Annotated in this window: 45 protein-coding genes and 4 pseudogenes (1 of these 49 running past the window's edge); 27 read left to right on the forward strand and 22 right to left on the reverse strand. The window is 71.9% G+C overall.

The window, feature by feature from the left end:
- Positions 1-101 precede the first annotated feature (101 nt).
- Complete coding sequence (locus tag ACFYNL_RS35405; RefSeq protein ID WP_388811123.1) at positions 102-476, forward strand: ArsR/SmtB family transcription factor; 375 nt, start codon at positions 102-104, stop codon at positions 474-476.
- Positions 477-492: 16 nt separating this feature from the next.
- Here the strand turns inward: ACFYNL_RS35405 and ACFYNL_RS35410 are convergent.
- From ACFYNL_RS35410 to ACFYNL_RS35420, 3 genes and pseudogenes are all read right to left on the reverse strand, one after another.
- Positions 493-1,529 (reverse strand): annotated as a pseudogene (locus ACFYNL_RS35410) (NAD(P)-binding protein); the annotation flags it as partial.
- Between the two features lie 4 nt (positions 1,530-1,533).
- Entirely contained in the window at positions 1,534-2,322 is a 789-nt protein-coding gene (locus ACFYNL_RS35415; protein ID WP_388811125.1) for an aquaporin, read from the reverse strand.
- 60 nt (positions 2,323-2,382) lie between these two features.
- Positions 2,383-2,697: an ArsR/SmtB family transcription factor gene (locus ACFYNL_RS35420; protein WP_388811128.1), complete on the reverse strand. Its 315-nt coding sequence runs from the start codon at positions 2,695-2,697 to the stop codon at positions 2,383-2,385.
- A 145-nt stretch (positions 2,698-2,842) separates the two neighbouring features.
- On the opposite strand from ACFYNL_RS35420, the gene ACFYNL_RS35425 reads away from it, so the two are divergent.
- A complete protein-coding gene (locus tag ACFYNL_RS35425; RefSeq protein ID WP_388811130.1) occupies positions 2,843-3,262 on the forward strand; it encodes an arsenate reductase ArsC in 420 nt (139 codons plus the stop codon).
- A gap of 105 nt (positions 3,263-3,367) precedes the next feature.
- On the opposite strand, the gene ACFYNL_RS35430 is transcribed toward ACFYNL_RS35425, so the two are convergent.
- Positions 3,368-4,447 (reverse strand): barstar family protein, encoded by a 1,080-nt coding sequence (locus ACFYNL_RS35430; protein WP_388811133.1) that lies wholly within the window; start codon positions 4,445-4,447, stop codon positions 3,368-3,370.
- 197 nt (positions 4,448-4,644) lie between these two features.
- Here ACFYNL_RS35430 and ACFYNL_RS35435 point away from each other — a divergent pair, with 197 nt between their 5' ends.
- From ACFYNL_RS35435 to ACFYNL_RS35445, 3 genes are read left to right on the forward strand one after another with little or no spacing between them, the layout of a single operon-like run.
- A complete protein-coding gene (locus tag ACFYNL_RS35435; RefSeq protein WP_388811135.1) occupies positions 4,645-4,989 on the forward strand; it encodes a PadR family transcriptional regulator in 345 nt (114 codons plus the stop codon).
- Positions 4,986-5,822, forward strand: coding sequence for an HD domain-containing protein (locus tag ACFYNL_RS35440; protein ID WP_388811138.1), 837 nt, complete (start codon positions 4,986-4,988; stop codon positions 5,820-5,822). The genes ACFYNL_RS35435 and ACFYNL_RS35440 overlap by 4 nt, the downstream gene beginning before the upstream one ends.
- Positions 5,816-6,094: a hypothetical protein gene (locus ACFYNL_RS35445; protein ID WP_388811140.1), complete on the forward strand. Its 279-nt coding sequence runs from the start codon at positions 5,816-5,818 to the stop codon at positions 6,092-6,094. The genes ACFYNL_RS35440 and ACFYNL_RS35445 overlap by 7 nt, the downstream gene beginning before the upstream one ends.
- 121 nt (positions 6,095-6,215) lie before the next feature.
- On the opposite strand, the gene ACFYNL_RS35450 is transcribed toward ACFYNL_RS35445, so the two are convergent.
- From ACFYNL_RS35450 to ACFYNL_RS35460, 3 genes are all read right to left on the reverse strand, one after another.
- Positions 6,216-7,286 carry an ABC transporter ATP-binding protein gene (locus tag ACFYNL_RS35450; RefSeq protein WP_388811143.1) on the reverse strand — a complete coding sequence of 357 codons (1,071 nt, stop codon included), beginning with the start codon at positions 7,284-7,286 and terminating at the stop codon, positions 6,216-6,218.
- Positions 7,283-8,881: an ABC transporter permease gene (locus ACFYNL_RS35455; RefSeq protein ID WP_388811147.1), complete on the reverse strand. Its 1,599-nt coding sequence runs from the start codon at positions 8,879-8,881 to the stop codon at positions 7,283-7,285. The genes ACFYNL_RS35450 and ACFYNL_RS35455 overlap by 4 nt, the downstream gene beginning before the upstream one ends.
- Before the next feature lie 111 nt (positions 8,882-8,992).
- Positions 8,993-10,039 (reverse strand): iron ABC transporter substrate-binding protein, encoded by a 1,047-nt coding sequence (locus ACFYNL_RS35460; protein WP_388811150.1) that lies wholly within the window; start codon positions 10,037-10,039, stop codon positions 8,993-8,995.
- A 274-nt stretch (positions 10,040-10,313) separates the two neighbouring features.
- Here ACFYNL_RS35460 and ACFYNL_RS35465 point away from each other — a divergent pair, with 274 nt between their 5' ends.
- Positions 10,314-12,989, forward strand: coding sequence for an AMP-binding protein (locus ACFYNL_RS35465; RefSeq protein ID WP_388811152.1), 2,676 nt, complete (start codon positions 10,314-10,316; stop codon positions 12,987-12,989).
- On the opposite strand, the gene ACFYNL_RS35470 is transcribed toward ACFYNL_RS35465, so the two are convergent.
- Complete coding sequence (locus ACFYNL_RS35470) at positions 12,910-13,626, reverse strand: bleomycin resistance protein (RefSeq protein ID WP_388811155.1); 717 nt, start codon at positions 13,624-13,626, stop codon at positions 12,910-12,912. The two genes, ACFYNL_RS35465 and ACFYNL_RS35470, sit on opposite strands and share 80 nt — an antisense overlap.
- A gap of 206 nt (positions 13,627-13,832) precedes the next feature.
- Between ACFYNL_RS35470 and ACFYNL_RS35475 the strand changes: the two genes are divergently transcribed.
- The 9 genes and pseudogenes from ACFYNL_RS35475 to ACFYNL_RS35515 all read left to right on the forward strand — a co-directional run bounded on the left by ACFYNL_RS35475 (position 13,833) and on the right by ACFYNL_RS35515 (position 33,036).
- A complete protein-coding gene (locus ACFYNL_RS35475) occupies positions 13,833-14,594 on the forward strand; it encodes a Crp/Fnr family transcriptional regulator (RefSeq protein WP_388811158.1) in 762 nt (253 codons plus the stop codon).
- A gap of 212 nt (positions 14,595-14,806) precedes the next feature.
- A complete protein-coding gene (locus ACFYNL_RS35480) occupies positions 14,807-15,970 on the forward strand; it encodes a hypothetical protein (RefSeq protein ID WP_388811160.1) in 1,164 nt (387 codons plus the stop codon).
- The gene (locus ACFYNL_RS35485) at positions 15,955-16,770 is read left to right on the forward strand and encodes a hypothetical protein (protein ID WP_388811162.1); all 816 of its coding nucleotides are present in this window, start codon (positions 15,955-15,957) and stop codon (positions 16,768-16,770) included. Before ACFYNL_RS35480 ends, ACFYNL_RS35485 begins: the two co-directional genes overlap by 16 nt.
- On the forward strand, positions 16,767-20,483 hold the full coding sequence (locus tag ACFYNL_RS35490; RefSeq protein ID WP_388811164.1) for a CHAT domain-containing protein: 3,717 nt from the start codon (positions 16,767-16,769) through the stop codon (positions 20,481-20,483). The genes ACFYNL_RS35485 and ACFYNL_RS35490 overlap by 4 nt, the downstream gene beginning before the upstream one ends.
- A gap of 10 nt (positions 20,484-20,493) precedes the next feature.
- Positions 20,494-22,368, forward strand: coding sequence for a caspase family protein (locus tag ACFYNL_RS35495; protein ID WP_388811167.1), 1,875 nt, complete (start codon positions 20,494-20,496; stop codon positions 22,366-22,368).
- 20 nt (positions 22,369-22,388) lie between these two features.
- Entirely contained in the window at positions 22,389-23,702 is a 1,314-nt protein-coding gene (locus tag ACFYNL_RS35500) for a hypothetical protein (RefSeq protein ID WP_388811170.1), read from the forward strand.
- Between the two features lie 76 nt (positions 23,703-23,778).
- A complete protein-coding gene (locus tag ACFYNL_RS35505) occupies positions 23,779-24,204 on the forward strand; it encodes a VOC family protein (RefSeq protein ID WP_388811172.1) in 426 nt (141 codons plus the stop codon).
- A gap of 137 nt (positions 24,205-24,341) precedes the next feature.
- Positions 24,342-32,374: pseudogene (locus ACFYNL_RS35510) on the forward strand (SDR family NAD(P)-dependent oxidoreductase).
- Positions 32,371-33,036 carry a TetR/AcrR family transcriptional regulator gene (locus ACFYNL_RS35515; protein ID WP_388811175.1) on the forward strand — a complete coding sequence of 222 codons (666 nt, stop codon included), beginning with the start codon at positions 32,371-32,373 and terminating at the stop codon, positions 33,034-33,036. Before ACFYNL_RS35510 ends, ACFYNL_RS35515 begins: the two are co-directional and overlap by 4 nt.
- A 7-nt stretch (positions 33,037-33,043) precedes the next feature.
- Here ACFYNL_RS35515 and ACFYNL_RS35520 read toward each other — a convergent pair.
- Both ACFYNL_RS35520 and ACFYNL_RS35525 read right to left on the reverse strand, forming a co-directional pair.
- Positions 33,044-34,746 (reverse strand): annotated as a pseudogene (locus ACFYNL_RS35520) (carboxylesterase/lipase family protein).
- On the reverse strand, positions 34,743-35,987 hold the full coding sequence (locus tag ACFYNL_RS35525) for a choice-of-anchor Q domain-containing protein (RefSeq protein ID WP_388811177.1): 1,245 nt from the start codon (positions 35,985-35,987) through the stop codon (positions 34,743-34,745). Before ACFYNL_RS35525 ends, ACFYNL_RS35520 begins: the two are co-directional and overlap by 4 nt.
- A 757-nt stretch (positions 35,988-36,744) precedes the next feature.
- Here ACFYNL_RS35525 and ACFYNL_RS35530 point away from each other — a divergent pair.
- On the forward strand, positions 36,745-37,419 hold the full coding sequence (locus ACFYNL_RS35530; RefSeq protein WP_388811180.1) for an esterase/lipase family protein: 675 nt from the start codon (positions 36,745-36,747) through the stop codon (positions 37,417-37,419).
- A gap of 144 nt (positions 37,420-37,563) precedes the next feature.
- Here the strand turns inward: ACFYNL_RS35530 and ACFYNL_RS35535 are convergent, their stop codons facing one another.
- Positions 37,564-38,235, reverse strand: coding sequence for a DUF4232 domain-containing protein (locus tag ACFYNL_RS35535; RefSeq protein WP_388811182.1), 672 nt, complete (start codon positions 38,233-38,235; stop codon positions 37,564-37,566).
- Between the two features lie 269 nt (positions 38,236-38,504).
- On the opposite strand from ACFYNL_RS35535, the gene ACFYNL_RS35540 reads away from it, so the two are divergent.
- Positions 38,505-39,275 (forward strand): hypothetical protein, encoded by a 771-nt coding sequence (locus ACFYNL_RS35540; RefSeq protein ID WP_388811184.1) that lies wholly within the window; start codon positions 38,505-38,507, stop codon positions 39,273-39,275.
- A 185-nt stretch (positions 39,276-39,460) separates the two neighbouring features.
- On the opposite strand, the gene ACFYNL_RS35545 is transcribed toward ACFYNL_RS35540, so the two are convergent.
- A complete protein-coding gene (locus ACFYNL_RS35545; protein ID WP_388811186.1) occupies positions 39,461-40,078 on the reverse strand; it encodes a hypothetical protein in 618 nt (205 codons plus the stop codon).
- Between the two features lie 407 nt (positions 40,079-40,485).
- Here ACFYNL_RS35545 and ACFYNL_RS35550 point away from each other — a divergent pair, with 407 nt between their 5' ends.
- Together ACFYNL_RS35550 and ACFYNL_RS35555 are read left to right on the forward strand one after the other, a co-directional pair.
- Complete coding sequence (locus tag ACFYNL_RS35550; protein WP_388811188.1) at positions 40,486-40,677, forward strand: hypothetical protein; 192 nt, start codon at positions 40,486-40,488, stop codon at positions 40,675-40,677.
- A gap of 341 nt (positions 40,678-41,018) precedes the next feature.
- Positions 41,019-41,444 (forward strand): VOC family protein, encoded by a 426-nt coding sequence (locus ACFYNL_RS35555; RefSeq protein WP_388811190.1) that lies wholly within the window; start codon positions 41,019-41,021, stop codon positions 41,442-41,444.
- Between the two features lie 187 nt (positions 41,445-41,631).
- Here the strand turns inward: ACFYNL_RS35555 and ACFYNL_RS35560 are convergent, their stop codons facing one another.
- Positions 41,632-41,883: a hypothetical protein gene (locus ACFYNL_RS35560; protein ID WP_388811193.1), complete on the reverse strand. Its 252-nt coding sequence runs from the start codon at positions 41,881-41,883 to the stop codon at positions 41,632-41,634.
- A gap of 228 nt (positions 41,884-42,111) precedes the next feature.
- Between ACFYNL_RS35560 and ACFYNL_RS35565 the strand changes: the two genes are divergently transcribed.
- Both ACFYNL_RS35565 and ACFYNL_RS35570 read left to right on the forward strand, forming a co-directional pair.
- Positions 42,112-42,564 carry a hypothetical protein gene (locus tag ACFYNL_RS35565; protein ID WP_388811196.1) on the forward strand — a complete coding sequence of 151 codons (453 nt, stop codon included), beginning with the start codon at positions 42,112-42,114 and terminating at the stop codon, positions 42,562-42,564.
- Positions 42,565-42,749: 185 nt separating this feature from the next.
- Positions 42,750-43,700 (forward strand): serine hydrolase, encoded by a 951-nt coding sequence (locus ACFYNL_RS35570; RefSeq protein WP_388811198.1) that lies wholly within the window; start codon positions 42,750-42,752, stop codon positions 43,698-43,700.
- A gap of 115 nt (positions 43,701-43,815) precedes the next feature.
- Here ACFYNL_RS35570 and ACFYNL_RS35575 read toward each other — a convergent pair whose 3' ends face one another.
- Positions 43,816-44,385: a DUF6328 family protein gene (locus ACFYNL_RS35575; RefSeq protein ID WP_388811201.1), complete on the reverse strand. Its 570-nt coding sequence runs from the start codon at positions 44,383-44,385 to the stop codon at positions 43,816-43,818.
- A 156-nt stretch (positions 44,386-44,541) separates the two neighbouring features.
- On the opposite strand from ACFYNL_RS35575, the gene ACFYNL_RS35580 reads away from it, so the two are divergent.
- From ACFYNL_RS35580 to ACFYNL_RS35595, 4 genes are all read left to right on the forward strand, one after another.
- The gene (locus ACFYNL_RS35580; protein ID WP_388811204.1) at positions 44,542-46,551 is read left to right on the forward strand and encodes a protein-arginine deiminase domain-containing protein; all 2,010 of its coding nucleotides are present in this window, start codon (positions 44,542-44,544) and stop codon (positions 46,549-46,551) included.
- Between the two features lie 231 nt (positions 46,552-46,782).
- Entirely contained in the window at positions 46,783-47,211 is a 429-nt protein-coding gene (locus tag ACFYNL_RS35585; protein ID WP_388811692.1) for an ATP-binding protein, read from the forward strand.
- Between the two features lie 42 nt (positions 47,212-47,253).
- Positions 47,254-47,619, forward strand: a complete 366-nt coding sequence (locus ACFYNL_RS35590; RefSeq protein ID WP_388811207.1) for a hypothetical protein — start codon at positions 47,254-47,256, stop codon at positions 47,617-47,619.
- 237 nt (positions 47,620-47,856) lie between these two features.
- Positions 47,857-48,750: an alpha/beta hydrolase gene (locus tag ACFYNL_RS35595; protein WP_388811209.1), complete on the forward strand. Its 894-nt coding sequence runs from the start codon at positions 47,857-47,859 to the stop codon at positions 48,748-48,750.
- A gap of 264 nt (positions 48,751-49,014) precedes the next feature.
- Here ACFYNL_RS35595 and ACFYNL_RS35600 read toward each other — a convergent pair whose 3' ends face one another.
- A complete protein-coding gene (locus tag ACFYNL_RS35600) occupies positions 49,015-49,824 on the reverse strand; it encodes a DUF4397 domain-containing protein (RefSeq protein ID WP_388811212.1) in 810 nt (269 codons plus the stop codon).
- Between the two features lie 446 nt (positions 49,825-50,270).
- Between ACFYNL_RS35600 and ACFYNL_RS35605 the strand changes: the two genes are divergently transcribed.
- Both ACFYNL_RS35605 and ACFYNL_RS35610 read left to right on the forward strand, forming a co-directional pair.
- A complete protein-coding gene (locus tag ACFYNL_RS35605; RefSeq protein WP_388811214.1) occupies positions 50,271-51,182 on the forward strand; it encodes a helix-turn-helix domain-containing protein in 912 nt (303 codons plus the stop codon).
- Between the two features lie 125 nt (positions 51,183-51,307).
- Positions 51,308-51,601 (forward strand): hypothetical protein, encoded by a 294-nt coding sequence (locus tag ACFYNL_RS35610; protein WP_388811217.1) that lies wholly within the window; start codon positions 51,308-51,310, stop codon positions 51,599-51,601.
- Between the two features lie 132 nt (positions 51,602-51,733).
- Here the strand turns inward: ACFYNL_RS35610 and ACFYNL_RS35615 are convergent.
- The 7 genes and pseudogenes from ACFYNL_RS35615 to ACFYNL_RS35645 all read right to left on the reverse strand — a co-directional run.
- A pseudogene (locus ACFYNL_RS35615) lies at positions 51,734-51,898 on the reverse strand (VapC toxin family PIN domain ribonuclease); the annotation flags it as partial.
- A gap of 24 nt (positions 51,899-51,922) precedes the next feature.
- Entirely contained in the window at positions 51,923-52,498 is a 576-nt protein-coding gene (locus tag ACFYNL_RS35620) for a hypothetical protein (protein ID WP_388811218.1), read from the reverse strand.
- On the reverse strand, positions 52,495-53,889 hold the full coding sequence (locus tag ACFYNL_RS35625) for a hypothetical protein (protein ID WP_388811220.1): 1,395 nt from the start codon (positions 53,887-53,889) through the stop codon (positions 52,495-52,497). The genes ACFYNL_RS35620 and ACFYNL_RS35625 overlap by 4 nt, the downstream gene beginning before the upstream one ends.
- Complete coding sequence (locus ACFYNL_RS35630) at positions 53,886-54,695, reverse strand: ABC transporter ATP-binding protein (protein WP_388811222.1); 810 nt, start codon at positions 54,693-54,695, stop codon at positions 53,886-53,888. The genes ACFYNL_RS35625 and ACFYNL_RS35630 overlap by 4 nt, the downstream gene beginning before the upstream one ends.
- A gap of 20 nt (positions 54,696-54,715) precedes the next feature.
- Positions 54,716-55,534 carry a zf-HC2 domain-containing protein gene (locus ACFYNL_RS35635; RefSeq protein ID WP_388811224.1) on the reverse strand — a complete coding sequence of 273 codons (819 nt, stop codon included), beginning with the start codon at positions 55,532-55,534 and terminating at the stop codon, positions 54,716-54,718.
- Entirely contained in the window at positions 55,531-56,034 is a 504-nt protein-coding gene (locus ACFYNL_RS35640) for an RNA polymerase sigma factor (RefSeq protein WP_388811695.1), read from the reverse strand. The genes ACFYNL_RS35635 and ACFYNL_RS35640 overlap by 4 nt, the downstream gene beginning before the upstream one ends.
- Before the next feature lie 246 nt (positions 56,035-56,280).
- A protein-coding gene (locus tag ACFYNL_RS35645) for a sensor histidine kinase (protein ID WP_388811698.1) crosses the window boundary here: on the reverse strand, positions 56,281-57,671 show its 3' portion. It continues 358 nt past the right edge of the window; 1,391 of the gene's 1,749 nt are visible here — the last part of the coding sequence; the start codon falls outside the window, past its right edge — the gene reads right to left on this strand; its stop codon occupies positions 56,281-56,283.

Consider the following 57,671-nt stretch of genomic DNA (forward strand, 5'->3'; position numbering starts at 1 on the left):
GCCGCGGCGGGGTCCGTGTCATCCGCAACCCGGCTGGCGGTCGGGATGCGGCCCAGCCGACCCCCTCGCCCGCCTGGTTCGACGTATGTCAACATAGACGCATGTCGAATGGCAAGGTGCTGCCCCTGCTCGAAACCGCCGGCCAGAGCGCGGCGGCGTGCTGCCCGCCACTGACCGAGCGTCCGTTCACCGCGGAGGAGGCCGAGACGGCCGCGCGGATGTTCAAGGCCCTGGGCGACCAGGTGCGGCTGCGGCTGTTCTCCGCGGTGGCCTCGCACGAGGGCGGCGAGGCGTGCGTGTGCGACATCTCCGACGTCGGCGTCTCGCAGCCGACCGTCTCCCACCACCTGAAGAAGCTCAAGGAGGCTGGACTGCTGACCTCCGAGCGGCGCGGCACCTGGGTGTACTACCGGGTGGAGCCGTCCGTGCTGACCGCCATGGGGCGGCTGTTGAGCACCGCGACGACCGCCGCCTGACCGGGCGCTTGCCGAACAGGTCGCCGACCGCGCGGGCCGCTTCGCGGACGCGGCGGCCGACGCCGGTCAGGGTGGCCGGGGCCGGGGCCGGGCCGGTCGCCGTAGCCGAGCAGGGGCGGGCGTGGCTCGTCCCCGGCCCGTGGGCCGACGATGGCGACGTGACCGCGCCGGCCGCGCAGTTGGAAGCGGGGCGAGGTGCGACAGGGCCCGCCTGAAGCCGGTGCACCTGATGATCGCGTCCGCCTCGGCACGCGTGCTGTCGGCAGCTGTCCGCGGTTTCGGGCCTCCCGAACCGGATCCACGGCGACGATGTGCCCGAGTGAGGCGACCCCACCGGTGTCGGTGCGCGCTGCGCCCAGAGTCCGGCGGCCGACGGTGGCCGCGTCGATCGGCGCGCGGCCGTCGAGGTCGTCGGCGAGGAAGCGGGACGGGTGCTGGGTGACCCAGGCGGGTTCGGCTGTCGTACACGAGGTCGGCGACGATCCCGGCACCGGGGGTGCCGCCGCCGACCACGATCACACGGCGTCCGACGAGGTCTCGCGGGCGCCGGTACCTCGCCGTGTGCAGCTGCTGCCCGCCGAAGTGCCCGCTCCCGGGCACGCCTGGGAGGAAGGGCGCCACCAGATGCCGGTCGCGCTGATGCCGGCGCCGACTCGCGAGTGTCCGGAGTCGGTCCCCGCGCAACGGAGTTCACCGTCCCGGTGCATGCCCGGCACCCGTACCGGCCGCGGTACGGGCAGTTCGTACCCCTTCTCGGGGTCGTATGAGTGCGCCACCACGTGGCAGCTGCCGGGGTATGCCTCTCCCGGCTGGTGCGGCATGGGCCGTCAGGGCAGGGAGGAGACGCAGGATGTGCGGCCGAGGAGAACCGACGCAGGGAGTCCCAGGTGTGCTGCCGTGCCGCCGGGTTCGCTCCGGGCGTCGAGGGCGACGCAGTCCAGGCCCAGGCGACGCAGGTGGTGGCTCGGTGGTGAGCCCGGTCCGGCCGCCGCCGGTCACCACCACCTGGAACGTCCGCGTGACCGAGTCGACGTCGGGGGCCGGGGGGAGGATGCCGCTATTCGGCGGTTTCCCGGCCGGGCATGAAGATGAGCGCCACCAGGGCCAGCCCGACCGCCGCACCGATCAGTTGCATGCCGACGAACCCCGCGACCGATCCGGGCGCGATGCCCGCGAAGGTGTCGGTGAAGGCGCGCCCGATCGTCACCGCCGGATTGGCGAAGGACGTGGACGAGGTGAACCAATAGGCCGCGCCGATGTACGAGGCGACAGCCACGGGTGCGAACCGCAGCCTGTCGGTCCGGGCCAGGCCGAAGATCAGCAGGATCAGACCGGCCGTCGCCACGACCTCGCCGAGCAACAGGTGGCCCGCCGACCGGTCGTGAGTGGACCACTTCACCAGCGGCTCACCGAACATCGCGTCCGCCAGCACCGCGCCCGCGATCGCACCGACCACCTGGGCCGGGACGTAGACGGCCGCTTCCCGCGACGAGACGCCGGCGCCACCGCGCCGGGCGGTCCACCACTCGGCCGCGGTGACGGCGGGATTGAAGTGCGCACCGGAGACGGGGCCGAGCAGGGCGATCAGGACGCCGAGGCCGAAGACGGTGGCCATGGAGTTGGCCAGCAGTTGGAGGCCGACGTCCTCGGTCAGTTCGGTGGCCTGGATGCCGGAACCGACCACGACCGCGACGAGCGCCGCCGTGCCGACCAGTTCCGCGGCTGCCTTGGAGATCAGTGGCGGCGCCTTGGGCGGGGTGGCACCTGGGGCGGGCTGCGGTTCAGCGGCGGGAGCCGCGGCGTCCCCGGCTCCTGCGTCGTGCTCGGTGGTCTCGGTGGTGCTCAAGAGCACTCCTACGTGGTTAAGGATGGCGTACGGGACGCGGCGACGGACGGGTGCCGGGGATCAGGGACAGGACCGCTTGACGTTGTTCTCAGCGGTTGCGCGCGCGGTCTCCGCGAGCTCGGTCAACTGACCGGCGAGGGAGGCGATGACGTCGGGCCTGAGCCGGTAGTAGGTGAACCGCCCGCAGGGCTCCGTCTCCACGACGCCCGCCTCGCGCAGCACCTTCAGATGGTTGGAGAGGTTGGTCTGCCTGGCCCCCGTCTCCTCGGTCAGGTGCGTGGTGCAGAGCGTCTCCTCGGCGAGCAGGGAGACGATCCGGAGGCGGAGCGGGTCCGCGAGAACCCGCATCAGATCAGTGTCGACTGACGTCAGCATGGGCTGATACTGTCACATCACTCCGGGCTGATACCAGCCTGGACCGACCCCTTGGAACCGCGCTTCGCCTCCACGGCACCCCGTCACCCGGAGGGCGTACCTGACCGCGTCACCCCTCCCGTTCCGCCCGACGAAGGAAGAACCGATGTCCTCCCGCCCGCTCGCCTCCGTGCTGTTCGTCTGTGTCCACAACGCCGGCCGTTCGCAGATGGCCGCCGGCTTCCTCTCCCACCTCGCGGGCGACCGGATCGAGGTCCGCTCCGCCGGCTCCGTCCCGGGCGACCAGGTCAACCCGGCGGCGGTCGAGGCCATGAAGGAAGTCGGCGTCGACATCTCCGCGGCGCAGCCGAAGATCCTCACCACCGAGGCCGTCCAGGCGTCCGACTACGTCATCACCATGGGCTGCGGCGACGCCTGCCCGATCTTCCCCGGCAAGCGCTACCTCGACTGGGCCCTGGAGGACCCGGCCGGCAAGGGCGTCGAGGCCGTCCGTCCCATTCGCGACGAGATCAGGACCCGTATCGAGGCCCTGATCGCAGAGATCGACGCCGAGCGGGAGGCGTGACCCGAGGGCTGAGCGCCGCCGTTACGGACGCGCCGCACGGCTGTGCCCGGTGCCGCGGGAAGCGTCGGGCCCGGCCGTGAAGCCCGCGCTGTCCCGGGCGCCGGTTCACGCGAGGGTGACGCGCATCCCGCCCTCGGTCAGGATCTCGATCACCGTGGCGACCAGGTCGTACCGCTCGCCCTCCGGTGCCAGGAGGCGGGAGAGGTGCTCGCGTGCGGTCGCGGCATCCCGCCAGAGCAGGCTGGCCGGCGCGGTGTAACCGAAGTCGCCGCGCAGACAGTCCGCGAGAGCGTCCAGGCAGCCGCCGAAGTAGCCGCCGGGCCCGTTGACGGCCTCACCGAGCGCCAGATATAGCGCCGGTTCGTCGGTGATGTGCCGACCGTCCAGCTCGTATGCGTGCCCGGCCGGTCGGCCCCGGTGCCGGAGCCGGCAGCCCCGTTCGCGGACGAGGTCCAGCCAGGCCGTGCGCTGTCGGGTGTCGAGACCGGTCCACTCACCGGGGGCGTCCGGAGGGCCGGCCAGCCAGCGCTCCCAGACCCGCCGGGCGTGGGTCGGTACGGGTTCGAGCCCGCCGTCGAGTTCCAGGTCGACCAGGTCCGTACCCGACGAGGAGGGCTTGCAGGCGCGGACCTTGGGCCAGAGCAGTCGGTCGGTGAGCGGTTCGCCGCGGTCGTCCCGTATCTCCAGGCACACCTCGTCGAGGTGCAGAGTGCGCCGGTCGCTCGCCCGCCTCGCCCGTACGAGCGGATCATTCGGGGCGATCCCGCGCAGGACGAGCGAGGGCTCCGGGAGGTCGGGCGGCAGGATACGGGTGAACTCCCGGCAGGAACCCAACCACCGGTACCCGTCGTGCAGTCGGACAGGACCCGAGTGCGCTTCGGGCGGGCCCTCGTAGTCGTCCAGGCCCGTGAGGACCAGGCCGTCCGGCGCGTACGATGCGACGCACTGCGCGTCCTCCAGGAGCCAGGCGTCGAGCTTCCTGTCTTCCGGCACCAGCCACACCCGGTCACCGACCCAGCCGCGGACCTCGGCTGCCTCCGGAACCCAGCCGAACAATTCGTACGTCCCACGCCGCGGCTCTCCGAACAGCCCCTCCACCTCGGCGCAGACAGCCCAGACACGGCCGGTGTCGGTGTCCGTCAGCCTGTAACGCCCTTGTCCGCGACGGCCCCTGTCCTCATGCACGGGGGCATCATGCCCGGAACCGTGTGCGGACCGCGCCGCATTTTCCCCGGCCCTCGGCACCTGCGCCGACCTGCTCCAGCGGATCACGGGCGACCTCGCGCGGTCGGGCGAGGTGGCGTAACTCGGGGGTGACTGCGGGCAGTTGCCTCCTCACGCCACCCTAGACAGGCTGTATATAGGCTATGTAGAGTACGAGTATGGGTACCTTGCGTATGACCCTGCAGACCCAACTGGTCCTGCGGGCCCTGCTGGAGGACCCCGCCAGTCAGCGCTACGGCCTTGAGCTGTGCGACCTGGCGGGATTGCCGTCGGGCACGATCTATCCGATCCTCGCCCGCCTGGAACAAGTCGGCTGGGTGGACAGCACCTGGGAAGACCCTTCCGTACACGAGGAAGCGGGCCGTCCGCGCCGACGCTTCTACCGGATCACCGAGGACGGCGCCGAGCAGGCCCGCGACGCTCTCGCCCGGGCCTACCGTGCCCGCAAACAGCCCCTGCCGGGGTGGGCCGCCCGCCCGGCCGCCGACGGGGGAGTGTCATGAACGGCCCGCGCCGGTCGACGCGGCGAGCCGGCAAGCGCCGTCCCGCCACCACAACCCTGGACAGCCTGCTGTCCGTTGCGCGGACGCGCCACTCGGACGCCGGTGTTGCGCTGATCCGGCGCGCCCACCACGAGGCCGCCGTCTGGCACGAGGGCCAAACCCGCCGCAGCGGAGACACCGTCCTCAGTCACTGCGTCGCGGTCGCCGCCATCGTCGCCGAGGTCGGCATGTCGCCGTACGTGATTTGCGCGGCCCTGCTGCACGACATCGACGACACTCCCTGCCCGCCGAACCGTGTCACCGAACACTTCGGGCAGGAGATCGCCGATCTGATCTCTGCCGTCCGCACCGCCGAACTCGGCAGGATCCCACTGAGCGGCCTGACCTTCACCAAGGCGAGCCCCACCGTCCAACCGACCCAGGACGATGCCGTGCTGGCCATACGCCTCGCCGACCGGCTGCACAACATGCGCACCATCGCGTTCCTGGCCCCTGACAGGCAGTACCGCCGAGCGCGCGAAACCATCGACGTACTCGCGCCCATGGCCCGTGCGGCCGGCCTGACCGAGGTGGGTCGTGAACTGCACGACCTCTCCGCGGAGGTCCTCCGCCCCAAGACCTCCGCCCTGGCCGCCACCCCCCGCGTGCTGACCGCGCTGACCCTGCTGCTGCCCGCTCCGCAGCGAGCACGATGGCAGGAGGAATGGCACGCCGAACTCGCCACCCTCCCCGACCGCCGTGCCCGCGCGCGCTTCACCTGCCGAATCCTGCTCGGCACGCCCAGGCTGTCCCTGACACTGCGCCGCCCGGCTTTCCGGGAGCGGCGATGGTGAGCACCGCCGCCCGCCTGGGCGGTGTGCTGGGGGCGACGGCCGCTTTCGCTATCGCCATGGCACGCGGAGGTCTGTCCGCCTGGACGACCGGGATGCTCACGGCAGGCGCTCTCGTCCTGCTGGCCGTCGTCCTGTTCGTTCCGAGCGAGACCCCAGCCCGTCGACTGGGCCGGCTCATCGAGGCATGGCGCACCGCAACCGACAGCCCCGTCAGGTACGAGCCGGTGCAGCCTCCCGAGGCTCCCCCCTCTCCGGCCCGGGACGGCAGCTGAAACGGCCCGGCCCGCCCCGGCCTTGAGGCCCGGCCGACCGGCGTTCGTGGGAGCACGGAGCGGCGCGGTGAGACCGGCGGGCCGGCCGCCGACGACGAGACGGAGTCGCCGGCGGCAGCGGCTACGGGTGCAGTGTCGCCTCGCCGGTCACCCGGATCGCGGCCTCCTGGCCGGGGCCGACCCGCAGGGGGCCCACCACGCGAACGTCGACCGGCTCGTCGAGGCCTTGGACGGTGACGGTCACCTTCGCGTCGTGGCCGTAGTAGAACACGTCCGTGACGGTGCCCCGCACGGCCTCCTCCGCGTCCGGGGACGTCAGGTGCAGTTGCTCGGGGCGCAGTACGACGGTGCCCGTGCTCCGGTCGCGGCACGGCGCCGCCAGTGCCACGGTTCCCAGCGGTGTGGTGGCGGTGCTGCTGTCGCCGCCCACCTTCCCGGGCACCAGTACCGCGTCGCCGACGAACCCGGCGACCCAGGGGTCGGCAGGGCGGCGGTAGAGGTCCTGAGGGGTGTCGCACTGGGCGATGCGGCCCTGCCGTACGACGGCGACGAGGTCGGCGGTGGACAGGGCTTCCTGTTGGTCATGGGTGACCAGCAGGGCCGTGGCACCGGTCGCGCGCAGCGCGGCGCGCACGTCGGCGCGGACCCCGGCGCGCAGCGCGCTGTCGAGCGCGTTGAACGGTTCGTCGAGGAGGACGAGCGCGGGGCGGGGCGCCAGGGCGCGGGCCAGGGCGATGCGCTGCTGTTGCCCGCCGGACAGCTCGTGCGGCATCCGCTCGCCGTATCCGGCGAGTCCCACCAGGTCGAGCATGTCCTGCGTCCTGCGGCGGCGCTCGCCGCGGTCGAGTCCGGTCAGGCCGAAGGCCACGTTGCGGGCCACGCTCAGGTGCGGGAAGAGGGCGCCTTCCTGCGGCACGATGCCGATGCGGCGTCGCTCCGGGGGCAGATGGACGGCGGGGCCCGCGAGGGTGCGGCCGTCGAGTGCGACCGTGCCCGCGTCGGCGCGCAGGAACCCGGCGAGGATACGGAGCAGGGTGGTCTTCCCGCAGCCGGAGGGTCCGAGTACGGCGGCCAGCGCCCCGCCCGGCACGGCGAGGTCCACGCCCTGCAGAACGGGTGCTTCGGGACCGTACGCCTTGGTGAGTCGCTCGATGCGGAGTTCGTTGGGGTGCTCGTGGGGGTGCTCGTTCATGTGCGGTGCCTGCCCAGGAGGTAGGAGGGGACGGCGGCCAGGAGGATCAGGGCCACGGCGTAGGGGGCGGCGGCCGCGAACGAGCCCGCTCCGGTCTCGGTCCACAGCCGGGTGGCCAGGGTGTCCATGCCGGTGGGGCGCAGCAGCAGCGTGGCGGGCAGTTCCTTCATGCAGACCACGAAGGTGAGCGCGGCGCCGGCCGCCACGCCCGGCGCGGCCAGCGGCACGGTCACCTCGCGCAGCACCCGCAAGGGGGAGCGGCCCAGCGAACGGGCCACGTCCTCCAGCACGGGGGGCGCCTGCAGTACGGCGGCGCGGGTCGCCGCGACCGCGACGGGCAGGAACAGCACGGCGTAGGCGCAGATCAGCAGGGGGAGTTGCTGGTAGAGCGGATAGGCGTAGCGCACCGCGAAGAAGACGAGGGAGAGCGCGACGGTGATGCCGGGCAACGCGTGTCCGGCGTAGGCGGCCTGTTCCAGCAGCCCGGCCCCCCGGCCCCGGTACCGTGCGGCGATCACCCCGACGGGCAGCGCCAGCAGCGTGGTGAGAGCGGCTCCCGCGGCGGCGACGCCGAGCGTGGCCCAGGCGGCCTCCGCGAGCGCCCCGAGGTCCCAGGTCGCCGAGTTGCCGACGGCCAGCCAGTAGCCGAGGGTGCCGAGCGGGAAGACCACGGAGGCGGCCACCGACGCAGTGCACCAGGCGAGGGCGGGGATCCGCCAGCGTCCCAGGGGCACAGGGACGGCCGGGCGGGCGGTTCCGCCGCCGGTCCTGGCATGGCCCGCGCGCCCCCGGGTGCGTGCCTCGGCGGCGACCAGTGCCACCGTCATCACCACCAGCACGACGCTGAGGGCGGCTGCCGGGGTGCGGTCGAACGAGGCGCGGTAGGAGGTGTGGATGGCCCGGGTGAACGTGTCGTAGCGCATCAGTGAGACGGCGCCGAAGTCGGACAGCACGTACAGCGCGACGAGCAGCGCCCCGCCCGCGGCGGCCGGACGCAGTTGGGGGAGCGTCACCCGCAGGAAGGTGCGCATCGGCCCGTGTCCGAGGGAGCGCGCCGCCTCCTCCTGCGCCGGGTCGATACCGCGCAGCGCGGCGGCGACCGGCAGTTGGACGTAGGGGAAGCTGACGAGGGTCAGGGCGAGCGCGGCTCCCGCGAATCCGGCGGTCCCCGGTGCGGCGGCCAGCCACGCGAACGCGGCCACGTAACTGGGCACGGCGAGCGGCAGGGTGACCAGTACCGACCAGGCGCGAGCCCCGGGCAGGGCGGTGCGTACGGTCAGCCAGGCCAGGGAGACGCCGAGCACCAGGCACGCTGCCACGACGACGGCCGTCAGGCCGAGGCTGCGGGTGAGGAGTTGAAGGGTGCGTTCGTCGGCGACGACGTCCCAAGCGTAGCGCGGCCCGCGTTCGAGGGCGCGGACCGCGAGGTAGCCGAGGGGCAGCAGGGCGAACACGGCGGCGACGCAGGCGGGCACGAGCAGCACCCACGGGGCTCTGCGCCCGGCGGGCGGTGCCCCGCGCGTCGTACGGACGGGCCGGCGCCCGGCGGGAGCGGGGGCTCCGGCCGGGCGGCCTCCGGATGCCGGTGCGGTCACGTCGGTCTCACGGTTTCCGTCGGTCTCACGGTTTCCGTCGGTCTCACGTCGTCGTCCGTCTCATGTTTCCGTTTGCCTGAAGGTCCTCGGATTTCCGTTTGCCTGGGGTCCTCAGACCAGCCCGACGTCCTGGAGCATGGCCAGCGTCTCCTGGAGGGATTCGAGCTTGCCCAGGTCGATGTCCGGGGACTGCAGGGAGTCGAACGGCGGCAGGCCCTCGACGTCGCTGGTGACACCGGCGGCCAGCGGGTACTCCTTCGTCTTGTCGGCGAAGTAGGTCTGCGCCTCCTTCGACAGCAGGTAGTCGACGGCCTTCTGGGCGGTCGCGGCCTGCTCGCTGTCCTTGAGGATGCCGACGCCCGCGACGTTGATGAGCGCGCCGGGGTCCTTGCCGGGCAGGAAGTGGAGCTTGGCGCCGACCTTGTCCTCGCCCTTCTCGGCGACGCGCTCGTACCAGTAGTAGTGGTTGACCAGGCCCAGGGAGACCTCGCCGGACTCGACGGCGTCCAGGGTGGCGAGGTTGTTCGTGTACACCTTGCCGTTGGCCTTCAGGCCCTGGAGCCACTCGCGGGTGGCCTCGTCACCGTCCAGGACGCGCATGCCGGTGACGAACGCCTGGAAGGAGGCGTTGGTGGGCGCGAAGCCGACCTTGCCCTTCCACTCGGGCTTCACCACGTCGTGCACGCTGTCGGGGACCTTCGCCTCGGCGACCTGGTCCGGGTTGTACGCGATGACGCGCACCCGCCCCGACAGGCCCACCCAGTCGCCCGCCCCGCCACGGTAGGCCTCGTCCACCTCGTTCAGACTCGACTGCGGCAGCTTCGCCAGCATGCCCTCCTTGGACAGGGCGCCGAGCGCACCGGCGTCCTGCGAGAAGAACAGACCGGCCTTGGTGCGGTCGCCCTCCTCTAGGATCTGCGCGGCCAGTTCGGCACTGTCGCCGTAGCGCACCTCGACCTCGGTCCCGACGGCCTTCTCCAGCTTGTCGAGGATCGGCTTGACCAGCTTCTCGTTGCGCCCGGAGTAGATGACGAGGGCGGAGTCGCCGCCGCCCGCGGAGCCGCCCTTGTCGTCGCCGGAGCCGCAGGCGGCAAGGACGGGCAGGAGCAGGCCGGACGCGACGAGCGCGGTGATCCGGCGAGCCGAGGGGCGTCGCATGTGGTGTGCCTTCCTGAGTGGCTCGCCGTACGCCGCGGATCGCGTCGTCGTGTCAGCGAGCGGCGAAGCGATGCTTTCAAGCCAACTGTGAACATGCTATGAATAAGGTAAAGCTTGCCTAACCGTCAAGGGCTTGTGCTACTCGCGGACGCTGCCGCAGAAAGGTGACGCGCCCGTGATCGACCCCTTTCGCCCTCTGTCGGCCCCACTTTCCGTGCCGAAAGCGCGCTGCCGCCCGGGTCCGAACCCACAACCGCCCGTGCGGTCGCGCGGGGTGCCGTTCGCTCGCCACCTCTCCTCCTTCGGTGACCGCACCGCTTTGATCACGCCATCGGGCGAGGTGACCTACCGCGCGCTCGCCGAGCGCGTGGCCGCCACCGCCGAACGCCTCGGCCCCGCACGCCGCCTCGTCCTTCTGGCGGGCGCCAACCGGGCCGACGCCCTGGTCGTTTACCTGGCGGCCCTCGCCTGCGGCCACCCCGTGCTGCTCGTGCCCGGCGACAGTGCCGGCACCATCGAAGCCCTGACCGCCGCGTACGACCCGGACGTCGTCGCGCGCCCGGACAAGCACGGCGGCTGGAACCTCGACGAACGGCGCCGAAGGAGCGCCCACGACCTGCACCCCGATCTCGCGCTGCTGTTGAGCACCTCGGGTTCGACCGGCTCACCCAAACTGGTCCGGCTCTCGCACGACAACCTCCAGGCCAACGCCGAGTCGATCGCCACCTACCTCGGCATCGGCGACGCCGACCGCGCGGCCACCACCCTGCCCATGCACTACTGCTACGGCCTGTCCGTCATCCACAGCCACCTGCTGCGCGGGGCCGGACTGATCCTCACCGAGCGGTCGGTGGCCGACGCCGCCTTCTGGGAGGAGTTCCGCGCCGCCCGCGGCACGTCGCTGGCGGGGGTGCCGTACACCTTCGACCTGCTCGACCGGGTCGGCTTCGCACAGATGCGACTGCCCCACCTGCGCTACGTCACCCAGGCCGGAGGCCGTCTGGCCCCCGAACGGGTCGCGCGATTCGCCGAGTCGGGCCGGCGTTCCGGCTGGCAGCTGTTCGTGATGTACGGACAGACCGAGGCGACGGCCCGCATGGCCTATCTGCCCCCCGAGCTCGCGCCCGAGCGCCCGGGGGCCGTGGGCGTCGCGATCCCCGGCGGTTCGTTCCGGCTCCAGCCGGTGGACGGCATGGACGCGCCCGACACCGGTGAGCTGGTCTACTCGGGCCCCAACGTCATGCTCGGATACGCCGAGACCCCGGCGGATCTCGCCCTCGGCCGCACCGTGGAGGAACTGCACACCGGCGACATCGCCCGGCGCGCCCCCGACGGACTGTACGAGATCGTGGGCCGCCGCAGCCGGTTCATCAAGGTCCTCGGCCTGCGCATAGACCCGCACCGCGTCGAGTCGATCCTGGAGGGGCACGGCATACCGGCCGCCTGCGCGGGCGATGACGACGCGTTGGCTGTCCTCGCGGCCCGCACCGCGGGCACCGACGCACCGTCGATCCGGCGTCTGGTGACCGACGCGTGCGGTCTGCCGCCGCACTCCATACACGTCCGGCTGGTGCCCGAACTGCCGCGGCTCGCCTCGGGCAAGACCGACTACGAGGCCGTACGACGACTGGCCCGCGAGCCGCGGACGCCGACGCCGGGCCCCGGGGACGGCGACGACCTCTGCGCCCTCTACGCCGAGATCCTCGACCGGACCGACGTCACCGAGGACAGCAGCTTCGTGAGCCTGGGCGGCGATTCGCTCTCGTACGTGGAGATGTCGCTGCGGCTGGAAGAGGCACTGGGCGTGCTGCCCGCCGACTGGCACACCACTCCGATCCGCCGGCTGCGCGGCCCGCGTACGCCGGAGCGCACACCGGAGGCCACCCCACGGCGCGGGCTGCGCCGCAACCTGGAGACGGGAATCGCCCTACGGGCGATCGGCATCGTCCTCGTCGTCGGCTCGCACATCCCCGTCTTCCTCGTCCAAGGCGGCGCCCATGTCCTCCTCGGTGTCGCCGGGTACAACTTCGCGCGCTTCCACCTCTCCGCCGCAGAGCGCGGGCAGCGCCTGCGGAGGATGGCGCGAAGCGTCGCGCGCATCGCCGTCCCCAGCATGGTGTGGATCGCCTTCGCGCTGCTGCTGACCGGCGAGTACGACCTGGCCAACGTCGTCCTGGCCAACAGCCTCTTCGAGCAGGACAACTCGGACCCGGAGTGGCGTTACTGGTTCGTCGAGGCGCTGGTGTACTTCCTGGCCGGGCTGGCCGTTGTGCTGACCATCCCCGCGTTGGACCGGGCGGAGCGGCACAACCCGTTCGGCTTCGCACTGGCGCTGGTCGCCCTGGGGCTGGTCGGGCGCTACGACCCGTGGGGCCTCGCACACGTCCGCACGCATCTGAGTCCCACCGTGGTCTTCTTCCTGTTCGCGCTGGGCTGGGCGGCCGCACGGGCGCGTACGACGGGACAGCGGCTGCTGCTCACCGCCGTCACGCTCGTCAGCGTGCCGGGCCTGTTCCCCGGGGAGCAGACCCTGCGGACGTCGATCGTCGTGGGCGGGCTCGCGCTGCTGCTCTGGGTTCCGGCACTGCCCAGCATCGATCCGGTCAACCGGCTCGCGGGTGTCCTGGCGGGCAGCTCGTTGTACATCTACCTGACGCATTTCCACGTCTACCCCTACCTGCGGGACCACTCGCCGGTGGCGGCCCTGCTGGTCTCCTTGGTCTTCGGCGTGGCGTACGGAGCGGCGTCCACCCGTCTGACGCGCACGCTCGCGCCGAGGTTCCAGGCCCTCATGAGGTCCGCCGCGCAGGGTGCGCCACTCGCCCCCGGGCCGGTGCGTGCCGACGACGGCCGGCCGTACGGAAGCCGAGTCAGCCCGAACCGTCCTGGACCAGCAGCTCGTCGAGCCGCGTCAGGTCGTCGCGGACCGAGTCCCGTTCCTCGGCCGTGAGATGGATCGCGGTGGCCTTCGACAGTGCGGAGGCCGCTGTCTCCTCGTCACCGAGGCGCCTGGCGACGTCCGCACGCAGCACCAGCAGGCGCAGCGACTGCGCGGGCGTGGGCCGCTCGTCGGTGAGTCGCAGTACTCGGTCGAGGACTTTTGCGGCGGCCGCGGGATCGTCGCGGGAGTCCGCGAACAGTGCGACGTGGTGCAGGGCCCGGGAGAAGGTCTCCTTGGGCGCGGGCCGGTGGTGCAGGTCCTCGCTGATCGGCCGGCCGACGCGGATGCAGTTGCCGCCCGGGTCGGTCATGAGGAACTGGCGCATGCCGTGCGACGCGTCCCGCAGTGCCCCGATGCGGGGCAATCCACGGTTCGGAACCCTCCCGTACCGGGATTTGAGGCCGGCGGTGAAGGCCTCGTGCAGTGCGTCGACGTCGTCGGCGAGGACGTAGCAGGTGCTGTAGGACTGGGCCGGGTCGTACGTCTTCATCCCGAAGAACTGCAGCTCGATGCCGCCCCGAGCGACCACCGCGTAGGGATTCGGGCTCGTCTGCCGGAAGGTCACCTCGAATCCGAGGGCGGTGTAGAAGTCGAGGACGGGCTGGATGGTCCGGCAGGGCAGGATCGGGATCGTCTTCTCGCTCATACGGCGACTCTAGTCAAACTTGACTAGGTGCGGGAAGTGCTTGCGGTGATCGTCTTCCGGCTGAACGGGATGGTCGGTATCGGTCGATGTCGCGACTATGTCGAGAGAGAATCGCGCTACTTCATACGTAAGTTCACACCTTGCATCGAATGTCCCTGCGCGTGGATAGGTTTTGCGCAGGCTGGGCGTCTGCGAGGGGGGACGGTGTGCTCGATGCGCGGGAACAGGGACGGGGGCGACAGCCGGGGATTCGCCCGGCACATACCGCCTACCCGCGAGGCACCCTGCTGTGGGAGCTGAGCGGCCTGGCCGGCACGGACCCGGCGTCCGCCGACCACGCGCGGTCGGCCCTGTTGCGGGCCGGTACCGCGCGCAGCTACGAGGCCGGCGAGATCATGCTGCTCGAAGGCGCCACCGACACGTTCGTGCTCGTGCTGCTGAACGGCTTCACCAAAGTGACGACGACCGATGACCAGGACACGACCGCCCTGGTGGACATCCGTGCCGCCGGTGACGTCATGGGGGAGACCGCGGCCTTCGACAACGAGCCCCGCTCGGCCACGGTCAGGGCGGCCGAGCGGGTGTCCGTCCGACGGATATCGCAGGACGAGTGGCTGGCCTGGTTGGCCCGGTACCAGGCGGCCGGACTGGCCGTCAGCCGCAGCCTCGCCCATCGCAGCCGTACCGCGGTCCGTCGCCGCACCCAGTTCACGCGCGGTCCCGTCATCGCGCGCCTGTGTCGCGCCGTACTGGATCTGACGGAGCAGTACGGGACCCGGACACCGGGCGGCCTGTCGGTCAGGCCCGGCCTGACCCACGCCGAATGGGGCGAGTTCATCGGAGCGCGGGAACGGCGGGTGCAGCACGCGCTGCAGGAGCTGAGGGCCGCCCAAGCCGTCAGCTACGGACGCTGCCGCCTCACCGTCCACTCGGTTCCCACGCTGCGGCAGATCGCCGCCACGCCCTGACCCGCGGGGCCCGTCGGCGTCCAGTCGGCGGGTGTGTGCGGCCGGAACGTTTCCTTGGCCGGCGGTTCGTCCGAACCCGCACTGCGACCGGTTCGGACGACCGACGGAACGCTTCACTACCGGAAGGGGTACGGGGGAGCGTCCCGCACGGTTCGCCGTACTCGCTCGTGCGACAGGCGAGACCACCAAGTGAAGCCAATGCGAGGCACTGCATGCCGGCCATTCCCGTCACCGTCCTCGGCCCCGCCGAGTCCGGCAAGACCGTCTATCTCGCGAGCCTGTTCCGCAGACTCGCCATCCCACGACCGGACCTGGGATTCCACGTCCAGCTGCCACCGGAGCAGTCCACCAGGCTGAACCGCATCTACCAGCAGGTCACGAGCCCCGACGCCTGGCCGCTCCCGCAACGCCGCAACGAGATATCGGAGTGGGAGTTCACCTGCTCCGTGCGAACGGCGCGCAACGAGACCTACAGCCCGTTCTCCATCACCTACCTCGACTACTCCGGTGAGCACCTCACCGAACCGGACGGACGGGTGGAGACGGGCAACCGGGTCCTGAACCGGATCGAGCAGTCCGAGTTCCTCCTCGTCCTGCTGGACGGGGTCAAGGTGCTGCGGTTCCTGGACGGCGACCCGCGGCTGACGGAGGACCTCGTCGCGATCTTCAGCCACATGATGAAGAGCCAGGGCATCGTTCACTTCGTCATCACCAAGTGGGACGTCCTCGCGGCGGCGGGACACACCGTGCAGGCCGTCAAGGACAGCCTCCTTCGGCACCCGGACTTCAGGGACACGGTCGAGACCCTGCTGCGCTCCCCGACCGGTGCCACGGGAGTGCGCTTCATACCGGTCAGCTCGGTGGGCCTGGACTTCGCCGCCCTCGATCCCGACGGCGTGACGATGGTCAAGAAGGGCGGGTTCCCCGCACCGCTGAACGTGGAGATCCCGTTCATGGCCGTGCTGATGGACCTCTTCGAACGGCATCTCAAGGCGCTGGCGGAACAGGCCGGGCCCGGCACCCAGGAGATCGAGCGGCGCAGCCAGCGGCTCATGTGGGTGCGCATGGCCAAGGACAGGGTGCCGCTGGTACGGACGTTCCTGCGCGCGGCCGCTACTCGGTCACCCGTGATGCGGCTGGTGCAGGACCACATGGCCGAGGCCTTCCTGCAGTTCGTGGAGTCACAGGTGACCGCCTACGGCGACCGGGTCGAACAGGACATCACCCAGCTGCGGGACGGCATGCTGCGGGCCACGTCCGAGAAGGAGGCGCTCAACGGTCTGGTCGCACTGTTCCGCGCCAAGCTCGCCGAGTTCGAGGCCGAACACCCGGGCTCGCGGTTCATCGAGGGGGAATCGTCGTGGACGACGGCATGAAGCACTCCGCGCCCGTGCAGGTCTGGCCGTTCGCGCTCACTCGGTCCGTCAACACCGGTTTCCGGATCGTGGCCGCGCCGGACTTCCTCATGAACGGGGGCCGGTACTCCCTGCTCCACGACGTCACGGCCGGCGATCCCACCGATGACGCCGTCTACAGCCGCGAGTACCGAGGGCAGGGGCCCGAGGCGTTGTACCTGCTGTACCGGGTCGTTCACCTCAAGGCCCGCGACGTCGGCCTGGACGGCGAATACGCCATGAGCGGGCCCCGGCTCACACCGCTGGTCGAAGGGATCGTGTGCCGGACGCCCGCGGGGCCGTCGGCCACACAGGAACTCTTCGCCGAAGTCCATCGCCGCTGCAAGGCGGACGTACGAGCGTTCTTCGAGGCGGACACCACCGCCCATCCGGTGGCCCCCTTCCCGTCGTTCGACGCTCCGCAGACCGGTGAGACCGTCCGGGTCGTGGACCTCGACCCGTATGTCGCGGAGGACACCGCTTCGACGAAGGACCTCGACGAAGGGAGGACTTCGACGGCCCGCGCGGGCCGTCGAACACCGGGTGTCCGACGACTCGTCACAGCGGCCCTGTCCGCTGTCCTGTCGGCCCTCGGTCTGCGCACTGATCGACAAACTGGAACCGTTCCTGGAGACGGCGGACAAGGTCCTGTACGCCCTGAGCCGGCTCGCGGCAGCGGAGCGGGACTTCACGCGCCCAGCCGGACCCGGCGACTGGCGCGAGCCGCCGGAGCGGTCGTGCTGACCGTCCTGGTCGCCCTCGTCATCAGGAAGCTCAAGTGACCCACGAAGGCCGGCACACGGCGGACGGCATCCGGCTGCTCGTCCATCTCCTGATGACCGACCTGCGGGGCGTGGATCCCGCCGCCGTCAGGCCGCGACTGTGGGCCGAGCCCGTGCGCGGCTGGCTGACGGCGGGGGCCGCCCTCGCCGCGGGCGAGCCCAAGCGGGCGCTGGCCGCGCTGGACGACCCGGAACCCGAGGAGACGTACGACGACCTGGTGACGCGAACCCTGCGGACCGCGGCCACCGCCATGGACGTCAACTGGAGCCCCGGCGGCCCAGTCCCGTGGGCGCTGCCGCAGCGGGACGAGTCGGCCCTGCTGCACGCCTTGGACGGAACGCACGCCCGTCTCACCATCCTCGGCCAGGACCCCGGGCTGCGGCTCGCCGCCTTCCTCGCGGCCCGGTACCTTCCCGACCTGCTCGCCGCCCGTGCCGTCCTGGGGAGCGGGGAGATCCTCGACGCCCAGCCCCCCGAGGTCACCGCGGCCGTCGGAGGAGCCGCGGAAGTCGGTGAGGCCGTGCGGTGGTTCGACGAGGTGCCGCGGGAGATCGCCGAGGGCGGTCTCCCGGCCGCGGTCGCCTACCACCTGCTGATCGCGGGAGACGTACGGGCCCGGGCGGGGGACCGACGTGGCCGCGAGGCGCTGAGCGCTCAGGCCCTGCGGCTCGTGCCCCGGGACCCGGCCTTCGCCGCCATGGCATCCCTGCTGGCCGGCGACGCGGAACTCGGGGCGCCCGGCGCCGCGGAACGCTGTCTGCCGGTACCCGCCGCGCAAAGGACACTCGACCGTGCCGCGCGGCACTACACGGCGGCCGACACGCAGTTCCGGAAAGCCGGCGCGGACCGGGGCCGGGCAGCGGTCATGCTGCGCCTGGCCCATGTCGCCAGGCTCCGCCGCAAGCCCGCGGACCGCACCGCGTACGTCGACCGGGCACTGAGCCTGGCCGCGTCCGCCGGCGACCATGCGTGCGTGGCGCTGCTGAAGGCGCACCGCATGCTGGACGCCGTCGAGGACGGCCGGTCGCTGCCCGTCGGCGACGTGGCGGAGGTCCGCCGCTGGGCAACGACCGTGGGCAGCGGTTCCTGGCTCCGGGGCCTGGGCCACCTCGTCGCCGCCCGCGCCGAAGGCTGGACCCGGCAGGGTCACCTGGTCCTCGGGCGGGAGCTGGGTGCCCTGGCGCAGCGGCTCATGGAGCCGGTCGCAGCGCAGGACACGGCAGTGCCCGTGCCCGGCGCCGCCGGGGCGCCGGCCGGACCGGTGACGGGTTCCGTCGGGGGTTACCGCACAGCCCGTCACCGGTTGGCCTCCCTGGTCCTCGCGGACATCGAACTGCGCACCCGGGAACGGCAACTGGAGGACAGGTGCCGCATGGAGGCGGCCGACGGGCAGGCCACGGGCCCTGGCCCCGCGCCGTGGCGGATCACGGTGTCCCTGGCCAACGCCTGGCTGGCCGCGGCGGTCGCGGCCGAACTCCTCCTCGACGAGGCGGCGGGCCTGGGCGACCCGGATCTCGTCGCCACCACGCGGATGCGGCTCCAGCGGGTGATCCGCCTCGGGGAGCGTCTGCTGCGCGGGCAGGGCGGAGATCCGGCCGCGGCGCAGGCCGTGCGCGCCTCCCTGGAGGGAATGCGGGCCGGACTGCGTGCCACGCATGCCGTCGAGAAGCTGCACCGGCTGCGACGGCACAGGTCGGCAGGTCTGGCCGCCCCGGCGGCGCGTACCGCCAAGGAGGCCGAGGCGCTGATCGAGGACGGCGCACCACCCTCCCTCGCGCGCTGCGCGCTCCTGGTGGAGCTGGGCCGCCTGGAGGAGGCGCGGGCGGAGGCCGACGCACTGGAGACCCGGGGCGAACTCACGGCACTGCAGTCGGCGGCGCTCCGGTTGCGACTGCGACAGCCCGAACGGGCCGCGGAGGCGCAACGGCGCATCGGGACGGACGGTGCGGAACCGGAACACCCCTGGGACCGGCCGGCGATCGCGGCGGAGGCCTCGCTCGCGCTCGGCGAACCCCGGCGCGCCGCGCAGTGCGCCCTTGAGGCCGTCACCGCCTACGAGGAGCACCGGTCGCGGATGGGACGGGACACCCTGCGGGCGGCATCGGCCGACGACCCGGTGGTGGCCCGTGGCTACCACACCGCCGTACTCGCCCAATGGGAGTTGCCCGGCGGACAGGCCACCGCGTTCGCCACCGCCGAGCGCGCCAGGTCCGGGTTCCTCGACACCGTGCACTCCCTCGACAGCGCGGCCGGGCGGCCCGACGAGCGACGGGCGGTGCGGGGCTGGCTCCAGGCCGAGGCCCGCTGGGCCGCACGCTTCGAAGAGGCGGCCGACGTGCTGCGGGGCGAGGGGCACGCCGCGGCCGGGCATCCGCCCCCGCAGACGGCGGACGCGGCGGAGGCGGCGGACGCGGCGGAGGCGGGGGACACGGCGGACGAGCGGTGCGTGCAGCGCCGCCTCGCCGAGGCCGAACGGACCCTCGCCGCGGCCGAGGCCGAGGTGCGCCGGGTAGCCCCGCAGGCCCTCACCGCCCGGCGGGCGCTCGGCATGCTGCCCGACGCCGCCCTGACAGGCGCACTGCCACCGGACACCGTGATGCTCCAGTACCACCTCTTCGACCAGGACCTGGTCGGCTGGGCGGTGACCCGCGAAGGGCTGCTCGCCGACCGTCACCGGCGGTCGGCGGACGACCTGGTGGCGACGGCCCGCCGCTTCCACGCGGCCTGCGCGTCGGGCGGCGACGCAACCCCCTCGGGACGAGCGCTCTCCGACGCCCTGCTCGGTTTCTGCGCCCCGCTGCTGTCCCGCTACCGCACCATCGTGGTCGTCCCGCCCGCCCGCCTCGCCCTGGTGCCGTTCCACGCCCTGCCCATGGACGGTGCGGTCCTCGGCCTGACCCACGACGTCTCCTACCTGCCCGCCGTCTCCCTGCTCACCCGGCCCGGCTCCCGCTTGCCGGAGCCCGACTGGCGGGAGGCGACGGCGCTCCTGGTCGGCGCCCCCGCCACCGCTCCCGAACGCGCTCTGGCACATCTGCCGGGCACCGTGACGGAAGTCGCCACCATCGAACAGATGCTCCGTCACTGCCGGGTGCTCACCGGGCCGTACGCCGACCGGACGAGGGTCCTGCAACAGGCCGCGGGCTGCTCCGTACTGCACCTGGCGACGCACGGCGACGTCCGGGAACTGACCCCCTACCTCAGCCGCCTGGCGCTCGCCGGCCAGGACCACCTCGGCGTGGACGACCTGCTGAGCCCCGACCTCACCCCCGACCTCCTCGTGCTGTCCGCCTGCGACACCGGACGCGGCACCGCGACCGCCGGGGGCGATGTGCTCGGGCTGACCCGTACGGCCGTCATCAGCGGGGCCCGGCACGCGGTGGTGTCGCTCTGGCCGGTGGACGACATGACCGGATGCCTGGTGATCACGCGGATGTACCGGCATCTGACGTCGGCCGAACGCCCCCCGGTGGGTACCGCGCTCGCCCGCGCCCAGCGTGAGGTCCGGGCGGCCTCCCCCGACGAGCGGGAGGCGGAGTACACCCGACTCGCCGAGCGCGCCGGCCTGACCGCGGACCCCGCCGGCCCGCGGGTACGGGCCCGCGACAGCGGCCCGCGCCCGGCCGCGGCCACGACCGACCCGTACCACCCGTTCCACTGGGCGCCGTTCATCCACGTGGGCCCCAGCGGCGAACCCGCGGCAGAGAGGTGAGGAAACCGGCATGACGAGGCGTGCGCTGCTGATCGGTGCCCAGTCCTACGACCTGACCGGCGTGGCCGAGGACGTGACCGTCATGGAACGGCTCCTGGCCGACCGCGGCTTCACCGACCTGCGGGTCTGCCGCGAGACCGCCGAAACGGGCTACCACGGCATGAACGAGGCGCTGACGAAACTGGCCGAGGAGACCGGGACGGGAGACGCGGTCGTCGTCTACTACTCCGGCCACGGTGCCCTCCTGCCCCTGCCCCCGGCCCTGCGCGAGCACCACCCCGGCCGACCCGCCCACCTGCAGTACCTGGTGCCCAGCGACCACGACGCCGGCACCGCCACCGACTTCCGGGGCTATCTGGCCGAGGAACTCACCGCGGTGCTGCGGAGCCTGACGCGGACCACCCCGAACGTCACCTGCATCCTGGACTGCTGCCACTCCGGCGGGATGGTTCGCGCCCCGGGCAGACGGCGGATCAAGTCCGTGCGGTGCGACGTACCCGTCGAAGCGGGCGTGGAGCGGGCGGCCGGCCTGCTCACCGCACCCCGCCTGCCCGATCCGGACGTCGTGCGGCTGGTCGCGTGCCAGCGGCTGGGCGTCGCCTACGAGAACGAGCGGCAGGGCCTGTTCACCGCCGCGCTGGCGCAGGTGATGCAGGACTTCCGCGCGCGTCCCGTCCCCTGGTCGGTGCTGATCACCCGGATCCGCGACCACGTCCAGCTGGCGGAGGCGCTCCAACATCCCGACGCGGGCGGGCCGTCGGACCGGCTGCCCTTCTCACTCGACACACCCCCGCAGCCGGAGCGGCTGCGGCTTCGGGCGCACGGCGCCGAACTGCGCGTGTGCGGTGGCGCCCTGTTCGGGCTGCAGCCCATGGACCGCGTGCTGATGGTGTTCCCCGCCGACGGGACACGTCCCGGCGGGGAGGCCGAAGCGCGGGTGACGGCGGTCGACGGCGCCGACGCCGTGCTGGAGTCACCGCCCGCAGCGCCCGCGTCCCCGCTGCCGCCCGGGGCGTACGCGCTCCCGGTACGTGTCCACCGGCGTCAGCGCGTACGCATCGACATGGGCGGGCCTCTGGCCGATGCCCTCCGTGAGCGCCTCGCGTCGTCCCCACGGCTGAGGGAGGCCGACAGCCGGAGCGAGGCTCTGGGCCTGGTCCGGGCACGCGAGGGGAAGGTAGAAGTGGCCGACAGCGCGGGGCGGCTCCACCGCCGTCCGCAGGAGGTGCCCGGCCCGGCCGAGACACCGGCCGCCGCCAGGAGGATCGTCGCTCTGCTGGAGACCCTCGCCCGGGGCGAGCGGCTGCGCGCACTCACCGACCCGGGGCCCGACGGCTTCCCCTCGGCGGACCTGAGGGCCCGCATGGAGGTGGAGACCGAGCCGGGCAGCCACGACTTCCGTGCGTTCCGGTCCGGCGACGCGCTGCGTGCGGGGGACCGCTACCGCGTCGACGTCGCCGGCAGCGCCCGCACGCAGTTGTACGTCTGGCTGCTCGGTGTGGGACTGAGCGGTCGCACCACCCTGGTTAGCCACGACCAGCCCAGCGGCATCCCCATGGAGCCGGCCCACGGACACGACGGCGTACTCGCATGGCGGTCCCCTCCGGTGGACGTCTGGTGGCCCGAGGACGTGCCGCCCGAAGGCAGCCGACCGGAGAGCGTGCTGCTGCTGGTCGGCGACCGTGAGATGGACCTGAGCCCGCTGGGCGGTGCCGCACGCCGCCGCCGGTCGGAGCCCGCCGCACTGAGCGCCTTGCTGGACGAGGTCTGTGAGGGCGTCAGGGACTCACGCCTGTCGGTCACCGCGAAAGCGCTGCGGTACCGGGTGTTCGGCTGGCACACCACCGTCGAGCCGCCGACGTCAGGCGAGGACGAGAGCCGTTGAACACGGGAAGGAGCGGGCCCGTGGGCGCCCACCCGGCAGAACCACACGAGGTCTCCCACCGCCAGGTGCCGCACGACCTGCTGGCCACCATCGAGTTGGTGGCCGGCGGAGCGCTGAAGCCCAGGGACCGGCGACTGCGCGCAGGCGTCGCGCTCGGCCGCCCCCTGGCCTACGCCCTGCCCCGCGCCGCCGAGTCACCTCCGACGGGCGACATGACGGCGTTGCTGCTCTGCTTCCCGTTCGACCTGGAGGACATGCCGGCCGGGTGCGGCTACCGGCGGATCGAGCTGGCAGTCACCTTCGAGGACGAGCACCTGCGGGCCCTGGACCTGCAACCGGGACCCGGTTGGGTCGGCCCCGACGGAGCACGGGTGACCGCGTTCGGGCTCGGCCGCAACCGGCTGCGCTGGATCTTCCAGGCGCCCGACGCCGACGGAACGCTGTCCCCGGACGGCCGGTGGACGCAGGCCGTGCTCGCCTCGCCCGCACCGTTCACGCAGCTGTCGGGCCGCATCCAGGTACGAGGGGTGATCGAGCACCCGTTGCTGAGCGGGACCCGGGCCGAGGGCGAAGTGCAGACCCGCGACGACGTGCCCTTCCAGCTGTCCCGTGCGGACGTCTGGGCCGGAGCGCCGCTCGGACCACGGACGTCACGACCGGGCGCCTGGGCACTCACCGGCGTCGCGGACGCCGCCCCCGCCGACGACCCGCTGCCGCCCGGCCGCCGCAACCTGTGCCTGGCCGTGGACATCGAGAAGTACAGCACCCGCAGCAACGCCGACATGATCCGGCTGCAGCGCGCACTGCTGCGTGTGATGCGCGCGGCGTGCGAACGGGCCGCGGTCGACTGGGACGCGTGCGGCCGGCAGGCACAGGGGGACGGCTATCTGCTCGTCCTGCCCCCGGACACCGACGACACCCGTGCCGTCCCGCGTCTGCTGGACGGTCTCGCCGAGGCGCTGGCCGCGGTGAACCGGGAACAGCACGGCAGCGACTCCCAGCCGCAGGTGCGCACCCGCATGCGCGCCGCCCTGCACCACGGAATCGTCCACGAAGGCGAGAGCGGCTACGCGGGGTCCGCCGTCGTGGAACTCTTCCGCATCCTCGACTCCGACCCCTTGCGCGCACACCTCGCCGACGACCGGGCCACCGACCTCGTGGTCGCCCTGCACGACCGGATGTACCAGGACCTGGTCGCGCAGGGGTACGAGGGTCTGTCCCCCGTCGGATTCGTGCGTACCGAGGTGCGCGTCAAGCAGTTCGCCGGCGTCGCCTGGATCAGATCGCACGCACACGCCGGACCCGCTCCCCACGACCGCACCAGGGCTTTGTGAAGCGCGGCTCGGGCGGTGCCCGCGACGACGGAAAACTCATGAGCAGCAGGCCACCCCTTGTTGCTATGGTGCGCCGATGTCATCGATCAAGCAGTTCCAAGTCACCTTCGACTGCGCGGAACCCGAGCGCGTCGCCCGCTTCTGGTGCGAGGTGCTGGGGTACGTATCGCCACCGCCGAAGGGGTTCGCCACTTGGGACGATTACGATCGCTCGCGACCGCCCGAGGAAAAGGGTTCGTGGTTCGCGGCCAGCGACCCGTCGGGCGTCGGCCCCCGCCTGTTCTTCCAACGCGTTCCCGAAGGCAAGGTCGCCAAGAACCGGGTGCATCTCGACGTGCGGGTCGGCACCGGACTCGTGGGGGAGGAGCGCCTGGCCACGCTGGAGGCCGAATGCACCCGACTGGTCGCGCTCGGCGCGGTACGCGTGCGCCTGCTGTACGACGGCAACGATTCATGCATCGTGATGCAGGACGTCGAGGGCAACGAGTTCTGCCTCGACTGAACGGCTGCGCCACCAGTTCCGTGACGCACCCCCGGCCATGGTGTCCTGACGCTTCGACAGACGGCGTCCTGAGCACGGCCCGCCCGCCCACGTAGGCTCAACCGCACTGAGCCACGCAGGACTTGGAAGGCGGGACCATGAGGCGTGAGGAGCTGATCCGGCCGCTGCCGGAGCTGTTGAGAGAGCACGCCGAGAGGGCCGCGCAGCGGATCGCCTACTGCGATCCCTCGCGCAGCGTCACCTACGCCGAACTGGAGCGTCGCAGCCGCGCGCTGGCCGGGTACCTCACCGGGACAGGACTTCGCCGTGGCGACCGCGTCGCGATCTGTCTCGGCAACCGCGTGGAGACGGTGGAGAGCTGCCTGGCCGTGCTGCGCGCCGGGATGGTCGGCGTCCCCCTGAATCCGCGCTCCTCCGATGCCGAGCTGGCCCACTTCCTCCAGGACAGCGGTGCCGCCTTCGTCATCACCGACGCCACGCACCTCGTACGACTGCGGCGCCTGGGACCGCCGTACGACGGCCTGGACGTCCTGGTCACCGGAACCGGCGGCACGATCCCCGACGGTGCTCCGGCGTTCCACAGCGCGGCCGAGAACGACGGGGCCGCAGCACCCGGGGAGATCGACACGCTCGGGCTCGACGACCCGGCCTGGATGCTGTACACCTCCGGCACCACCCACCGGCCCAAAGGGGTGCTGTCCACGCAGCGGGCCGCGCTGTGGTCCGTGGCCGCCTGCTACGCGCCGATCTTCGGCCTCTCGCCCGACGACCGGCTCCTGTGGCCGCTCCCGCTGTTCCACAGCTTCAGCCACTCGCTGGCGATCCTGGGCGTGACGGCCGTCGGTGCGAGCGCCCGGATCGCCGGTGAGCTGCCGGGGCCCGGCGGTCTGCGGCAGGAACTGCTCACCGGGTACGAGGACCTCGGCGGGCCGTTCACCATGCTGGCCGGAGTGCCCGCCACGTATCACGGCTTGCTCGACCCGGCCGGTGAAGCCCCGCCGGCGCTGCGGATGTGCGTCGTGGCCGGCGCCCCGAGCGGCCCCGCACTGCGCGTGGCCGTGGAGGAGACCTTAGGGGCGCCGCTGCTCGACGCGTACGGCAGTACCGAGACCTGCGGCATGATCGCGGTGAACCGTCCCGAGGGCCCCAGGGTCGACGGCTCCTGCGGCCCTCCCGTCCCCGGCATGGACGTACGGGTCGTCGACCCGGGAAGCGGCGAGGACGTGCCGGACGGCGCCGAGGGCGAGGTCTGGGTGCGTGGGCCGAGCCTGATGACCGGGTATCACCAGCAGCCCGAGGCGACCGCCGCCGCGCTGCGGGACGGCTGGTACCGCACCGGGGACCTCGGCCGCCTTGTCGAGCACGGCCATCTCCGGCTCACCGGGCGGGTCAGCGAGCTGATCATCCGTGGCGGGGAGAACATCCACCCGGCCGAGATCGAGCAGGCCGTGTCGCAGTGCGCCGGCGTGGCGGAGGCCGTGGTCGTGGGCGCGCCGCACGATGTGCTCGGCGAGGTGCCGGTGGCCTTCGTCGTCCCGGGCCCCGGGTTCGACGCCGGGCGGGTGCTCGCCGAGTGCCGGACCCGGTTGGCCGACTACAAGGTGCCGACCGAGATACGCGAGATCGCCACGGTCCCGCGCACCGCGTCCGGCAAGATCGCCCGGCACCACCTGGTCGCCCCCGCGCCCGCGGCCCCGGTCGCGGGCGACACCGCCCGTCCACGCACGGACGGGCGCCGCCCCACTGCCCTGGGTGAGCGGCTCCTGTCCCTCTCGCCCGGTGACCAGGAGCGGGCGATACGGGAGTTGGTGCTCTCCGAGACGGCCGAGGTGTGCCGGCACGGACACGCGCCGGGCGATCCGCCCGACGCGGACAGCCCCTTCACCGATCTCGGCATGACGTCCGTCGGCGCGGTCGAGCTGGTGGACCGACTCGGTGCGCTCGCCGGCCTGACCCTGCCGGCGACGCTGGTCTTCGACCACCCGACACCGGCCGCGGTGGCCCGGTATCTGCGCGTCGCTCTCCTCGGAAACGGTCCCGGGGGACGTACGCGGGCGTACGCCGGACAGGACCGGCCCGCACCGGACGATCCCGTCGTGATCGTCGCCATGGGCTGCCGGTATCCCGATGACGTCAACTCACCCGAAGACCTGTGGAAGTTGGTGGCGCAGGGGCGGGACGCCGTCTCTGAGTTCCCGGCCGACCGAGGCTGGGACCTCGACGCCCTGTACGACCCCGATCCCGACCGGATCGGCACCTCGTACACCCGCCACGGCGGATTCCTGCACGGGGCCGCGGAGTTCGACGCCGCGCTGTTCGGTATCTCACCGCGCGAGGCGCTCGCGATGGATCCGCAGCAGCGGCTGCTTCTGGAGACGTCCTGGGAGGTGTGGGAGCGCGCCGGGATCGACCCGGCGTCGCTGCGCGAGAGCGACACCGGGGTGTTCGTCGGCGTGATGTACGCCGACTACTCCGCCCGACTCACCCGCCACCACGAGCTGGAGGCGCACCTGGGCCTGGGCTCGGCGGGCAGCGTCGCCTCCGGTCGTCTGTCTTACGTGTACGGTCTGCGCGGCCCGGCGATCACGGTCGACACCGCGTGCTCGTCCTCGCTCGTGGCACTGCACTGGGCGGCGCGTGCGCTGCGCTCCGGCGAGTGCTCGCTGGCGCTGGCCGGCGGAGTCACGGTGATGGCGACGCCCAAGCCGTTCCTGGCGTTCAGCCGGCAGCGCGGCCTGTCACCGGACGGGCGCTGCAAGTCCTTCTCGGCGGCTGCCGACGGCACGGCCTGGGGCGAGGGCGTGGGGCTGGTCCTGCTGGAGCGGTTGTCCGACGCCCGCCGCAACGGCCATCCGGTCCTGGCCGTACTGCGTGGCTCCGCGGTCAACTCCGACGGCGCCTCCAACGGGCTGACCGCGCCCCACGGCCCCGCGCAGCAGCGGCTCATCACGCAGGCGCTGGCGGACGCGGGGCTGCGCGCCGGTGACGTGGACGCGGTGGAGGCCCACGGCACGGGCACCCGGCTGGGCGACCCCATCGAGGCACAGGCCCTCCTGGCCACGTACGGCCAGGACCGCGAGGAGCCGCTGTGGCTCGGCTCGGTCAAGTCCAACCTCGGGCACACGCAGGCGGCGGCGGGAGTCGCCGGCGTCATCAAGATGGTGCAGGCCATGCGGCACGGCGCACTGCCCCGGACCCTGCACGTCGACGCACCGACCCCGCACGTCGACTGGGACTCGGGCCGGGTGGAGCTGCTCACCGCGCCCCGGCCCTGGCCGGCCTCGGAGCGTCCGCGGCGCGCGGGGGTCTCGGCCTTCGGGATCGGCGGGACCAACGCGCACGTGATCCTGCAGGAGGCACCGGAGAGCGAGCCGGCGCTCTTCTCGGAGGCCGCCGCGCCGCCGCCCGTGCCATGGCTGCTGTCCGCCGCCGACGAGAACGCGCTGCGCGCCCAGGCCCGACGACTCGCGACCGAGGTGGCCGACCGGCCGGAACTGTCGTCCGCGGACGTCGGCCACTCACTGGCGGTGTCGCGCTCCGCCCTCGCGCATCGGGCGGCGGTGCCGGCCGGTGACCGGACGCGGATGCTCACGTCGCTGAGGGCGCTCGCGCAGGGCCGGGACGCACCGGGAGTCGTACGAGGACTGGCGGACCCGGAGGTCCGTACGGCCTTCCTGTTCACCGGACAAGGTGCCCAGCGCCCCCGCATGGGCGCCGAACTGCGGGCCGCCTTCCCCGTCTTCGCCGAGGCCTTCGACGACGTCTGCCGGCACCTGGACGACCTTCTCCCGCAGCCGCTGAGCGCGGTGCTGTCCGCCGAGGCGGGCTCACCGCGAGCGGCACTGCTGGACCGCACGGACTTCACCCAGGCCGCACTGTTCGCCTTCGAGGTCGCGCTGTTCCGGCTGCTCGATGCGTGGGGGGTGCGGGCCGACCGTCTCGTGGGCCACTCCGTCGGCGAGCTGACGGCCGCGCATGTCGCCGGCGTACTCGACCTGCCCGACGCGGCCACGCTCGTCGCCGCACGCGGCCGGCTGATGGGGGCGCTCCCCGCGGGGGGCGCGATGGTGGCACTGGACGCGACGGAGGAGGAAGTCGACACGGCACTGGCCGGGTTCAGGTCACTGGTGGCCGTCGCGTCCGTCAACGGCCCCCGCTCCGTGGTCGTCTCCGGCGCGGAGGACGCGGTCCGCGTGGTCGCGGCCGGCTTCGAGGCGCGCGGCCGCAGGGCCGTACGGCTGAGGGTGAGTCATGCCTTCCACTCGCCCCTGATGGAGCCGATGCTCGACGAATTCCTCGGCGTCGCACGCGGGGTGACCTTCCGGCCGCCGCGCATCCCGATCGTCTCCACCGTGACGGGCCGGCCCGCCGAGCCTGCGGACCTGTGCTCGCCCGAGTACTGGGCCCGGCACGCCCGGCGGCCCGTACGCTTCGCCGACGCCGTGCGCCGGCTCGCGGACGACGGGGTCACGGCCTACCTGGAACTCGGTCCCGGCCCCGCACTCACCGCGGCGGCCGGGGACTGCCTGGCCGACGTGACCACGGGCGTGTCCACGGGCGACCCTGTTCTCGCCGTGGCCGCACGAGGCGGCGCGTACGAACCGGAGACGCTTGTGGCGGCCGTGGCGCGACTGCACGTGGCCGGCGCCGCCGTCGACTGGGCGGCGGTCTACGAGGGCTCCGGCGCACGGCGCGTGGACCTGCCGACGTATGCCTTCCAGCGGCAGCGGTACTGGCTGGACGCACCGCCCCCGGCGGCCGACACCGGGGCGCTGCTGAGCCCCGCGTTCCCGGTGCCGGACACCGAACGGACGGTGCTGACCGCCCTGTTGTCCCTCGGGACCCACCCGTGGCTCGCGGATCATGTCGTCGCCGGGCGGGTGATCGTACCCGCGACGGTGTTCGTGGAGATGGCCGTGCGGGCGGGCGACGAGGTGGGCTGCGGTGCCGTCGACGACCTCGTGATGCAGGCGCCGCTCGCCCTGCCCGGTTCCGCGGGGGTGCGGGTCCAGGTCGTGGTGGGCGCCCGGGACGACTCGGGCGTCCGGCCGCTCGACATCTACTCCCGCCCGGAGGAGCCCGCCGACGAGGACACCCCGTGGACCCGGAACGCCTCCGGCCGGCTGGGCCGCGCACGTCCCGCGCAAGGCGAACCGACACCGTGGCCGCCCGAGGACGCCGAGGCACTGGACCTCACCGGCGCCTACGCCGCCCTCGCCGACTCCGGGCCTACGGGCCCGCATTCCAGGGAGTCACCGCACTGTGGCGGCGCGGCTCCGACGTCTTCGCGGAGGTCCGGCTGCCGGCATCGCACACCTCGAATGCGGATCGCTTCGCACTGCACCCCGCGTTGTTCGACGCCGCGTTGCACGCACCCCTGTTGGCCGCACCGGGCGCCGACACGAGTGCGGTGCGCGTGCCGTTCGCGTGGAGCGGCGTGAGCCTGCACGCCTCGGGAGCCACTCGGCTTCGCGTCAGGGTGACGTCGACGGGCCCGGACACGGTCTCGCTGACCCTGGCCGACCCGTCCGGCCGGCCCGTGGCGCACGTGGACTCACTGACCACCAGGGAACTCCCGGCCGCGGCCGTGACCGACGGCACGACGCACGACCTCGTACGAAGGGCTCTGCTGCGCCCCGACTGGGTCGCCGTCGACGTCCCCGGCGACGACGTCGAGCGCGCCTGGGTGGTCCGCGGGCCGGACGAGCTGAATCTCGCCGAGTTCCTGCCGGGCGGCGCCGGGAACGCCGAACTCGTCGTCGTCACGGCGGTGGCCAGTACCTCGGGAACCGATCCGTTGCCCGCCGTGCACGAGTCGACCGGCCGCGTACTCGAGCTGCTCCAGGACTGGCAGGGCGATCCGGGTACGGCGGGCGCACGGTTGGTCGTCGTGACACGGGACGCCACCGGGCCGGTGCCGGATCTCGCCGGTGCAGCGGTCTGGGGGCTGGTCCGTACGGCACAGTCGGAGCTGCCCGGCCGTGTCGTGCTGGTGGATGTGGACGGGCGGCCCGAGTCGCTGCGGATGCTCCCTTCGGCCGTCGCCACCGGTGAGCCGCAACTCCGGGTGCGCGGCGGGCAGGTGACGGTTCCACGACTGGCCTCGGCCGGTGATACCTCGGCCACGCGGGCGGCCGTCTTCGGTGCGGACGGTACGGTGATGATCACCGGAGGTACCGGCGCCCTCGGCGCCGAACTGGCACGTCACCTGGTCGCCGAGCACGGCGTACGGCATCTGCTGCTGACCGGACGCCGAGGGCCGCAGGCGCCGGGAGCCCGGGAACTGAGCGCCGAGCTGGCGCAGTCGGGTGCGGAGCGGGTCCGCATCGTCGCCTGTGACGCGGCCGACCGTGTCGCGCTGGCCGAGGTGGTCGAGCGCTGCGAGCCGCCGCTGACCGCCGTGGTGCATGCCGCCGGGGTCCTCGACGACGGGGTGCTGGACTCGCTGACGCCCGAGCGGATGGCGGCCGTGCTGCGGCCGAAGGCCGACGCGGCCTGGAATCTGCACGAACTGACCCGGGACCTGGGTCTTTCGGCGTTCGTCGTGTTCTCCTCCGTCTCCGGTCTGCTGGGGCGGGCGGGCCAGGGCAACTACGCGGCAGCGAACTCCTTCCTCGACGCCTTCGCCCGTCGCCGCGCCGCCGAAGGACTGCCGGCGCTGTCATTGGCGTGGGGCCCGTGGGAGCACGCCGACGGCATGGCGGCGGAGCCGACCCGAGCCCGCCCGCGGCCACGCGATGTGTTCGTGCCGCTGTCCACTCGGCAGGGCCTCGCCCTCTTCGACGCGGCGCTGCGCTCGACGGAGCCGGTCCTGGCGCCGGTCCTGCCGGACCGGGCGGCGCTGCGGTCCGGCGCGGGGCACCTGCCGCCGCCGCTGCGGGGACTCGTCCGTGACAGGCGCCCGACCGCCGCGGCGGGGCCCTCCGACTCCGCCGGCCCGGCCGGGCAGATGCCGGAGCCGGGAGCCTGGCGGCCGCGGCTGGCCCGCCTGTCCCCGGACGAGCGGGAGGCGGCGCTGGTGGGACTGCTGCGGGGCGAGGTGGCCGCGGTGCTCGGATACCCGCACGCCGACGCCCTCCCGGACGGCAAGATCCTCGCCGATCTGGGGTTCGACTCCCTCACCGCCGTGCAGATCCGCAACCGGCTGAGCACGGCGCTGGGGCTGAAGCTGTCGGCGGCGGTCGTGTTCGAGCACCGCACGGCCCAGGAACTGGCACGTCACCTGCTCGGCCTGCTGGACGGCGAACCGGACGCCGCAGCCACCCCCGAGACCCCCGGAGCCTCGGGGGCCGCGCGGCCCGCGTACACCCTCTCCTCGCTGTTCCGTACGGTCAGCGCCGCGGGACAACCGGTGGCGGCCATGCACCTGCTCGTCACCGCGTCCTGGGCACTGCCCACCTTCACGGCCGCGCAGGGCCGCGAACACGCCCTGCCCCCGATCCGCCGCTCCCACGGCCGCCCCGGCTCCAAAACGCCGACGGTCGTCTACTTCCCGGCCTACCATCCCTCGCCCGCCTCGGACGGCGGAGACTTCCCACGCTTCCACCGCGCCTTCCACGACGCCCTGGACGTCCTCGAGTTCCCGCACCCGGGTATCGGCGCCGGGACCGCCGTACCGCAGGACCGCGCCGCGCTGGCCCGCACACAGGCCGACAGCGTGCTGCGGCACGTCGGGGACGGGCCCTTCGTCGTCGTAGGACGGTCGGCGGGCGGCAACGTGGCGCACCTGGTGGCCCACCGGCTGGAGGCCCTGGGGCGGGCTCCGGCCGGGCTGGTGCTCCTGGACACCTACCACATCACGGCGGACAACAGCAGCAAGGACTGGCTGCTGTCCCTGGCCGCCCCGCCGCAGCCGAGCACCGGAGAACCGGTCGCCGGCCCCGGGGGAGACGACACCGCGCTGGCCGCGATGGGGGCCTACAACCGGATCTTCCTCGGCTGGCAGCCCGAGCCGGTCAGCACGCCCACGCTCCTGGTGCGCGCGCTGCGGCCCACACCCGCCATGGCGGCTTCCGCGGACGCGGACGACTGGCGGACGTCCTGGCCGTCGCCGCACGACGTCGTGGACGTCCCCGGCGACCATGTGACGATGATGCAGGACCATGCGGACACGACCGCGTCCGCGGTCCGCGCCTGGATCGACGCACGAACGACCGAGGGGGACCGGTGAGTTCGGCCAAGCCCGCACGAGACGTCGACGCACCGGTCAAGGACCGCGGCGCACGGTCGCGTGACGCGATTCTCGACACCGCCGGCGAACTGATGTCGAGGTACGGCTACGCCGCCACGTCCATCTCCATGATCTCGGCCGAGTGCGGTCTGCCGCCCAGCTCGATCTACTGGCACTTCGGCAGCAAGGACGGGATCTACGTCGCGGTGCTGGAACGCGCCAGGACCGCGCTTCTGGCCGCCCTGCCCCCGGCCGCGATACCGGGCGCCGACGTCGTACAGCGCCTGGACGTCTTCCTCGCCCATGTCGAGGAGGCCTTCCGACGCCATCCGCACGGTCTGAAACTGCTGTTGGGGCTGGGCATGGTGCAGCAGGACGCCAGCGCGGCGGCCGTGGCCGAGGTGCACCACTACCGCGACGCGCTGGTGGTCTGGGCTCGCGATTCACTGAGCGCCGTGTTCGGGCTGCACGACCGCCCGCAGGCCGCGGACGAACTGGCGCGCTTCACACTCCGCATGGCGAGCGGCACCGCCGTCGCCCGCTGGTTCGAACCGGGCGCCGTCCTGGAGACCGGGCCGTTGCGGGTCGCGTTGCTGGCGCTCGCGGCTCACCACGGCGTTCCAGGAACGCGGCCCTCGGGTGAGGGTGGCAGCCCCGGGTAGCTCGGTGTCATCGCCCGGCGCCCCGGGAAGCGGGGGAGGGGAGCCAGAAGCCGCAGTGGTGGTCGGTCGCGAATCCCGCGGTGGGTGCGACCCGGTCCGGCGCCAGCACCTGCACCCGGTCCCCTTCCGCTTCCGTCGTGTGACGGGGCCAGGCGGGCAGGCCGGGCACATGGGGGTCGCCGGTGGCCGCGAACCGGGCCCAGTAGGCCGTCATCGTGGCGGACAGCCGCTGTTGGGCGGGCGTCAGGCGCAGGGAGTCCAGGGGAAAGAGGTAGGCCAGTTCCGAGGCGTGGAACGCGCCCTGCGGCGTGTGCGGTGCCGGGATGAACGGTGGTGCCTGGGGGTCGTGGAACTCGTAGGCGTAGACGGGTGCCCGGGTGCTGTACAGGCGGCTGTCGGCCCGTGCCGGGCAGGCGAACCGTTGGTCGGTGTTGACGGCCGAGTACGCCAGGTTGGGGGACGGGTACGCCGACGCCGGATACGTGGCCAGGACGGCCGGTGCGCGGCCGCCGTACTGGAGGCCGACCGTAGTGGCGTACGAGGCGGCGGTGAGGGGGCCGCCCCCGAGCAGGTCCACGTACAGCGCCGTGAAGTACCGGTACTCGTCGTGGGTGGTGCCGTTCAGGGTCGGGACCGCGTTCACCCGGCCCTCGGCCCACGCCCGGTGCGGAGGGCGCGGCAGGATACGCGGCCCGGTGTTCGGGCTCCACAGGGAGCCGGTCCCGGTCCCGGCGGCGCGGAGGAGTGCGGTGGTGGGCAGGGCGCGCAGACAGGCCGCCGCGGTGGCCGGCTCCGCGCAGCCGACCGAGGCGGCGAAGTCGCGTCCCCTGTGCTCGGCCGCGCCCAGCGTGAGCGGTGTCAAACCGCCTTCCGAGGCGCAGCTCCCGCTCTGCTGAACAGCCCGCTGGAACAGGTCGGCGGCGGTCGGGGAGGCGATGTGGGCGCAGGTGTCCACCGCCCCGGCGGACTGACCGCCGAGGGTCACCCGGTCGCGGTCGCCACCGAAGGCGCCGATGTTGCGCCGGACCCAGCGCAGCGCGGCCTGCTGATCCATCAAGCCGTAGTCGCCGGAGGCGCGGTCCCCGCTCTCCTCCGACAGGGCGGGGTGGGCGAGGAACCCCAGTGCGCCCAGGCGGTAGTTGACGGTCACCACGAGCAGGCCGCGTGCGGCCAGCGCCGAACCGTCGTAATCGCTGCCCGCGCCGAAGGCGTTGCCCCGCCGTGCAGCCACACCAGCACCGGCAGGGGCCGGCCGCCGGTGCGGGCCGGAGTCCACACGTTGAGGTACAGGCAGTCCTCGGTCGTGCTGCCGGTGCGGTTGGACTCGCCGGGCAGGACGGGGCCGCCGTCGGGCAGCAGCGTCAGCGGGAGTTGGGCGCAGGGAGCGGCCGGAGCGGTGGCGTCCCGGACACCGGTCCAGCGCTCGCCGGGGCGCGGGGGACGCCACCGCAGCTCTCCTGTCGGCGGGGCGGCGAAGGGGATGCCGTGGAAGACCCGGCCGCCGGCACGGTGGAGGGCACCTCGTACCCAGCCGTGGTCGGTGCGCACGGTCAAGGAGCCGTGAGCGGTGTCGGCGCGGGCCGCGGGCGGGGGAGAGAGGAAGGAGGACGACAGCAGAGCCAGAAGCACGGTCAAGGCGCGGGCCAGGGTGTTGCGTGGACTCGGTGATCTCATCGCATCTCCTGATGCCGGTGTGGGCGGCGTGGTCATGGCGTGTGCTCGTAGGCGCCGATGTCGCAGGCGGCGCCCTGGGGGCGGGCGACACCGCGCTGATCGGTGGCCGGGCAGTCGGCGGCCGCGTCGAGGGCGGGGCTTCCCGGCAGCAGAGCGGCGGTGTCCGTGGGGCCGCCGTTGTCGGCGAGGGGACCGATCAGTGAGGGACGGCTGGGCAGGTCTCCCGGGGCGGTGAGTCGGCAACTCCCGTCACCGTCGAGGTTGTGGCCCTTCGACGCGATGGTGGCGAAGGCCCTCTTGCAGTCGGCGGCCTCGCCGCCGACGGTGTTGCCTGCCACGACGGAATTGCGCAGCGTGAGCCGCCCCAGCGGCAGATCCACGATGTCGGGGATGGGGGAGGGCAGGCTGTCGAGGTACGCGGGGGCGATGTTGATCCCGCCTCCGCCGTCGCTCGAAGTGTTCCCGTGAATGGTGGAGTTGAGGATCTCCACGACTCCGAGCCCGCGGATGTCGATCCCGCCGCCGTACCCGGCGAGGCTGCCGGGGCGGTCGCCCGGGTTCGTCACGCGGTTGCCGACGATGGTCGAGTTGGTCACGGTGCCGGTGTCGTCGAACCTGATGCCTCCGGCCTCCCCTGCGGCGTTCCCGCTGACGGTGCTGTCGATCAGATCCAGGTGCGAGCCGGGCGTGTTGAAGATGCCGCCGCCGTAGCCCGCGGAGTTCCCGGTCACGGCGACCCGTCGCAGCGCCATACGGTGTCCGTTGGCGATGCCGCCGCCCCCGGTGTCGGTGATGGGCAGTTCACGCTGCTTGGCCACGCCTCCGGTGATTGTCAGATCCGACAGTTTCGTGTCCGCCCGCATGCGCAAGGCGCGGTCCAGGCGATTGGCGTCGATCACGGTGGCCCGAGCGCCGGAGCCGCGGATCGTGGTCGGCGCGTCGACGTTCAGGTCGCCGGTGGTCGGGTCGGGGTTGTCGCCGACGATCAGACGGGGATCGGGCGGGATGGTCAGGCGGTAGCGGCCCGGAGGCAGCGTGATGGTGCTGCCGGGGCGGGAGTTGGCGGCCATCACCGCGGCGCGCAGGCTGCAGACACCCGACGCGGTGCGGCACAGGCCGTCCGACGGGTCGGCGTCGACGGCGTCGGCCGTGGAGTCCACGGCGAACTCCGCCGGTCCGTCGTCCGTGGGCGCGTCGGCTCTGGCGGTGGGGGCGGTCAGGACTGCGGCCGTGGCGAGGACGAGGGTCAGTGCCGCCGGCCTGGTTCGGATGTTCATGCGGTAACTCCTCTCGGCGAGCAGGGAACGAAGGACGGAACCACGAGCGAAGGCAGGGACGAAGGACGGAACCACCAGCGAAGGCAGGGACGGAGGACGGAACCACGAGCAAAGGCAGGAACGAAGGCAGGACGCATCGGCTGCTGATGTGGAAGCGGGGGGTGGGAGGGCTTGCGGAGCACTCGCAGCTACGAGGACTTCCCACTGATGCGAGGTGCGGCCCGCGCGGAAACACGGCCGGGCGCGTTCCGCTGGGGTGCTGGAGCGGCGAGGTGGGCCGATGCAGGGGAGTGCGGCATGTGAGCGGTGCCTGTACGACGGGGTCGCCGCCGTCGGCCGTGTGTACCGTCCGCGCTCCGCGCTCTGTAGGGAGCGTTCCATTCAAGGAGTTCCGTGTCCACCGGCCGGCAGGACAATGACCGGATAGGGACGGCGCCGCAGCGGCTCTCGCTCAGGTGGAAGCCGCCGCGGCACAGCCGAGTCCGCGCCATGACGGCGACGTGCGGGCGGCCGGGCCGAAAACTCGGCGCACACCTCTTGACCACTCGTACCTACTGGTCAGTACGCTCACGCCACCCTCAACGACACCCGGTGTCCTCCCCGTGCGGCCGTGGCGAACCGGCCCCTTCGGCACGCCCCCGTATGCCCGCAGGCACCTCCCGTGACCCGGGAGCTGCGCCAGGCGGGTCCGCTCAGAACGCGCCGTCGAGCGCCTCCCCGAACCCCACCTTGAGAGTCCCTCGTGAAGAAGTTCCTCATGACCGCTGCCACGACCATGGCCGGCGCCCTTCTCGCCGTACAGGCCCCAGGCCCCGCCCAGGCGTCCAGCAGCTCCACCTTCACCTCCGCCGGCAACCCCGTCCTTTTCGTGCACGGCTACACCGGTGACGCAAGCAACTGGAACGTCATGGCCGACCGGTTCAGAGCCGACGGCTGGCCCTCCTCCCACCTGGACCAGTGGTCCTACGACTGGCGCCAGTCCAACATCACGACAGCGCGGCAACTGGCGGCCGAGGTCGACCGACTGCTCGCGGCCACCGGCGCCACCAAGGTCGACATCGTCAGCCACTCCATGGGCGGGCTCTCCTCGCGCCACTACCTGAAGAACCTCGCGGGGACCTCCGAAGTCGACGCCTGGGTGTCGTTGGGCGGCCCGAACCACGGGACGGACAGCGCCAACAGCTGCTTCGACGCCTCCTGCACCGAGATGCGCATCGGCTCCAGCTTTCTCAGCGCCCTCAACTCCGGTGATGAGACGCCCGGTTCACCCCGCTACGCCACCTGGTGGTCGCCCTGCGACATGGTGATCAACCCCGACAGCTCCGTGTCCCTGTCCGGCGCGGCGAACACCAGGACCGCCTGCCTCAGCCACACGGACCTGTTCCTCGATGCCGTGGTCTACGCCCAGACCAGGGACATGATCAATAGCTGACGCCTCGTCAAGCCCGAGCGTCGAAGCGGCCCGCAGGACGGCCAGGAGGTCGGGCGGGCGGCCGGGTGCGTAGTCGCGGACCCGGCCGCCCGGCGCGTCGTACGCCGTGTCGACCTGGCGTCGGATCCCGGGGCGCAGGCTCCGTCAGTACGTGAGTGCGTCCTCGGCGGTGCCGAAGAAGCTGGTGACCTGACCGTCGTTGACCGTGACGGGGCCACCGTTGATCGGCACCGTCGTGGGGCTCTCGGCGGCGGTGAGCGCGATCTCCACCTTGTCGGCGCTCTTGCCGCCCGCGGTGTCGGCGCGCGAGAACATGATCCCGGCGTACGCCTTCTCGCCGGGCTTGAGGAGCCAGTCCTTGCCGTCGGGACCCATGTGCTCGGCGGCGCCGTCGAGCCCCGGGATCGTGATCACCAACTCGTTCGCCGGCAGCAGGCAGGGGTCACCGCCCTTGTTCACCGCGGTCAGCAGGGCGTGGTTGACGGGCTTGGACGCGACGGTGACCGTGAAGGTCAAGTCGGTCGTCTCGCACATGCCCACGCCTCCGTCCTGGTCGTCGTCGACGCCGGGCTCGGACGACGGCGGGGTGCTGCCCCCGCTGCCGGCGGAGCCCCCGCTGCTGTCGCTGCCGCCTGGGGTTGCCGTCGCAGGAGTGGCGGAGCTCTTGTCCGTACCCGCTGAGGACGCTTCCGCGGCTGGGCTGGGAGCGGCCGTGCCCTTGTCGGCTTCGCCCTTGCATGCCGTCAAGGCCAGGATGCCGAGTGAAAGAGTGGCCAGTACGGCGGTGGTACGGACCGAACGAGTCGCGTAAGCCATGAGAAGTCCCCCGGGAGTCGGAATGTTCCGGTGATCATGTCTCATGTCAGCCACGCTTTGGCTTGTTCACACCGAGTGGGAGCCGTTTCCTGACACGCCTGTGACACTGCGACGGCAACGAGGACAAGGCGACACCTGGGCGCGGCGGGCCGGGCCGTCGGAATGCACCTAACGCGCATCCCCCGATCGGCGTACGGACCTGACTTTCCGGCTGCGCCGCGGCGCTGGCTCATATCAACTGGTGCCAGTCCATCGGTGTGAGGAGCGGTATGGGAGCCCTGCGTCTCAAGAACGGCAACACGACCATCGATCCACGTCTTGACCGGGTCCCGCAGTTCGACGAGCGCAGCAGGGAGTATCCGATCCGCGCGTTGGTCGCCGAGCGAGCGCCGTTGCGCTCGGCCGGATGGGCCTGTCCTGGCTGGCTCGACCAGGGCCGCGAGGGCGCCTGCGTCGGCTTCGCCTGGTCGCATGAGCTCATCGCCACCCCCGTGCAGGTGCCCGGTGTGGACGACGGCTTCGCCCGCACGGTGTACCGGGAGGCACAGCGGCTCGACGAGTGGCCCGGGGAGGACTACGACGGCACGTCGGTGCTGGCGGGTGCCAAGGCCATCGCCGCCCGTGGATACATGGAGGAGTACCGCTGGGCGTTCGGTGTCGACGACGTGCTGCGCACGCTGGGCTACTTCGGCCCCGTCGTGATCGGAGTCAAGTGGTACGACTCGATGATGGAGCCGGCTCCGAACGGGCTGCTGGAGGTGTCCGAGGGTGGCTCCGGTGGCCATGCGATCCTGGTGCGCGGTGTCTCGCTGAAGGCGCGCCTGAACGGCCACAACGGCACGATCCCCGTGGTGCGGCTGCGCAACTCGTGGGGACGCGACTGGGGAGTCGACGGCGACTGCTACCTCCGCGTCACGGACCTGGAGAAACTGCTGGACGACGACGGCGAAGCGTGTGTACCGGTCACGCGCACGGCCGGCCCTCTGAGGGCTCCGGAGGCGGACCTCGACCTTCTTCGTGAGACCGGCGAAGTGGACTGAACCGCTGCACGAGCGCTGCCGCGCTGACCTGCGCCGCTCACCGCGCGCGGGTCAGCTGTCGCGGGTCGGCTCTGGACGCTGTTGCCGCAGTCCGGCAAGAGCATGTCGGGCCCGTATATGCCGCGGTGCCAGGGTGTCTGCCCGGGTGGACAACGCCCCGGCCCGACGCCTGCGGCTCTCGCACGTCAATACCGCTGTGCCTTGGCCAGACGGGGGGTGAGCTGTACGTCGGCAGGCTGCCGGCTGAAGGCGATGGGTTGTTCCTTATCGCCCGGGTCGAGGTTCTCCGCGCCCACGAACCTTGTCTCGACGACCTTGCCGGACGAGTCCTCGAAATCGATCTGCACGGCGTACGAAGCCCTGCTGTCGGTCTTGTTGGTGATCGTGACGAGCACGGCGAGCAGCCCGCTCGTCTCGTCCCTGGGCAGGCCCTTCATACCGACTTCTGCCACCGCGTTGCCGCGCCCCTCGACGTTCTCCAACGCCTTCTCAGCAGCGGCATTGGCCCGGGCGACCTCGGCGTCGACGGACGCCTCGAACTCGGAGGCGCGGGCACGTGCCGAGGACGCCGCCACCGAAGCCGAAGCATATGCGGAGGCGATCGCGGAAGCCGCCTGGGAGGCCAGTGCCGACGGCGGGACTCCGGAGAACGACGCGGCATCGGGGCTGCTCGTCGTCGGCGTAGGCGAGGGGCCGGTGTCCTGGCTGTCGCCGCACCCGATGAGTGTGACGGCGGACAGAGCACAGCCGAGGGCAGCCGCGACGGCTCGGTGGCCGCGGCGGGGGTGATCTCGCAGCAGCATCCTGTCACCCTCCGTCCGGCCCGGTCGATCATGTTCATCGTCCGTGCCATGCGGGGCGGCGCGCGAGTCTGATTGCTCCGTTCGTACGACGGTGACGCCGGTGGGGCCGGTGCAGCCGCCGGGCACCGGGTCCCGGGCAAGCCGGCGGCCGGCTCATCGGCTGTCACGAGCAGTCCGCGAGGACGACGCTCTCGACCTGGGCGACCCACCAGGTCGTTCACGGCCGTGAGCGCAGCCAAGGGAGCCCATGAAGAACGGCGTCAGGCCGCCCCCGGTCGTCCCCGCATGGCTCGGGCACTGGCGTTCGCGATGTCCCCCATGGGAGTGAACTGACGGGGTGTTGTATGTACGGATCGAAGGTGCGGGCATGCCCTGAATGGAGTATTCACGTCTTGCAGGAGGCTCCCATGCGCAGCCGCCGGATCAACGCCCTGATGGCCGCCGCCGCCCTCGTGGCGGCTCTGCTGACGCTGGCCGCGGCACCCGCCGCTTCGTCCCAGGAGAGGATCTGCGCCGTGGTCGATGTCGCTGACGTCAACGTTCAGGTCGGCACCGGGAGCGGACCGCAGGATGACTGCGTCCGCGTCGATGTCCTGTGACGGCGCAGGAGTTCGCGCGCCCTGCGCGATGAGAGGTCGACGTCGATCCTGAGAACGGTGGCGCTCCCCGGGCCGGTGCCCAGCAGCCCTCCGACGCCCCGTCAGGTGGAGCTCAGGCTCTTCACGGACGACGGTGATCGGCGTTGTGGTGATTCGCATGGAAGTACTAAGGTCAGTCAGGTGACTGCCGGGTCGGCCATGGGCCATACACGAGTGAGGCACCCGGCCTCGGCGTGAGCACGAGGCGGGCAAGAGCCCCGCCCCCTCTCCCAGTCTTCTCTCCCCGCGCCCCCCTGATGCGGCGCTCCACAACGGATCCAAGACTCGGAGACACATCCCACATGCCACGTGATGAGCAGCACCGGCCTGAACTCGAATCGTCGACCACCGTCCAGCTGAACCACATAGCCGTCTACGCCGCGGACCGTCAGCTGTCGGCCGAGTTCATCGCCGCGATCCTGGGGCTGAAGGTCGGCGCCCCCTTCGGGCCGTTCTTGCCCGTCGATCTGGGCAACGGCGTGACACTCGATTACTACGAGAAGCGCGACGAGCCCGTCCAGCCGCAGCACTACGCCTTCCTTGTGCCCGACGATCAGTTCGACACCATGATCGCCCGCCTGGATACGGTCGGGGTCACGTACTACGCAGACCCGAGCCACACCGAGCCCGGCCGGATCAACCGCCTCTTCGGCGGTCGCGGCGCGTACTTCGACGATCCCGACGGCCACAACATGGAGATCATGACTCGCCCGTACGTCCGGCCTTAGCGGGCCGCCGAGCGGCGTCGGGTGTTCCGCCCCCACGGGGTGTTCTACGCCAGTGACTCCCCAGCCCCCTCGCCACGGACCAAGGCCGGATTGTCGCCACGGACCAAGGCCGGGTCGCGAGACAACTGGGGAGTCATGTCGGGGGAGGCCCTGCTTCGCCGACGTCGAGCGCCCGTCGGCGAAGACCTCAGGACGTGAGCTCGCCGAACACCTGGCTGGACGGATACTGGTTGGCGTCGCACCGCTCAGCCGCGTCCGCGTGGGCCGTGAGGCGAGCCACCACTCCGTGGAGAAGCGAGTCCTCTTCGGTGTTGCACGAGCGGTTGTTGACGCTGGAGCTGCCGGTGGGAGCCAGGTCGGTGGCGTGGGCGACGGTTGCGCCTGTCAGGGCGAGGAGACCGGTGAGCAGAGCCGTGGCGGCGAGGTTCCGTGTGCGCATGAGTTGCCTTACTGCGGAGCGGTTGGGATACCTCCATCACACCGAGCGCGCACGCCGGATGCCTGCGGGGTTGCTCCGTTCGGCTCGCCGCGTGTACGACGCGGGGTGTGTCAGGTCCCCCGGCTGGCCGTATGCCTTCGGTTTCCCCGCCTTCCTCGCCTTCCTCGCCGGCGGCCCCGGCTTCCTCTGCGTCCATGATCACCAGCGGTGGCCGGGTAGCCTCCCGATGTGGCTGAGACCTGGGACGAGCAGCGGTTGATCGCGGACGGCTTCGAGCGTGTCTACGTGGACTTGGAGTGGTGTGACGGGCCCCGCAAAGGACTCGCGGTCATCGATGACGTTCCGCACTACTTCGAAGGTCGCGACTACGACCCCGACGACGAGGCCGACGAATACCTCGTGTGGGTGGCGAGCGAGGCGGCGGTGGTGATGGAGCGGGAGCAGTGGGCGATCTTCGCCAGGTGGAACGAGGCTTTCGAAGCCGGAAAAGTCGAGTTGCGCAGCCATCCGGGAAACGGGGGGATCGACGCCCGCTACGACGAACTGGACATCCTCCTGGCCCCACACCGTCAGATGCCGGAAGGTGTCCGGCGGTTGACAGGTGAGGTGCGATTCGACGCCGGAGACCGCTACCGGGTCGACGGGGTCGACTTCTGGTTCCGATGGCGTCCCACGGGATGAGACCGAACTCGATGGGCGACGCGGCCGGCCGTCCGGTCGCCTGAGCCGTCGGTCACGTGACGTGACTCTCTCCTCGCCACGCGACACGCCGCTCCTCAGGTTGAGCCGACGAATCATGAAGAGTTCCCATATTTTCGGACTGTTCTCCGCTTCCTCTCCCACGGAAAGGCCGCGGCCCGCCCGCCATGCCCGAAGGACAGCCCCACCGGACGTACGACCTGCGCGCGCACGCCCTGAAGATCTGCACCGCGACCGCAGTCCTGGCATCGCTCGCCGCCTGTTCGCCCACCGACATCACCCGGACCGCGCAGTCACCGTCCGTACGTCCGGCTGCAGTTGCGCCGGGGCCGCCGGCGCCCCGCGAGCACCTGAGGGACACCCTCGTGCGCGCACTCAAGCCCGTCCGCCCGGGCCGTCACACGCGACTTGCCGTGGCAGTGCTGGACCTGGACAGCGCCGACCGGGTGATCGCGTCGTACGGGCAGAGGGCGACGTTCGACACGGCGAGCATCATCAAGGTGGACATTCTCGCGACGCTGCTGCTCCAGGCACAGGACGAGGGCCGCGCGCCGTCGGTCGAGCAGCGCCGGATGGCCGAGGCGATGATCCGGAGCAGCGACAACGGCGCGACGCACGCCCTGTGGCAGGCGATCGGTGCGGCGGAGGGCCTCGACGAGGCCAACGAGCGGCTCGGTCTTTCCTCGACGCGGGGCGGGCACGGCATGCGCTGGGGGCTCACCCAGACCACCGCAACGGACCAGGTCCGCCTGCTGCGTGCCGTCTTCGGCGGAGGCGCGTCCGCCTCCGCCCGTTCGCCCCAGGGGTTGAACCATGCCTCCCGCGCCTACATCAAGAGCTTGATGGGCTCGGTGGAGGAGGAGCAGGACTGGGGGGTCTCCGCGGCCGGCTCGCCAGGCTCGCGATGGGCGCTCAAGAACGGCTGGCTGCAGCGGACCACCACCGGCTTGTGGGTCATCAACAGCATCGGTCAGGTCACGGTGCACGGGCGTCGGCATCTGGTGTCCGTCCTCAGTGACGGCAACGTGTCCATGGAGAGCGGGATCTCGCTGGTCGAGCGGGCGGCCAGAGCGGCGATCGGCGCGGCCAGCGCTCATGCCCGCCCTTGGCCCATGTGAGCAACACACCAGTTGCTGAACGCCGTCCTGGCCCGCCCTGGCCGCCGGAACCCCCCGAGGCATGCGCGGGCATCGCCGGTGCATGAGTGATGTCACGGCCCCGTACGCCGGTGTTCTAGCTCTGGCGTGTGCGGGCGCGCCGGTCGGCACGGCGTCGCAGGCGTAGCGGCAGCACGTACCAGCACAGGCCGAACCACAGCATGACCCCGCCGACGAGTACTTCGGCGAGAACACCGGGAACGACGAAACGCAGGATCAGCAGGAGTGTGCAGCCGATGGTCAGGGCGAGGAGGACCATGCCGCACATCATCAGGCGGCCGGCGGTTTCCACCACCTCGTCCTTCATACGTTGACCGGACAGGAAGCGGTGAATGGAGACGGGCGCTATGAGCGATCCGGTGGCCGCCGCGCCGAGGACCACGGTGGTGACGTAGATGGCGCGGTCCAGCGTCTCCAACTCCCTGAACAAAGGGGTGAAGGCCACGCTGAGCAGAAACCCGAAGAGGATCTGCACGCCGGTCTGGGTGACCCGCGTCTCCTGCAGAATCTCGTTCCAGCGTCGGTTGACCCGTTCCCGTGCCGTCTCGGGCGCTTCGGCGCCGGGCTTGTCATGCCGGCTGTCGTGCCGTGCGCAGCAAGTGGTGTTCATGCCTTCCGACTCGGCGGGCCGCTCCGTGATGGTCATGCATCCTCCCCATGTCAGAGGAACCGTTTGCCCGCTTGCGTGCCTTCAATGCACATGCAGGCAGAGAGGAGAAGGGGAGAGCTGCGGCCGGCATCCCCTCTGCCCGTGTCTCTTGTGTCGGTGGAATGAACGTCCAGCCGCTTCTTCATCTCTTGCATGGTGCACACCCCCCAATGCGAGGAGGAACGCGCTGTGCGCTCATACCGACGTATACGTACGAATCCTGCCGGACCCGTGATCTTGGTCCTGGCCGCGGTCGGAACGGTCCTTGCCGTGCCGCCGTCACCGGCCTGGGCGGCGGGACCGGCGGCTCGGGCTGATCTGCGCGCTGATGTCAACCGTGACGGGCGGGTCGACATCGCCGGAGGCACGGACGCGATAGGTGAGGACAGGTGGGTGGTGGGCCGGGGGGCGGTCTTCCTGCCCAACATCGACGACGACAGCAGGCGTTGCCCCGTGACCGGGCCTGGCGGCAGACCCCTGTCGGACGCGAAGCTGGCCGCGTGCAACGATGCCTCCGACTCGCGGGTCAACGGTGCTGCCGACGCCGCCGATCTCGCCCGGGTCCGGTCGGTACCGATGCGGGATCTGCCCTCGGACGCCAAGGGCAGCGTCAAAGTCACGACGGGAGCCGCGTCCACCCGTGTCTACCTCAAGCGGGCGGGCGACTGGGTCATGGTCACCCCGCAGACGAGATTGTCGGCCGCCGAGTTGCGCTCGGGCGTGGAGTTCGGGGTCGAGGCCACCGACGTGATCCGGGACAGCCGTACGTGGGACGGCAGAGCGGTCGTCCGCCTGACCGTGGCGTGGGGCGGGCAGACCACGTCCGACGCGGTCACCCTGCGCGTGGCACCGCTTCTGACCCACCATCACGTGCAGCAGGCCCAGCAGGTGATGGTGACCAAACTGGACCGTGATCAGGACTGGAGCGGGCTGCAGGGCAAGTTCGTCACCGATCTGAAGCGCGAGGTGGAGAAGGCCGGCATCACCCGGCCGCTGATCACGTTCGACAAGTACGGGGATTCCTGGGCGCAGGACTTCGTCGAGCCGGCCTATGTGAGCATGGCGGCAGCGGGCGGGCGCCGGCATGTGATGCGGGTGATGCTGCGCTCCGCGCAGCCGGGCCGTGAGGCCGGCCGGGAGCTGTTCGAGAAGGTGCGAGGACGCGACATCGGGGTCGTGCAGGCCTTCGACAGGTCGGCTCCGGCGGACTGGTCGCTGAACTCCATGGGGAACCTGGAGACCATCCCGCCCTACGCCTTGGGCGACCGTTCGTTTCCTGCCGGACGGATCATCATGGGGTGGCGCAAGGACACCGGGCAGCGGCCCTCACCGGCGATGCGTACGCTGCTGAAGTCCCAGGGACTGCAGGACCCGCTCCTGCTGGACACCTCCTGGCTGGAGGTCGGGCATGTCGATGAGTTCGTGCAGTTCCTGCCTGCCGACACCCCGCGCGGCTGGCGGATCGGCGTGGCCGACCCCGAAGCCGGGCTGCGGCTGCTGCGCGATGCCCAACGTGCGGGTCATGGCAGCACCAGGATGTTCTCCGTGCCGGGCCTGGGAGGCTCCCCGCCGCTTGAGGAGACCATCGACCAGGCTCTCGCCTCCCGGCACCTGGTGGCCGACAACACCCTGGCGGCCGAGCGGATCGCGGCCAACCTTCAGATCCTCAAGCGTGAGACCGGCGTCTCGGACGACGAGATCGTACGGGTGCCGGCCCTCTACACACGCGGCTCGATGGCCCGCACACAAGATGGGCAGAACGTCCCTGTCCCGCGGCTGACACGCATGGGTGGCACCGCGCCTGTGCCGGATGCGCTGAAGGAGAACGGCCAACAGCGGTGGGTGGCCGGCCAGGCGAACGCTCCGGCCGCGGGCGCGCGGGCGAGCGTCGCGACGAGCGCGTACGTGCCCGGCGCGGTCAACGGCATCCTCCTCGGCCGCGACCGTTACCTCGCTCCGCGCCAGTGGGGACCTGTCATCGGTGGCAAGGACATCTTCACCCAGGCCGTCACAGCGGCCTATGCGCGGGCTGGGCTGAAGGTGTTGTACATCGACGACTGGTACACGTACCACCTCGGTATGGGGGAGGTGCACTGCGGCACCAACACCCTGCGTGACGCCTCCGCCGCTTGGTGGCGGCATGCGGTACCGACGACGCCGTAGCCGCGGCGCGCCCCGGACGGCGGGTCCGTCCGGGGCATGCCGGACCGTGTCACCCGAAACCGCGGCGCGGGCCGGGTCACGTTGTTCGTCGAGTTCGTCGAGTTCGTCGAGACACCCGTCCGCGGCGGTCACGAGCGTGAAGTCCGTCGTGTGCATGTCTGTTGAGGCCGGCCCCGGGTACTCGGAGCGTGCACCGGTTCGTGTGTGGACGCAGAAGAGGTGGTCGGGGCCGTGACGGTGAAGGCGATGGGGTGGGCGCACTCTTTCCCCATGTCCCAGGGAGTGCGCGCGGGGCGGCAGTGGACACGAGCGCGGGTGGAGTCCCTGCCATGGGCCGCTTCCGAGCCGAACACGGTGGACTCCATCGTGCTGGCGGTGTCCGAGCTGATCACCAACGCGCACGTCCACGCGCACAGCGACGCCTATCTCGTCCTCACCTGGGACGGCGACTGCCTGCGCGTGAGCGTCCACGACGAGGACCCGACGCTGCCGCGTCGGCGCGAACCCGAGCCGGGGGCGGTCTCCGGCCGCGGAGTGGGCATCGTGCAGAAGCTCGCCGATGAGTGGGGGGTCCGATGCCAGCGGCACGGGAAGACGGTCACGGCGTGCTTTCGTCCCGCAGATGCCGACACCAACCGGCCTGACTCCAGCAGCAGTTGACTCCCGTTCACCGGTGCAGCACGTTCCTGGAGGAGAATGGCCGTGAACCTGGCACGAGCGTCGAGCGATGAAGATCCGTACGTCTGGCTCTGGGCCCTGGGCAGTCTCGCGCTGTATGCACTGTTGAGCTACGCGCTGGCCTACCGGACTCGCGCCCGGCGTGGTTCCGCACATCCGGCCCATGACGCGCTGCACGACCTCAAGGACCGGGAGGATCCCCAGCCGCCGGAACACCGCTTCGTCAGCCGCGTGATCATGCTGGGCGGAGCGGGGCTCACCGGTCTCGTCGCCTTGTCGACCAGCGGCGTCGCGCGAGTCCTTGCGGTCGGGCTCACCGCCGTGGTGGCGGTGACCGCATGGGCGTACTACGACCATCGCACGCAAGGGCGCGCCTCCGCGCGGCGATGACGCCGGATTCGATCGTGGGCGCGTACTGACGCGCAGCCCCCACGGGGGCGCTGCGGATCCGCCTGGGTGGACCTGACCCGTTCCCGCCGCCGACCGGTGCCCACTTCCCCCCGCGCCCCGGAGGGGGTCTCCCCGCATGCGGCGATGAGTTCATGTCCTCCTCATTGCGCTGTGCGAGAGGAGCAGTCATCATCAGGAATCCTGATACTTTAATGTTGTAGCGATTGGGGTTCCGTCATGCCGTTCAGCCCTGCGTTCCGGGCCAGAGGGGTCCAGCTCCTGCTCGGCCGCATGATGTCCCGCGTACACAAGGACCTGCGCTTCACCGACATCCCGACGCGCACCGAAGTCCTCCGCGTGGAGACCGGCGCAGGACCCGTGACCTGCACCGTCTTCCACCCGCCGGCCCAGAGTGGAACCGCCGCTCCCGTGTACGTCAACTTCCACGGTGGAGGCTTCGTGGTCGCTCGCCCGGAACAGGACGACCACATCTGCCGCTACATAGCGGCCACGGCCGGCTGCGTGGTGATCAACGTCGACTATGCCGTCGCCCCGCAACGGCAGTTCCCCGTGCCGGTCACCCAGGCCTACGACGTCACGGCATGGGCCGCCGCGAACGGCCCGGCGGGCGGCTGGGACGGTACGCGACTCGCCGTGGGCGGGCACAGCGCCGGGGCCAACCTGACCGCGGCGGTCTGCCGCCTGGCCCGGGACCGGGGCACCTTCGCGCCCCGGCTCCAGATCATCGACTCCGCGCCGCTGGACCAACTCGCCGACCCGGCCACCAAGCAGTCCCTCATCGCCAAGCCGCTGCTCACCCCACAGCTCATGCGGATCTTCACCGCTGCCTACGTCCCGGACCCGGCCGACCGCGCGCATCCCCTCGTCTCGCCCGCGCTGGCCGACGACCTCGCCGGACTGCCGCCCGCCCTGGTCATCACCGCGGAGAACGACCGCCTGCGGGACGAGGGCGACGCCTACGCCAAGGCGCTGGATGCCGCGGGCGTACCGGTCACCCACCGTGTCTTCGAGGGCGTCGACCACTACTTCACGCACACCGGCCCGGTGGCGCAGGCGAAGGAGGCCCTCCAGCTGATGGCCACCACGCTGCGTACCGCACTCAGTCCCTGACGCCTGCCACCAGCGGGAACGAGGGGTTACGAGGCGCTGCGGGCGCCGGATCCGCACCGGGCCGCGCTCAGCAGGCGGGGTGTGTCCTCGTCGAGCGGCGGCTCGCCGGTGGGCGACGGCGCGGGGCGGATGACCGTCGGCCGAAGTCCGCGGCGGACGAGCGGCTCCCGCCGGGTGGCACGAGCACCGGCCCCGCGGTCACGGAGGCCGCCAGCGGCGCTGTCACCACTGTGCGGCCTCCGGAACCGCGGGGCCGGTCCGGTGTCAGACACGGCTGCGGGTCACCGCGCGGCGAGCGGTGAGCGCGCCGGTGAGGGCGAGAAGGCCGCCTCCTGCTGTGTAGACCGTCCAGTTGTCGCTGTTGTTGGTCGTTCCGGCGCTCGCGCCCGAGGGCGCCGAGTCACCGGTCAGCGTCTGCACCTTCAGGGCGAGGTTCTTGTCCTGAGCGCTGCCCCAGGCGTAGACGATGTTGCTGCTCCCTTCGGCGAGTTCGAGGTCGGCGGGCCCGATGACCACCTCGTCGGTGCCGGCCAGCACGACATCCGCCGAGAGAGCGCCGGCGTTCACTTCGGCGGTGTCCTCCTTGGGGTTCTCCAGCCCCGTGAACACCGGCTGGCCGCCCGCCCTGACATCGACGGCCGGTGCGGCCGCGACATGACGAACGGTGAGTCGGGCCTTGCCGGCCGCCACCTTCGCGGTGTCGTTGACGAAGGCGTCCAGCTGCGGCTGGCCGTCGGCGTTCAGGTGGGCCACGACGGTCGCGTTGCTCCCCGCGGGGACCTCGACCGTCTTCTCGATGGCAGGCTCACCCTTCGGATCCGCCCCCGCTTCGAAGACCTTGAGGTCGTACGAGCCGGCGGGCAGGGCCTGGGGCTCGGTCAGTGTGCCTGGCTTGAAATCGGGAAGCAGTTCGTCACCGTTGGCGTACACATCGACCGTGAGGCCGGGGACTGCGTGGAATACGGAGACCATGGCCTGGTCGTCGTCGGCAGCGGCCGCGGCGCCGGCGCCGCTCAATGCGAGCGCGAACACGCCGAGGGAGGCCGTTGCGACCAGGGGGAGCCGAGAGTTCATGACTGTTGTCCCTTCGAACCGCTCACTTCCGGCGAGTGAGTTCACATGGTCTTCCTCGGGTGTCGCGAGAAAGGATGCAGGTTTTTTCCATAAGCCCGCATGCCTGGGCGAGGCTGGCGCGGGTGGGGAGGAACAGGGTTCGCCATTTCGATGTGTGAACGATGCGGGCGGCGATCGCGCACGGTGGAGGAGGCCGGAGGCCGGAGGCAGGGGTGCCCGGTGACCTCATGGCCTCCTCGGGCGTGCGGCGTCCGCTCACCCGTGGTCCGGCGTCCGTCGTCCGCTGACCGGCGCGCCCGTACGCATCGGGTCGGCGAGTGCCGCCTCGCCGGCTGAGGTGGACCGACTCGCGCACCGGGCCGACGCGGCTCGGCGCGCTCCGACTCATGTGCCGAATGTCCGGTCTCACCGCAGACAGCCGTGCTCGCCGACTGGACCGTGGGGGCATGGAGGCCTACGTACCGTGCCGTATCAGTGGGGGAGAAGGCTGGGAACTGGCCTGGAGGCCGCCCGACGCCCGGCTGCGGCCCGGGGTGCTGAGCTACCGCGGGTATCACATGCGACTGGGACGGCCGCGGAGCCGTCTGGAGCTGCCGACCGGGACCGTCACGCTCCTCTTCAGCTTTGAGGGACGCCTGCTTCTCACCGAACTGTCCCGCGGTGGCGGCGCCGCCACCGCGGGACCGTCCTCGGCGGCCACCGGGTACTCCTCGCTGGTCTCGGCAGTGCGGCCATGGGCGACGATCGGCCGTCATGACGGCCACCTCAGCGGCATCGAGGTCGTGCTGGAGCCGTGGGCGGCCTTCAACCTCCTCGGTGTCGCCATGCACGAATGGGCCGAGCAGGTCGTCGACCCGTGCCTGCTCACCGGCGAGCGCATGACCGCGGCGAACGACGCCCTCGCCGCGATGCGGTGCTGGGAGGAGCGCTTCGCGTTCCTGGACGAGACGCTCATACGGTGGGGGGCCGGTGGGCCGGCGTGCTCGGCCCGGGTGGTCTGGGCATGGCGGGAGCTGTGCCGCACGTCCGGTGACGTCCCGATCCGTCGTCTCGCCGAGCGCACCGGGTGGAGCTGGCGGCAGTTCGAGCACCGGTTTCGCGAGCAGATCGGTGCGACGGCGAAGACATCGGCACGGATCATGCGTCTGCGCAGGGCCCTGAAGATGCTTGAGGCCGGTCGGGACATGCCGCGGACCGCCATGGCTTGCGGCTTCTCCGACCAGTCCCACCTGACCCGGGAGATCCGCGCCATGACCGGTCTCACCGGTTCGCAACTGACCGCCGCACGGGGGAAGAGCGGTGAAGGGCCGCCCGCCGCGGACCGGGTGAGTGGTCAGGTGAGCAGTGTGCTGGTCTGACGGCACGAGGGGGGAGGGGCACGCGAAACCGGCCAGAGGGCGCCGCCCGCGTATTTCTTCAAGACGGTGCGAGGTCGGGGTGAGGAGGATGACGGTGATCTGCAGGCGTACAGAAGGGGACTGACATGCGCATTGCTGCGGCACTCACCGCGGTCGCTTTGTCCGGAGCGCTCGCCGGAGCCGGCCTCGCCGGCACGGCGAACGCCGCACCGAGCGACGGAGCGGGCGCCCTGGCGTGCTCGACGACGAAGATCAGCAGCAAGACGGCGCGCGGATGGTGCTCGGCCGGCTCGGCCTGGCGCGTCGGGGTGAAGTGCACGGACGGCAAGCACTACTACAGCGGCTGGGAGACCGACGCCCGCTACCAGTACGCCACCTGCGGCGCCGGCACGATCACCCACTACTGGATCGACCGCTGACCGGGCCGACGGCTCCCGGCCCGCCGAACCACCAGCAGGCCCGCGCTCGCGCGGGCCTGCTGCCGTGTGTCGTACGGACCGGCGTGGCAGGGGGACGTCGCCCGTCCACCCCACGTGCGCGCCGACGGGAGGTCATGTGCCGACTGCCGGGCCGTACCGCTGGAGGGCCTGGCCGGTGACGGCGGCGATGCACTCGAAGTCCCGGTCGCCGTACAGGAGGGCCAGTCCCTGCAACTCGGCCGCGGCGGGCCCCACCGGTGGACCGCAACCCGGAATGCCTCTGGTCCGATGTCGTCCGTCCCGATCCGGGGCCCGGACCGGCTACCGTCTCGGTCCCGCGAGGGCGTAGGCCGTGGTGCCGACGACCGTGAGGGCCAGGGCCGTCCAGGTGCCGGCTGCCGTGCCGGGTGGCAGCAGCATCCAGGTCGCCACCTGCATCGGCGTACTCGTGGCGGGTGGGGCGAAGAACGAGAAGGAGAGCCAGGTGAACGGCAGCGTCCATGCGTACTGGCCGCCCCAGAGCGCCGCGCCCAACGCGACCAGACCCATCAGGCCCGCACTGTCCCGCACGACGAACGCGGTGGTGGTCATGCCCGTGCCCATGGACTGCACGGCCAGCAGCACCGTGCCGACGACCGTGCCGGCGAGCAGGACGTGCGCCGCCCTGCGGGGCACCCAGCGGATCGCGGCCGTCCGGTCCAGCGCGAGGTCCTGCCCGCTGAGCCCTATCGAGGCCGCCATCGCCCCCGCGGCGAGGACGAGCACGGGCCACCGCGGATCCCCAGGCCCCTCGCCGGCGCCCCGGGCGAGTGCCCACACCGCGACCGTGCTGATCACGACCGCGGCGAGCGACGCCGGCACCTGCCGCGAGCGCGCGTACAGCGTCAGCCATCTCACCGGGACGCACCGCCCTTCAACGCGTCGAACGCGTCGCCCTCGCAGGAGAGCGCCGCGGTGCGCATCGCGTTGATCCGCGAGAGCTGTTCGGCCCGCGGCAGGGCTTCGAGTTCCTTCCACACCGGGCGGGTCTCGGCGTCGACCTGGCGGCGCAAACCCGCGGCCTCTGTGCCGGGTAGGGACCTGAGGTCCCCGAGGACCCAGCCCACCGCGACGGTCTGCGCGAACTCGTCTCCCCCGAAGCTGCTCCAGCCGACGGGGGCGCACCCCGGCACCATGCCTTTGGCGACCAGAGCCCAGGTCAGTTCCTCGCCCTTCGCGGCGGCGATGATGTCGTCGTCGAACTCGAAGAGCACGGTGTCGCGGGACCACCGCGGTGTGGAGCCCTCCGGCAGTACGGCGGTGTTCTCCCGGACCGAGACCGGCGCCTGGCCGCCCAGGGCACGGTGCAGCAGGCGCAGCGCCTCCTTGCCGGGTTCCGCCAGGTCGGCGAGTCGCGCCTGATGCGTCCTGGCCACGCACACGGGGCCGTCGCACACCAGTTCCGCGGCGGCCTTGTCGACGACATGGATGCGGCGCGGGTCGGAGGGGAGGACGAGCAGGGCGAGCGTCGCGCCCGCCAGGACGGGGGCCAGGGCCAGCAGCCGGGCCCTCGCGGTCGCGGCGACCAGCAGCGCGAAGCCGGTCGCGGCCATCCCGAGCAGCCAGATGGTCTGCCCGACGTGTACGGAGGCGGAGAGGGTGACGAGTGCGTCGCGCACCTCCACCGTCGGCGACAGCAGGGAGACCCGGTTGGGCTCCGTGCTCGTGATCCCCGCAGCCGTGGTCGTCTCCGTCCGGCCCAGCGACATGTGCATGAGGGCCGTGAAGACGAAGGCGACCATGGTGAGCGCGGGCGGGGTGAGCACGGACGGCACGGCCCGCCCGGCCCCCATGCCCAGCAGCGCACCCGCGACGAGGAAGAGTGCCCCCACCGACGAGATGGGCAGCCACCCGAGGTGGGTGTACTCGGTGTCGGCGAGCACCTGGACCCCGCCCACGAGGACGAGGAGAGCGAAGGACGAGGCCAGCGTGATGGCCGTCGCGCCCGCCTGCGTGGCAGCGCGGTGCCGGCCGGGCCTCGGTGTGCTCGTCAGCAGTTCGGACATCTTGGAGCGGTGGTCGCGCAGGCCCTGCAGCGCCCCCAACCCCACGGCGAGCGGCCACAGGTAGAACAGCAGGCCGCGGGTCCACAGGGCCAGGGACGTCCACTGGGCCGTCCACGCCGCGGTGCCGTTCCACCACGCGCCGTTCACCGCGTACAGGAACGCCAGCGCGCTCACCAGGACCACGGCGCCGGCCCACGGGGCGACGGAGCGCCTCAGCTCGATGCGCAGGACACGAAGGTTCACCAAGTACCCCTTTGCTGCCCGGGGTTGAGAAGCATGGCCGTGTAGCCGCGCTCCAGCGGGCTGTCACCCTCGTGCTCCGGGCCGCCCACCGAGGCCAGTTCGTCCGGCGGGCCCTGGAAGACCAGCCGGCCCTCGGCGAAGAGGATCACGTCGGTGCAGGCGGCGGCGACGTCTTCGACCAGGTGGGTCGAGACGACCACGCAGGTGTCCGTACCCAACTCCTGCAGCAGCTCGCGAAAGCGCAACCGCTGCGCCGGGTCCAGGCCGACCGTCGGTTCGTCGAGCAGCAGGATCGGCGGATCGTTGACGATGGACTGAGCGATGCCCACCCGCCGCACCATGCCGCCCGACAGTGTCTTCATCCGTGAATCGGCGCGGTCCGCCAGGCCCACCCGCTCCACGGCACGCTGCACCGCCGCCGGTATGTCCGCCTTGGGCACCTCCTTCAGCCATGCCATGTACTCGACGAACTCGCGCACGGTGAAGCGCTTGTAGTAGCCGAACTCCTGCGGCAGATACCCGATCCGACGGCGCAGCGCACGGTGTTCGCCCCTGCCGTCGACGGACTCGCCGAGCAGCTCCAGGCTGCCCTCGGTGGGGCGCAGCACGGTGGCCAGCGCGCGGATGAGGGTGGTCTTGCCCGCCCCGTTGGGGCCGAGGAGGCCGTGCACACCGGTGCCCAACGACAGGTCGAGCCCGTCGACGGCCATCCGTTTCCTGCCGACCCTGACCTTCAGCCCGGTGGCCCGGATCTGCCAGGCGTAGGTCGTCGGTGCGAGGTCGGCCGCGCTCACCGCGGGCATCATGTGAGGGTCCTTTCCGATGGTCAACGATGGGCTCCCAGCACGGAGTACGCGCCTCTGCGGGCGATCACGACACCGATGCCGAGGGTGAGGATCAGTCCCCAGACGGGCAGGCCGCCCGTCTGCAGGGCGAAGGACGTGCGGCTGGTGGCCAGGGTCGGCACCACGACCACGGCGGCCCACACGGCGGCCAGGGCGACGGCGGCGCGGGTCACACCGACGACACCGCCGAGGGCCAGGGTCGTCGAGGTGAAGGCCAGACAGGGCAGCAGCCACTGGGCGGCCGTCACCCCCGTCACCCAGCCGGCGACGAACAGAGCGGGGACGATCACGGCGAGCACGGACGCCGTGCGTCGTAGCACCAGGTGGAGCCCGGCCCTGGGCACCGACGCCGTCAGCTCGTACGCCGGGTCCAGGCCGCGCGACCACGACGCCGCGACGCCGAGCACCGGCAGGACCGGGGCGAGCAGCAGCACCAGCGACACCTCGCCGAAGCCCGTGCCGACCAGGTCGAGAAGCAGCGCGAGCAGGGTCACGCTCACGGCCATGGCCAGCCACGGCACCATCGTGGGCGTCAGCCCGCTCGACAGCCGCGCCGACCGGTGCCGTCGGTGCGGCACCGGGGCGGAGGCGGCCAGCCGGGGTTCGAGCTCGGACCACACGGCGCCCACCAGCGCCGTCACGGCCGGCGCCTGCACAGAGGCGGCCGCCGCCAGTCGGTCACGGCAGAACCGGCATGCCTCAAGATGGGCCTCCACGGCCCACACCTCGTCGGCGGCGAGGTCCGTGCCGCCGCGCGCGTAACCGTCGATGATCCGCATCGACGCGTGCTCCACTCTCATGTCAGCGCCTTCCGCATCGCGATCCGTGCCCTGCGGGCACGGGTCTTGACCGTGCCCTCGGGCAGCCCGAGCAGGAGCGCGGTCTCCCGGACGGACAGCCCGTCGAGGACCATGGCCTGCAATACCTGCCTGAGTTCAGGTGCCAGGCGCCGCAGCGCGTCACCGACGTCCCCGCCGACGGTCACCGCGAGCGCCTCCTCCTCGGCGGCGGGCGCCGCGTCGGCGAGAGCGGCGGCCGCCGGCGGCTCGGCATGGTGGGCCCTGCGCCGGAAGGCGTCGACGAGGCGGCGGGCCGCGATCGTCCACAGCCATCCGACGGCCGTCCCGCCCACCGCGGCCCCCGCGAACGCGCCGGCCGCGCGCCACACCGCGAGATACGTCTCCTGCATGACCTCGGCGACGATGTGCTCGTCGGCACAGCGACGGCGCAGCCGCACCGCCAGCCACGGCGCGGTGCGCCGGTACAGCTCCTCGAACGCCGCGCGGTCACCGCTGGCCACCAGCTGGACGAGACGCTCCTCGTCCAGCTCGCCCGGCACCTTCCTGACTGATCTCACACCCGCTAGACGCCGGGCCCTCGCGGCCGGTTTTCCTCACCGAGTGATCCCCGTCACATGTCGGCCGTGCCCGCCCCGCCGACGACCGTGCAGCCCGCTGAGTTCGAGCCGCCCTCGATGCACGGCCTGGTGAGCACCATGCCGGTGGGGGACCGCCGTACACCTTCCCTGGTCGGCGCGCGCAGCGGTTCAGGTGATGTGCGGGGTGTGCCGGGCCCGGGGCAGCCTGATCGTGAACACGCAGCCCTTGCCGGGCTCGCTGTCGACGGTGACCGTTCCCCCGTGCGCCTCGACGAACTGGCGGACGATGGACAGGCCCAGGCCGCTGCCGCCGGTACGTCGGCTGCGGGACTTCTCGGCTCGCCAGAAGCGCTCGAAGACGTGCGGGAGGTCTTCGGCGGCGATCCCGCTGCCCGTGTCCCGGACGGACAGGACGGCCACGTCTCCGGCTCGACGGGCGATGAGGGTGACCGTGCCGCCCGCCGGGGTGTGCCGGAGCGCGTTGGACGTCAGGTTGCCCAGGACCTGACGCATCCTCACCGGGTCGGCGTCCAGGACGATCCCGGAGTCGATGCGGGCGCACAGCCGGACCCCCGAGGACTCGGCCCGGGTGCGGTGGGCCGACACCGTCCGGTTCACGAGGTCGTGCGCGTGTACGGGTTCGCGGTGCAGTGCCAGGGTGCCCGCGTCGGCGGCGGCGAGGTCCTGCAGATCGTCGACGATGTGCTGCAGGAGCAGCGCCTCGTCGTGCAGGGAGGCGATGAGGTCCGGATCAGGTTCGAGCAGCCCGTCGCGGGTGACCTCCAGCCACCCGCGGATATTGGTCAGCGGGGTCCGCAGTTCGTGGGCGATGTCGCTGACCATGGCCTTGCGTTGGGCCTCCATCTGTTCGCGGCGCGCGGTGAGTTCGTTGAAGGCGGCCGCCAGGTAGCCGGTCTCGTCCTTGGTGGTGACCGCGACGCGGGTGTGCCGCTGCGGCGGCTGCCGGGCCGCGGCCGTCAGGGCCTGCAGGGGACGGACGAGGCGGACCGCGACCACCGTGGTCATGGCGACGGTGGTCACGAGAACCAGCCCCGCAACGCCGACGATCTTGGCCTTGTTGGCGGGGGAGAGGTCGAAGCCCACGGGCTGTCGGCCGAGGGCGCCCAGATACAGGCTCGCTCTGGGGGCGACGTACGGGTCGAGTTGGGTGCGGCGCGCGTCCTCGACACAACTCTGCGTCTGCCGACTGCCGCCTTGCCGGCGTCCGGAGTCCTGGGCCGCGGCGGTGAAGCCAGGGGTGACATCGATTCCCATCCCGGCCAGTGGGTTGGCGGCCCGTTTCTTCTCGCCGTCGAGGGTCAGACAGGGAACGGTCAGAGCGATGAGTTCGTCCAGGGCTTCCTTCTCGGTGCGGGTCGGGGTGTTGAGCGCTCCGTCCGCGCACTTCGGGGGCACGTATGCCGCTCCGCCCTCGACGATGACCATGGTGCGGCCGCTGGGAAGCTGCTGGAGGCTGCCGTCGCCCAGGTGGGTGCGCACGCACGCCAGACGCTTCTCGGCGAGCACTTTCACCCGTGCCCGTTCTGCCGCCGGGAGCC

Origin of the sequence: Streptomyces sp. NPDC007808 (assembly GCF_042868655.1) — a bacterium.
Taxonomy (GTDB): Bacteria; Actinomycetota; Actinomycetes; order Streptomycetales; family Streptomycetaceae; genus Streptomyces.

Excerpts from the sequence above, each read along its gene's own strand:
- ACFYNL_RS35575 (WP_388811201.1), bottom strand. The coding sequence starts at position 44,385 with ATGACCATCACGGAGCGGCCCGCCGAGTCGGAAGGCATGAACACCACT.
- ACFYNL_RS35445 (WP_388811140.1), top strand. The coding sequence starts at position 5,816 with ATGGTGAGCACCGCCGCCCGCCTGGGCGGTGTGCTGGGGGCGACGGCC.
- ACFYNL_RS35540 (WP_388811184.1), top strand. The coding sequence starts at position 38,505 with ATGGGAGCCCTGCGTCTCAAGAACGGCAACACGACCATCGATCCACGT.
- ACFYNL_RS35605 (WP_388811214.1), top strand. The coding sequence starts at position 50,271 with ATGGAGGCCTACGTACCGTGCCGTATCAGTGGGGGAGAAGGCTGGGAA.
- ACFYNL_RS35405 (WP_388811123.1), top strand. The coding sequence starts at position 102 with ATGTCGAATGGCAAGGTGCTGCCCCTGCTCGAAACCGCCGGCCAGAGC.
- ACFYNL_RS35525 (WP_388811177.1), bottom strand. The coding sequence starts at position 35,987 with ATGAACATCCGAACCAGGCCGGCGGCACTGACCCTCGTCCTCGCCACG.
- ACFYNL_RS35470 (WP_388811155.1), bottom strand. The coding sequence starts at position 13,626 with ATGAGCGAGAAGACGATCCCGATCCTGCCCTGCCGGACCATCCAGCCC.
- ACFYNL_RS35480 (WP_388811160.1), top strand. The coding sequence starts at position 14,807 with ATGCCGGCCATTCCCGTCACCGTCCTCGGCCCCGCCGAGTCCGGCAAG.
- ACFYNL_RS35450 (WP_388811143.1), bottom strand. The coding sequence starts at position 7,286 with ATGAACGAGCACCCCCACGAGCACCCCAACGAACTCCGCATCGAGCGA.
- ACFYNL_RS35435 (WP_388811135.1), top strand. The coding sequence starts at position 4,645 with ATGGGTACCTTGCGTATGACCCTGCAGACCCAACTGGTCCTGCGGGCC.
- ACFYNL_RS35580 (WP_388811204.1), top strand. The coding sequence starts at position 44,542 with ATGGTGCACACCCCCCAATGCGAGGAGGAACGCGCTGTGCGCTCATAC.
- ACFYNL_RS35460 (WP_388811150.1), bottom strand. The coding sequence starts at position 10,039 with ATGCGACGCCCCTCGGCTCGCCGGATCACCGCGCTCGTCGCGTCCGGC.
- ACFYNL_RS35420 (WP_388811128.1), bottom strand. The coding sequence starts at position 2,697 with ATGCTGACGTCAGTCGACACTGATCTGATGCGGGTTCTCGCGGACCCG.
- ACFYNL_RS35505 (WP_388811172.1), top strand. The coding sequence starts at position 23,779 with ATGTCATCGATCAAGCAGTTCCAAGTCACCTTCGACTGCGCGGAACCC.
- ACFYNL_RS35425 (WP_388811130.1), top strand. The coding sequence starts at position 2,843 with ATGTCCTCCCGCCCGCTCGCCTCCGTGCTGTTCGTCTGTGTCCACAAC.
- ACFYNL_RS35570 (WP_388811198.1), top strand. The coding sequence starts at position 42,750 with ATGCCCGAAGGACAGCCCCACCGGACGTACGACCTGCGCGCGCACGCC.
- ACFYNL_RS35635 (WP_388811224.1), bottom strand. The coding sequence starts at position 55,534 with ATGAGAGTGGAGCACGCGTCGATGCGGATCATCGACGGTTACGCGCGC.
- ACFYNL_RS35560 (WP_388811193.1), bottom strand. The coding sequence starts at position 41,883 with ATGCGCACACGGAACCTCGCCGCCACGGCTCTGCTCACCGGTCTCCTC.
- ACFYNL_RS35600 (WP_388811212.1), bottom strand. The coding sequence starts at position 49,824 with ATGAACTCTCGGCTCCCCCTGGTCGCAACGGCCTCCCTCGGCGTGTTC.
- ACFYNL_RS35495 (WP_388811167.1), top strand. The coding sequence starts at position 20,494 with ATGACGAGGCGTGCGCTGCTGATCGGTGCCCAGTCCTACGACCTGACC.
- ACFYNL_RS35545 (WP_388811186.1), bottom strand. The coding sequence starts at position 40,078 with ATGCTGCTGCGAGATCACCCCCGCCGCGGCCACCGAGCCGTCGCGGCT.
- ACFYNL_RS35555 (WP_388811190.1), top strand. The coding sequence starts at position 41,019 with ATGCCACGTGATGAGCAGCACCGGCCTGAACTCGAATCGTCGACCACC.
- ACFYNL_RS35440 (WP_388811138.1), top strand. The coding sequence starts at position 4,986 with ATGAACGGCCCGCGCCGGTCGACGCGGCGAGCCGGCAAGCGCCGTCCC.
- ACFYNL_RS35630 (WP_388811222.1), bottom strand. The coding sequence starts at position 54,695 with ATGATGCCCGCGGTGAGCGCGGCCGACCTCGCACCGACGACCTACGCC.
- ACFYNL_RS35530 (WP_388811180.1), top strand. The coding sequence starts at position 36,745 with ATGACCGCTGCCACGACCATGGCCGGCGCCCTTCTCGCCGTACAGGCC.
- ACFYNL_RS35535 (WP_388811182.1), bottom strand. The coding sequence starts at position 38,235 with ATGGCTTACGCGACTCGTTCGGTCCGTACCACCGCCGTACTGGCCACT.
- ACFYNL_RS35550 (WP_388811188.1), top strand. The coding sequence starts at position 40,486 with ATGCGCAGCCGCCGGATCAACGCCCTGATGGCCGCCGCCGCCCTCGTG.
- ACFYNL_RS35610 (WP_388811217.1), top strand. The coding sequence starts at position 51,308 with ATGCGCATTGCTGCGGCACTCACCGCGGTCGCTTTGTCCGGAGCGCTC.
- ACFYNL_RS35595 (WP_388811209.1), top strand. The coding sequence starts at position 47,857 with ATGCCGTTCAGCCCTGCGTTCCGGGCCAGAGGGGTCCAGCTCCTGCTC.